Here is a 43,328-nt window from a genome sequence, read left to right as displayed (position 1 = left end):
ATCAAACTCTCCAAATTGGTATTTAGAAAGAGCGATTGCTCATTTTGAAACATCTGACGAGAATTAAATTCTCATTTGTGAATTCACTTGCGTGAATCCGATACTCACTCGTTGTTCAGTTTTCAAAGATCAATGTCTTGCTTGTCCGCCGCTCAATGTCTCAGCAGCGACCTTTATAATATATCATGGCGACCTTGTTTCTGTCAAGCGTTTTTTTAATTTCTTTTTTCCGCTTCCTTCTCAACAAGTTTTTCGAAAAACTCTTGTTTCAAGGGCCGAGAATTAATATACCATTTTACTCGCTACTACGTCAACCCTTAAAACAAAGTTATTTTCAAACCCAACAACATTATTACTCCCGGAAGCCCCAAAACCGTTACTGCGCCTATAGTTGCCGGATTAAGGGGAATGTGTGCATCTGTTATAAAACCCGAAAAATTCACTAAGTAAATACCCACCGCCGCCAGAATAAGATGGGTGCCGAATAAACTTAACCAGCCAAAGCCTAATTTTTTGCGGAATACAATTAAAAACAATAAAAGAACGGATATACTCAATACTCCAATCGCCGCTAATCTTAACAATGTCTCTCCTCCTTTATCAAATCTGTTCCATTCCGTTATAGCCGCGTCCGGTTAAGCCCCAAGCTTTTGGCATGCTTAAGATGAATCTGATATTTGCGTTCTGCCGCCTCTAAGATATAAATGGCATAATCTATCTGATCCTGTCCCAGCGCCTCATCGAACATCAGATAAGCCCGCTCCCATTCCATTTGTGCCTTGCGCACTTCCATGAACGTATTCCATCTCTCGTCACGTTCCCGTTCCTTATCGGCGTTGCCTCTCCATGCCCCCCACCAGCCCATACTCAGCTCCCCTTTCGAATAAGTGTGAACACAAGAGCACCCTCTCATCTTCATTCTCATTCATATAAAGATCGGGACAAACTTAGAACTTAAAACCATCACAAATCTGTACTCTCTTCATGAATATCCTTTGATTAGCTCTGAACGCAAAAAAAAGAAGCCCCTCAACTTACCTGGGACTTCTCCACATACTCTAAAGCATCTTATGTCCTAAAACAGCTCACGACGGCCTTCCAAGGCCTTAGACAGCGTGACTTCGTCTGCGTACTCCAGATCGCCGCCTACTGGCAAGCCGTGGGCTATTCTCGTGATTTTGATATCAAAAGGGCGCGTTAACCGGGATATATACATAGCCGTCGCCTCCCCTTCAATATTGGGATTTGTCGCCATAATCAATTCCTTCACTCGCTCGTCGCTGAGCCGTACCAACAGTTCCTTCAGACGGATATCATCTGGTCCAATGCCCTCCATTGGCGAGATCGCCCCCTGGAGAACATGATAATAACCATCGAATTCCTTAGTTCGCTCAATGGCAACCAAATCCTTGGCGTCCTGAACCACGCAGATTACGGACGCATCGCGTGTCTTATCCTGACAGATCCGGCACGGATCAGTATCGGTAATATTACAGCACACGGAGCAATAGTGAAGATTGCGTTTGACGCTTACCAGCGCTTTGGCAAAATCAATGACTTCATCCTCTTTCATATTCAGCACATGAAACGCAAGACGGGCGGCCGTTTTCGGACCGATCCCCGGCAAACGCGTAAAAGCATCGATCAGCTTAGCTAGCGGTTCGGGATAATGCAAAGTAATGTTTCTCCTTTAGGATAAATGGAGTAATGGTCTAGAACAAACCAGGAATCTTCATACCGCCAGTGAATTTGCCCATGTCGTTGTTGGCAAGATCTTCGGCTTGTGTCAACGCATCATTCACAGCAGTGATCACAAGATCTTGCAGCATTTCTACATCATCCGGATCTACTGCTTCCGGTTTAATCGAAATGGACAGCAATTTCTTATGTCCGTTCACTTGCACGGTAACTACACCGCCACCAGATGAACCTTCAACAGTTTTGCCGCCAAGCTCTTCTTGAGCTTTGAGCATTTGCTCCTGCATTTTCTTAACTTGTTTCATCATTTGGTTCATATTGTTCATAATCGATCTCTCCTTTGGAATGTGCCGTTTGGCACTAATCTGCTGAAAGCATTACTCTTTTATGACAACAAGGTCTTCTCCAAAAAGCTGGATCGCCTCATCAATCCAAGGTTCCTGTTTTGCTTCTCCTGTCTCGTGTTCATGCTCAAGACGCAGCTCTTCCTTACCAGGCTGTTCTGCAGACTTCATAGCAGCCTCGTTCCAGTCGCGAAGCATAATGGTCACAAGACGATACGGCTTACCCAAACGGGCAGCCAGAACGCCCTCAATCACCTGCCGATTAGCCGGCTTCTCAGTAGTGTCCCGATGTATAGTGTTCTTAAAAGCAACCAGCACTGCGTCTTCCATAACCGATACAGGCTCCCCGTCAACGAACCAGGCGTGAACAGTGATCTTCTCTTCCTTCACACCTTGCAGCACTAGACTCCATTGCTTATAGATAGTCGTAAAGTCGGCGCTATCCTTACCAGCAATAAATTTATCCACCTGTGGCGGCATCTTGGAAGCCGTGGTGATTCGTGGAGCAGCGCTCGGCGCAGAGGCAGACTTACCCTGGGTACCCTCGCGCCCTCCGGAAATGCCTCCCGACTTCAGCGCCTGCTCCAGCTTCTTCTCCAATGCAGCGATCTGTTTCTTAAGCACACCTAGCTCACCAGGGTCAGTAGCGGCACTTCCGCCTGCCACAGCTCCTTGGAAGGCACCAGGCGAAATAGCCGTATCAGCCGAAACTGCGGCGCTTTCCTGCAAGCTGCAGAGCTTCATAAGCGCTACTTCAAACAGCGTCTGCGGATGGGTGGCATACTTCATCTCACCCAGATAACGGTTAAGCGTCTCCACAATTCCGAATAGCTGTTCACGGCTGAAGGCGGTAGCCATATCCTTGAAATCCGCCGGATTCAGAACACGGTCGGTCAAGTGATCGGCGTTCGGGACCATTTTGATCATAAGCAAGTCCCGGAAGTAATACAATAAATTTTCGAGACATTTATCGGCACTTTTGCCCTCATGCATAAGCTGTTCGACAAGCTCCAGAAGAAGTCCCATATCACCTTCCAGAATCGCTCTAGCCAGACGGGCAAATTGTTCCGAAGGGATTCCTCCCGTCATACCCAGCACTTGCTGATAGGTAACCTGGCCCTCTGTGAAGGAAGATATCTGATCGAGAATGCTGAGCGCATCCCGCATCCCCCCATCGGAGAGACGTGCAATGTACTGCAGAGCGTCATTATCTGCGGTGATGCCTTCCTTCTCACAGATCTGCTTCAGGTGACCCGTCTGCTCCTCCAATGATACCCGGCGAAAATCAAACCGCTGGCAGCGGGAAATAATCGTCGCTGGCAGCTTATGAGGCTCTGTTGTCGCCAGTATGAACATTACATGGGGCGGTGGCTCTTCCAGCGTCTTCAGCAGCGCATTGAACGCTTCTGTTGTCAGCATATGCACTTCATCGATAATATACACTTTACGACGCACTTCGGTAGGCGCGTACTTCACCTTATCCCGCAGGTCACGAATCTCTTCCACACCCCGGTTAGACGCAGCATCAATCTCCTGCACATCCATGACATTACCAGCAGTAATCCGCAGGCAGGATGGACACTCGTTGCAAGGTTCCGGCCCCTGTCCGCGTTCGCAGTTGACCGCCTTGGCCAGCACTTTGGCAGCACTGGTCTTACCAGTCCCCCGAGGACCGCTGAACAGATAGGCATGTGAGACCCTGTCTTCCCGTATAGCATTCTGCAGCGTTTGGATAATGTGCTGTTGTCCTACCATGTCCTGAAACGACTGCGGCCGCCAAGCACGGTACAGCGCGATATGTTCCACTATGCATTACCCTCTCTCAAGTGCCACTTTCTTGGCATTTGTCGCTAACTCATTATACTATATTCTCCAGACTTTGACCAAAAACAAAAAGCATCCCCGCTTATCGCAAAGATGCTATCATTTATTCATATAAACCGTGCACCTGTTATTGATGACTGCGATCCAAGCGGCAACCCTACTGACTGCTCGGGCTAGGCCACCCTCCGGCACAAGAGCAAACTTGCTTATGGCTGCTTCCTTCCGGACCTGACCAGGTTCACAAGCACTCATTGCGGAGGACCCAACCGTCAACACAGTCCATAGGGACCAAGGCCTCACATCGACAGCACCTCTAACAGGAATTCAACCTCGCTACAGCGGATTGCGAGTTACAGGGCACCGCTACCTCCCCGTCTAGCACGGCGAAGATAAGTATATCCTACGCTCGGACAAAAATCAACCTCAAGAGAATTAACAGCTCCCCCATTACTTTCCTTGCAGTAATAATGCACCTCAATCAAGTGGGAACATTGAAAAAACCCCCGGCACGAAGCCGGGGGCTAGATCTAATAATTATGCCGCAAACGGGCTAATTGAATTAGATACCGTATTTCTTCTTAAATCTATCAACGCGACCGCCGGCATCCAGGAATTTCTGCTTGCCAGTGAAGAACGGGTGGCAGCTGGAGCAAATTTCGACGCGCAGCTCTTGTTTAACAGAACCGGATTCGAAAGTGTTGCCACATGCGCAGGTTACCTTAGTAATGTTGTACTTTGGTTGAATTGCTTCTTGCATTTGAATTTCACCTCTCTTGCCCTAAGCCTCATGCGGACTCAGAGTTATATAGACACATGAGCATAGTTTAGCACGAAACATGCAAATGGGCAATATGTTTCAAATTTACATTTCTAATGCTAGACGTGTATACGACTAGACTTGGCACGGGCCAAATCAGCAGGCGGCACATGGGTAAATGATCCAATAACCACATCAGGAAGCTCTTCCCGGAAAATGTCCAGCATCGTCTTCATACCAAGTATTTCCCCTTTAGCTGGAGGGATCAATTCCAGATAGCTCTCCGGGTCAATATTCAGATTCCGCATCTGAATCAACTTGAGATCGGTACGTCTCACAAATTCCACCATGGCCTCAATCTCTTCTTCACGATCGGTCACACCCGGGAAGATCAGATAGTTAATCGACGTGTACACGCCCTGCGATGCTGCGTATTTGAGAGATTTCTCAACATTGGCCAAGGTATAGCCCCGTGGCTTGTAGTAGGCATTGTAGTGATCATCCAACGCACTGATGGTGCTGACACGCATCAAATCAAGACCAGCATCAACGATTCCACGAATATGGTCGCTTAAGCCCGCATTTGTATTGATATTGATGTAGCCCATGTCAGTAGTAGCGCGAACTTCCCGCATTGCCTCGATGATAATCTTGGCTTGCGTCGACGGCTCCCCTTCACAGCCTTGTCCAAAGCTAACAATGGACTGCGGCGTCTTCAGGTGCTCCAGCATAACCTCTACCAGTTCATCTACACGCGGACGGAAGTTCATCCGTGTCTGCGGAGAGACAAAACCGCTGTCGTCAGGCTGCTCGGAAATACAGCCGAAGCAACCGGCATTGCAAGAATAGGAAACAGGCACAGCACCCTCCCAACGTCCCAGGAAGGTGTTGGAGGATGTAAGGCATTCATAGCCGAGCGCACAGTTCGACAAGTGCCCGAAGAGACGGTTCTCCGGATACTTAGCTGTCAGATCGCCTACACCCTTCTTCACAAGATCACGGTCACAATTGAGCGGATTCCACTGTTCAGGATCATCTGTAAGCTCTGCGCCTACATAGAAACGTCCATCCTTCCATACCACTGCCGAATAACCGAATAGCGGCAGCTTGTAGGACTTATCTGTCTTGACATAGCCGGGAAGGCATAACCGTGTATAACCTTGCGGCATCAATGCCCCAACCGCTTGAGAACCTTCGGGCAGCGGCAGCATTTCACCGGTTGCCGGATTCATACCCACCGCCCGCGTGTTAGGCAGGCCGACCAGCGTAGCACCCTCAGGCAACGGAATCAGCTCTTCTTCCAGCATTTCGACAATCAAATCCCCGCTGCGGGCCAGCCCGTACAGCTCAGGATGATCATATACGTTACCTTTCTCATCGGCATATACCAAATACATATTAGTCTCCTCTTATTCTCGTTCTAGGTTGTGGATACTGTGGGGGCCTTCGAGCGGGTCGTACGGCGTGCAGATGCTCCGCTGTTTGATGTACCACCACTACTGGCCGTGCCACTGGCAGATTCTTTACCTGCAACATCAAATGACGCCAGGAACTCGGCATTCGTCTTACTGTCACGCAGCTTTTTGAGGAATCCTTCCACAAAATCATAGGATTCATTCATATTTTTACGGATAGCCCAAATGGTATCCAGTTCTTCCTTACTCAGCAATACCTCTTCACGACGCGTTCCTGAACGACGAATATCGATCGCAGGGAAAATACGGCGCTCCGCAAGCTTCCGGTCCAGATGTAGTTCCATATTACCCGTACCTTTAAACTCTTCATAAATGATATCATCCATACGTGAACCTGTATCGATCAATGCTGTGGCCAGAATCGTCAGGCTGCCGCCTTCTTCCACATTACGCGCCGACCCGAAGAACCGTTTAGGACGATGGAAAGCAGCAGGATCAATACCTCCGCTTAGCGTCCGTCCGGATGGGGGCACGACAAGGTTATATGCACGCGCCAGACGCGTAATACTATCCAGCAGAATAACAACATCTTTCTTATGCTCCACCAAACGAAGTGCACGTTGAAGCACAAGCTCAGCTACCTTGATATGATTCTCCGGCAATTCGTCAAAGGTTGATGCCACAACTTCACCCTTCACAGAGCGCTGCATATCGGTTACTTCCTCGGGACGTTCATCAATCAGAAGCACAAACAGTTCTATCTCAGGATTATTAGTGGAGATGCTGTTGGCAATTTCTTTTAGGAGGAGCGTCTTCCCTGCTTTGGGAGGCGCCACAATCAAACCGCGTTGCCCCAGACCTACAGGAGCGAGCAAATCCATAATTCGGGTAGATAAATGAGTAGGGGATGTTTCAAGCGGCAGCTTGTCTTGCGGATAAAGAGGTGTTAACGCCGGGAAATGCAGGCGTTCCGCTGCGCTGGCAGGGTTCTCGCCATTGACGGCATTAACCTGAAGCAATCCAAAATAACGTTCATTCTCTTTGGGGGTTCGACATTTCCCCGATACTAGGTCTCCGCTTCGAAGATCGAACTTGCGGATTTGGGAGGCTGAGATATAAATATCCTCCGCACTAGGCAAGTAGTTGATCGGCCTTAGGAATCCGTAGCCTTCCGGCAGAATCTCCAGTACGCCTTCCATAAACATGAGCCCACTTTGCTCCGCCTGCGCCCGAAGGATAGCAAAGATCAGCTCCCGTTTCTTCATCTGCCCGTAGTAAGGGATCTGGTATTTCTTGGCCAGCTTGTACAAGTCGGTCAGCTTCATTTCTTCCAGATCGGAAATTTGAAGATCCATGTAATAACCACCTATTCAATTTTTATAATGAGTTCGTGAACATAGTTCTATGTACTACTGAACTATATCAGCAAATAAAAAGAGTCCGGCAAAATCCTCATTAGGATAGGATTACCCGAATTGGAAGGAGATATGCAGTCAACCTGCAAAAAAACTCCCTCCATTCACCGGGAACCTAATAAATTTATTCTATTCGTTCTCGCGCCAAACGTCAGCCCCCAGATTACGGAGATTGGTCACCAAATGATCGTACCCACGATCAATATACTCCACACCCGTTACTTCGGTGATGCCTTCCTCTACTGTAAGACCGGCGATTACAAGCGCCGCACCAGCCCGCAGATCGGCCGCCTTGACCTTGGCTGCATTAAGCTTGCTGCCTTCCACGATTGCTGAACGGCCCTCGACACGAATCTTGGCCCCCATACGAACCAGTTCCGGCACATGCTTGAAACGATTGCTGTATACAAAGTCACTGAGTACACTAACACCTTCAGCTTGGGTCAACATGCTGGTCATCGGGGATTGCAGATCGGTGGGAAAGCCTGGGTAAATCAGCGCTTTGACATCAGCATGCTGGTACTTGGCTCTGCCAATTACGCGAATGCTCTCATCAAGCTCTTCAATATCTACGCCCATCTCTAGCAACTTGGCGGTTAAAGCCTCCAGATGCTTAGGAATGACGTTATCTATAAGGACGTTGCCGCGCGTCGCTGCAGCAGCAATCATATATGTTCCAGCTTGAATCCGGTCAGGAATAATAGAGTGACGGCAGCCGTGCATTTCCGTAACCCCTTCGATCCGGATGGTTTCCGTGCCGGCACCTTTAATGATGGCACCCATTGAATTAAGCAGTGTAGCTACATCTATAATCTCAGGCTCTTTAGCCGCATTTTCAATAATAGTAGAGCCTTTGGCTCTTGAAGCCGCCAGCATGATATTAATCGTGGCCCCGACACTGGATACGTCCAGATAAATCTTAGCCCCGCGCAATTCTTTGGCATGCAGGTGGATGGAGCCGTGTTCATTAGTTACTGTTGCGCCCAGCGCTTCAAATCCCTTGATGTGCTGGTCAATCGGACGGGGCTCAAAATTGCAGCCACCGGGAAGCCCTATTGTCGCTTCCTTGAATCTTCCAAGGAGCGCTCCCATCATATAGTAAGAAGCCCGCAATTTCTTGACAGGCCCATTAGGCATAGGAATGGACACAATACGGGAGGGGTCAATTCTCATTTGGTTGCCTGACCAGGATACACTCGCGCCAAGCTCTTCCAGTATTTCGGAGTAAACTGCAACATCGCTAAGGGACGGTAGATTATCCAGCACAACTTCAGATTCGGCTAAAATCGCCGCAGGAATAAGCGCAATCGCGCTGTTCTTGGCTCCGCTGATCGTGACAACACCTTGCAGCGGACGTCCACCGCCAATCATTAATTTTTCCATAAATTAACAGGTTCCCCCTACGTGTATTGCGGTTGGTCGACAATACGTGCTGTGGCTTTTCTGGTGATAAAGGTGATGAAAATGGAAAGACACCGGCTATGCGGTGTACTCTCCACATCATCATATTCAACTGAAAAGGACAGTATAACCTGTCCAATACGCTAATTCAAAACTTTATGGACTGTTGTCCTTCAAAACTCTAAGAAAAAGATCTTACGCTTTGTTGTTGGAACCGAACTCACGGATTTTACCGATAACGGTTTGTTTGATAGCTTCGCGGCCTGGTACGATGAATGTACGTGGGTCGTAAGCATCAGGTTTAGCAGCCAAAACTTCGCGAACTACTTTTGCAAATGCGATTTGGTTCTCAGTGTTCACGTTGATCTTGGAAGTACCCAGGGAGATCGCTTTGTCGATGTCATGCACAGGGATACCAGTACCGCCATGAAGAACCAGTGGCAATTTAACAGCGTCACGAATTTCTTCCATTTCTTTGAATCCAAGGTTAGGCTCGCCATGGTAAGGACCGTGAACGGAACCAAGTGCTGGAGCCAAAGTGTCAATGCCGGTTTCTTTAACGATGCGTACGCACTCGTTAAGGTCAGCATATTGGATGCCGCCGATAACGTCATCTTCTTGTCCGCCTACAGTACCTACTTCTGCTTCTACAGAAACACCTTTAGCGTGAGCATAGTCAACGACTTTCTTAGTCATTTCAATGTTCTCGTCGATTGGGTGGTGAGATCCGTCGATCATTACGGAAGTAAAGCCAGCATCGATGGCTTCTTTACATTTATCAAAGCTGGAACCGTGGTCCAGGTGGATCGCTACAGGAACAGTGATTTTCAGGTCGTGGATAAGTCCTTCCACCATTTTAACAACAGTGGTGAAACCGCCCATGTGACGGGCTGCGCCTTCGGATACACCAAGAATTACCGGAGATTTCTCTTCTTCGGCTGCACCCAAAATTGCTTGGGTCCATTCAAGGTTATTGATGTTGTACTGACCTACTGCGTACTTTCCTTCAAGTGCTTTGTTCAACATGTCTGTCATTGATACTAATGGCATGGTTCATCCTCCTAAAGATGTTTTTCGCTATAATTATAGAACCGACATCACATACAGGCTTATTATAGCACATCCAGTGTCAAATACTAAATAGCACTAACAAAAAAATGTCCCGGTGGGACGATATTTATCCACCCCTGTTGTTATCTGCCCTTTTCCAACTTTTCCCCTCCGAAAAAAGGATTCTGCCATTTAGCAGAATCCTTACCTTAACTGCACTGATCGACCGATTTATTGCGAAGATGCATATTTACCGCCACACGCATCTCGTCAATGTCGAAAGGTTTGGTAAAGTGCATCAGCGCGCCCAATTTTGTTGCTTCCTTAATCATGTCCAGCTCCCCATACGCTGTCATCATGATCACCTTGATCTCCGGATTGATCTCCTTCAGATGCTTGAGAATCTCAAGCCCATCCATTCCCGGGATTTTCATATCGAGCAAGACCAAGTCTGGGGATTCGGTACGAACAATTTCCAGTGCAAGTTTACCGTTAGCCGCCTGAAATGTAGTGTAACCCTCGCTATTGAACACTTCCATGAGAAGAATCCTGATCCCATTCTGATCGTCGACAATCAACACTTTATTTTTCTCCATTATCAATACCCTCCCACAATTTAAGGCAGATTGACCATACCGCGCTCTCCACAGCTAACGGCCCCTTTATAACTTAGTCCATACGAAACCTATAATTCGTGGTGTAGATTCAAAATCCTGCTAATTAGATAAAATGCGTAAATGTATACCATTAAATGGGTCACTCTCATTGACTTTTTTGTTATAAAAAAATGCAACAAAGACAAGGAAAACATACATTATATGTAAAGTCATTCCGAGCATTAGTCGGACTCGGGTATAAGCAAAAGAGCCTCCAAATGGAGGCTCTTTCGGACACCTGTTAGGTGCTATATATAATATTATTGTGCACTATAGTGAGTAAGAGATGCTTTAACAAACTCACGGAACAGCGGCTGTGGACGGTTCGGACGGGAAATGAATTCCGGATGGAACTGTACCGCCAAGAACCATGGGTGTCCTGGAAGTTCCACTATCTCCACCAGACGGCCATCTGGGGATGTTCCAGAGATCACGAGACCAGCTTTTTCGATCTCATCACGGTAAGCATTGTTGAACTCATACCGGTGACGGTGACGCTCGTACACCAGTTCATCATCGTAGCAGGACATAGCCAGGGAATCAGGCAGAAGCTTACAAGGGTATAGCCCCAGACGCATTGTGCCACCCATATCTTCAATATCCTTCTGCTCTGGAAGCAGGTCGATAAGCGGATGTGCTGTAGTCGGATCAATCTCCGAGCTGTTCGCCCCTTCCAGTCCCAATACGGAACGGCCGTATTCAATAACGGAAACCTGCATGCCAAGGCAAATACCGAAGAACGGAATTTGTTTCTCACGTGCATAGCGGATAGCAGAGATTTTACCTTCAATACCACGGTCGCCGAAGCCACCCGGAACGAGGATACCGCCGATGCCACGAAGCAGCTCGTCCACATTCTCATCAGTCAATTGCTCAGCATCCACCCAACGTACTTTCACTTCAGCATTGGATGCAAAGCCTGCATGCGAAAGGGATTCAACTACGCTCAAATAAGCATCGTGCAGAGCAACGTATTTGCCGACAATGGCAATTTCAACGGTGTGCTGCAGTTTGTTGATTCGATCTAGCATGCCTTCCCATTCCCGCATATCCGGAGCAGGTGTAGTCAGCTTCAGATGGTTAACTACGATCTCATCCAATCCCTCGTCACGCAGATTAAGCGGAACTTCATACAGTGTGGAGGCATCGCGGCATTCCACTACGGCATTAGCATCGATATCACAGAACAGGGCAATCTTCGCCTTCATGTCCGAAGACAGCTCATGCTCCGTACGGCATACGATCACATTCGGCTGAATACCAATGCTGCGCAGCTCTTTTACACTATGCTGAGTCGGCTTGGTCTTCACTTCACCAGCTGCCTTGATATACGGAATCAGGGTTACGTGAATGTACATTACATTCTCCCGGCCGATATCGCTCTTGATCTGACGAATCGCTTCCAGGAACGGAAGGCTCTCGATATCGCCTACTGTACCACCGATCTCTGTGATCACGACATCCGAACCAGCTTCACGGCCTGCACGGAAGACACGCTCTTTGATTTCGTTCGTAATATGCGGAATGACCTGAACGGTTCCACCCAGATACTCACCGCGGCGTTCCTTGCTGATTACTGAAGAATACACTTTACCTGTCGTTACATTGCTGTTCTTGGACAGGTTAATGTCAATAAATCGTTCATAGTGTCCAAGGTCAAGGTCCGTTTCCGCGCCATCATCTGTCACGAATACTTCCCCGTGCTGATAAGGACTCATTGTTCCAGGGTCCACATTAAGATACGGATCAAATTTCTGAATCGTCACCTTTAGACCTCTGTTCTTAAGCAGCCTGCCCAGCGAAGCGGCGGTAATGCCTTTGCCAAGGGAAGACACAACCCCACCCGTTACAAAAATATACTTTGTCACTGTAAAACCCTCCTAAATAAAGTCCAGAAATTCAGGCGACGCATGATGTTTATCGTAACCCGTTTTTCTATCGTCAAACGGGGGAAATCAAAAGTTATTAAAATCGCGGAAATCCCGGCTTTTTGGCATCTAAAAAAACAAAAAAGTGACACCCGTAGCACCGGGGCACTTTTTATTTTAGAAAACACATATTAACTTTCATCATAAGCCCATGCAATAGTTTACTCTGACGGTTCTCCACTGTCAAGGGCAGAATTATGCTACCTCAAAGAACGGGATTAATAATGATCGTCCTCGTCCTCATCGTCCGAATCTTCATCTCTTTCCGAGTCGGAATCTTCATCGTCCACGTCATCTTCGTCGATGTCTTCCTCGTCAATAACTACATCGTCGTCAACTTCTTCTTCGCTGTCGTCGTCGGAATAGAGGTCGTCGCGATCTTCATCGATAGCGTCGAAATCCTCTTCTTCGGATGCGTAGTTATCATCTTCCTCGGTGAAATCATCGTCTTCCAAATCGTCATCCTCGTCGTTGATGATACGCGGACGTTTGGAATTACCGATTGGGTCATCGGAGCGCTCCAGCGGATACCAGCGTTTCAGCCCCCACAGGTTCGTCCCTACACAGGCAAAACGTCCGTCGATGTTAATCTCAGTATATAACTGGGCAATGGTATCGTTGGTTTGTTCTTCGGTCATTCCGCGCAGCTTGGCTACTTCGACCATCAGGTCACGGTAATAAAACGGCGTATTCGCCGCCTTCAGCACCAGGAAAGCCAGGTCCACCATCGGCATTTCTTTCACTTTCTCGGGGTCCAGCTTTAAATTGAGTGGCGTACTCATTAAAGGACACTTCCTCTCACGCATTGTTCACTATTCACGGCTCTAATTCAATAATATCCATTAACAAACCTAAGTAAAACCTATTTAGCAGCAAAATGCAAGTCAAAAGGGACAAGCTTCAGACGCAAAAAAACCGTCGGCATTTTCCGACAGGTTAACGTTTTTTTCCCAGGTAACGATCAATATGTACTTTTATGAATGGCTAAGTCGGTACATATAGGTAAAAGGCCTCTTCAAAAAAGGCGGAGGAAACTCCTCCGCGCATGACTGTATCCACGCCAAGGAATGGCTCCTTACGGGATGTTGCAAAGAGAGTGTTAAATCTCTTCTGTTTATTTTATGTGAAGCGCCGTCTTTTGACACGATGGGCAGCCCATTTCCTTAAAAAAGGGCAAGTTCCCATTCGGCTATCCTCCTCCGCTCATACAATATTTCAGTACGGCACCGAGGAGGGGACGGCAAAACACATGGACTATTACGGATTTTGGCAGATGCTGCTTGATGAGATATCGGCTGCCCCCAAGGATGACGAACGGCGTATTGTTACCTTTTATGATGCCCGCCATTACGCCGGAGCTTTATCCCAGTGGAAGACCCTACGTTCGAAAAAAGCGAGACTGCGGCAGGTACAGGTCTCTCCGCTGATTCGCGCTTTTTTTGTGCCTGCCGCAGGCGCGGCAAAGCTGGTGCATAGATTTGCAGACACACTGAGCGTGGAAGAGGACTACCGCATACAGCTCCATGCTCTGCCCAGTGAGAACACCGGGACCGCCGTGATGCCATGGGGAGTGAAAGCGATTCATGCCCCCCAGGCCTGGTCCAAGTCAACCGGTGTGCAAGTCAAGATTGGCGTCATTGATACAGGCGCCGACTATCGTCACCCTGATCTGCGCCATTCGCTGGCTACAGGTGTGAACCTGCTGCGGCGGGGAATGCTGCCGCTGGATGACAATGGCCACGGCACCCATATCGCCGGCACACTGGCTGCCGCTGGCGGCACGCGCGGCATGATGGGAGTTGCACCAAGAGCCACCCTCTATCCCATCAAAGCTTTTGACCACAACGGCTCTGCTTATGTGTCTGACATTGTGCTGGGGATTGACTGGTGCGTCCAGAACCGGATCGACATCATCAATATGAGCTTCGGTATGAGGACGAGAAGCAAAGCACTTCATAATGTCGTAATGAAAGCCTACCGCGCCGGCATTGCTATTGTTGCCTCCTCCGGCAATGATGGCAAACGCGGCGGGGATTATCCAGCACGCTACCCGGAGACCATCGCTGTGGGCGCCATAGATAAGAAGCGCCGGGTCGCCAGCTTCAGCAACCGTGGTTCGTACATCGATGTATATGGACCCGGCGAAAGCGTGCCCTCCTGCTGGTTGAAGGAGGGCTACAAAGAAATGAGCGGCACATCCATGGCAACGTCGCATGTGACGGGATCCGCTGCCCTGCTGCTCGCACTTCGGCCAGGGCTCACCCCCCGGGAGCTGAAGCTCCTGCTGCGCCGCACCGCTGGCCCGGTGCGGCTGCGCAAAGGGCAGCGCAGAGCCTCCCTCGGCGGCGGCGCTGCCGATGCCCTTCGCCTGCTACGCGCAGGCATCAGGGCCAAGCGGGGCCCATCCGCGAAGGCCGCCAGCCGGCGCGCGGATTGACAAAGGCCAGTGGCGCTGCGCCACTGGCCTGAACCAGACGGCCGCCATCCCAAAATCCAAGGATGGCGGCCGTCCTGCTAGACACAAGCACACCGCCTCCCAAGTCGCTGGAGGCGGTGTGCTAATCATCCCTCTGCCCCGGTCAGACAAGGGCCTAAGGGATGTATGAATTTACATGCGTTCTGGAGCGGATACCGCCAGAAGACGCAATACATTGGCAATGGTGGTACGCGTTGCTCCCAGCAGGGCAAGACGAGCCAATGTTTGGGCCGAATCTTCGGTAATAACACGCTCAGCCTTGTAATAGCTGTGGAAAAGTGCCGCCAGATCATAAACATAACGCACCAAGCGATGCGGTGCATAAGCGTCCGCTGCGGAAGCAATTTCCGCTGGCAGCTCACCAATTTTGCGCAGCAAGTCATATTCGTGAGGAGCTGTGAGTTTGCTGAAATCAAGCTCAGCATAATCAGGCAATGCGATTCCTTGTTCCTCAGCTTGACGGAAGATGCTGCAAATCCGCGCATGCGCATATTGTACATAGAATACCGGGTTCTCGTTGGATGTGGAGATCGCCAGATCCATATCGAAGTCCAGATGGGAGTCCATGCTCCGCATGGTGAAGAAATAACGGATGGCGTCGATGCCAACCTCTTCCATGAGGTCCTCCATCGTTACCGCTTTACCGGTACGTTTGGACATCTTGACCTTCTCGCCATTCTGGAACAAGCTGACCATCTGTGCAATCAGGACAACCAATTTTCCCGGGTCATTACCGAGCGCAGACATCGCTGCCTTCATCCGCGGAATATAGCCGTGGTGATCGGCACCCCAGATATTGATCATTTTGTCATAGCCGCGGCCGTATTTATCGTTATGATAAGCAATATCCGGCGTTAGGTAAGTATAGGTACCGTCGTTCTTGATCAACACACGGTCCTTGTCGTCGCCATACTTGGTTGTCTGCAGCCAGGTTGCGCCTTCCTCTTCATAGACCTCACCACGCTCACGGAGATCGTCCAGCGAACGCAACACTGCTCCATTCTCATAGAGCGAGGTCTCGCTAAACCAGATATCAAACGGAACACGGAAACGTTCCAGATCGCGTTTGATTTTATCCAATTCCTTATTCAAACCATAGGTACGGAAGAAAGCCGCACGGTCACCAGGAGTCATTTCCAGCAGGGAATCTCCTTTTTCAGCCACAAGCTCCTTGGCAAATCCTTTGATATCCTCGCCATGATAACCGTCTTCCGGCATTTCCGCTGGCTGTCCCAGTTCCTGCAGGTAGCGGGTCTCGATGGACTTGCACAGATTGGCAACCTGATTCCCAGCATCATTAATATAGTATTCACGAGTAACCTGATAACCGGCATAATCCAGCACGTTACAGAGTGCGTCGCCGACAGCCGCTCCACGGGCATGTCCAAGGTGCAGACTGCCTGTAGGGTTGGCGCTGACGAACTCAACCTCTACCTTTTGACCCTGTCCTGCGTCAATACGGCCGTAGTTGTCCCCTTGTGCGGCAACCTGGGTGATGACGCCATACAGATAGTGTTTGGACAATGTAAAGTTAATAAAGCCTGGTCCGGCAATCTCAGCCTTCTCAATGGAAGCGCTGCTCTTGTCCAAGTGTTCTAGAATTGCCTCAGCAATCTGACGCGGGTTACGCTTAGCGATCTTGGTGAGCTGCATGGCCGCATTGGTCGCCAAATCACCGTGCTCCTTGTCTCTTGGCACTTCCAGCACGATGGCCGGAAGGTCTTCACGTGCAACTAGCCCCGCAGCAACAACTGCATCGGCAATGGCTTCTTTTACCCGTTCATTGATAAGTTCGAGCGGATTTTGACTCTGTGTCATGATTTTGGTTCCTCCTGTATATGCAAACTGAGTGTGAACTGACCGGATAGCTCCTCGTATACGTATAAATCATACTCCCACGTCACGTTTAGGGAGCGCCCGTCTCGGGAAATTTCCAGTTCCCGGGTCTCCGTGGACAGATTAAACTGCGTATAGGGAGAACGGTAAAAGCCCGGAAGACGTTTTCCCTGTCGGAAACTCTGCTCGGACTCGACCGCGCCATGGCGGATCAGCTTCAGTTCGCTACCTGCAATCTTTATCGTTGTACGAATAGCTGTCTCCTCACCCTGAGGGCCCTGCCCGGGCTCCACATATCGGATGAACAGCTGCTGGCCCTTGGCTATGACTTCTCCGGCGGTATTCAGCACAGTGCGCTCACCTTCATGCTCGCTTACGAGTGTGACTGAAACGCCGTATTTGTGACTCTCAATCTCCGGCACCTGTATTTCTCCATTCTGCAAGCCTCTGCAGACCAAAGGCGAATTCGCTTTCCCATTGTACTACTATATCCAGTTCAAGGGTGCAATTCAATTCCTTATTCAAGGAAGATTCCAAGGAATCTAATTTTACCATAAATACTACGAATTTTTTTCTTCTATAGATATTCTTCAAAATTAACCATAAACCAGCGTACACCATGTGCTGCAATCGTTACGCTATCAGAACCTCGGCAGCGCCAGTGAATATCCTGTCACTTCCTTTCCCATAATGGGGATAAGAGCAAGAAAGGAGCCTGGTGAAATGTCGAGCGATTCCGCCAACCCACCTAAACGCAAAAGTCCTCTCCGCCGGGCATTTCGGCTGCTGTCGGCCTTGACTATCTTGGGCCTGCTAGCTGCCGGCGCTCTGCTGGGATATCTATATCAGAAAGACCTGCCCCCTACTCTGGACGATGTCCGCTCCAGGCTGCTTGATGTGCGTGGAAATGTGCTGGCCACCTTCACATCAGACGGACGCAGTCGTGATCCCGTAGAACTGAGCCATATCTCACCGCTGCTTGTTCAGGCTACGCTGGCGGTGGAGGACCGCAAATTCTACAAGCATACCGGCTTTGACCTCAAAGGAATGGCCCGGGCCATCCTCGTCAATCTGGAGGAAGGGGGCCGCTCGCAAGGCGCCAGTACGTTGACTCAACAGCTTGCACGCAATCTCTATCTGTCCCATGAGAAGACCTGGACCCGCAAAATTAAAGAAGCCCTCTATACGATGCAACTCGAGATGAAATATAGCAAAGATGAAATCCTGAACATGTACTTGAATGAAATCTACTACGGTCACGGAGCCTACGGCATTGAAGCAGCGGCCAAAATGTACTTCGGCAAGTCTGCAGCCGATCTCGACCTTGCGGAGAGTGCGATGCTGGCTGGGGTACCAAAGGGCCCGACTTACTATTCGCCTTACAACCACATAAATAACGCCAAGAATCGCCAGCAGCTGATCCTGTCCGTTATGGCCGAGCTTGGCGACATTACAGAGACCGAGGCCAAGCAGGCGGCGCAGGAGAAGTTGAATTTCAAACCACAAGGAGAAAAAGACACCACCGTAGCCGCACCCTACTTTCGCGATTATGTGCGCGGCTTGGCAATAGACTTGCTGCATATCGATAGCGACGAATTCGAGCAGGGCGGACTGAACGTCTACACCACCCTCGATCCGGTTATGCAGCAGGCAGCGGAGGATGCCGTCGGCATAGGAATGGATCCGGCCAGTGAACTGGAGACAGCCTTGGTATCCATTGATCCACGTACCGGTTACATTAAAGCGATGGTGGGGGGCAAGAACTACCGGACCAACCAGTTCAACCACGCATTGGCAACCACCCGGCAGCCGGGATCTTCTTTCAAACCGATAATGTATCTTGCTGCCCTGTCCTCCAAAACGATGAATGGGCTCTCAGTGTTCAACAGCCAGCCAACTCTGTTCCATTATGACAATAACCGCAAGACCTACCAGCCCCGTAATTTTGGTGACAAGTATCTGGGTGAAATCAATATGCGCCAGGCGATTGCTGCCTCGGACAATATTTATGCCGTGAATACGATCATTAAGATCGGAGCGGACAAAGTCGCCGAGATGGCTGCGGATATGGGGATCAAAAGCCCGCTGCAGCACGTGCCTTCCCTGGCGCTGGGCACCTCACCAGTCAGCCCCCTGGAAATGGCCTCTGCCTTCGCTGTGATCGGCGGCGGCGGGGTCCGGATGCCCGCGACAGCTATCCTGAAGATCACAGACGCCAAGGGGAGCGTTCTGTACGAAGCACCTCAGTCTCAGGGAGAAGTGGTAGTCGAGCCGGCAGCAGCTTACGTGTTGACCCGGCTGATGGAGGGCGTGTTCGAGACAGGGGGCACCGGGAACCGTGTGGCCTCCATCATCAAACGCCCTGTTGCCGGAAAGACCGGCACAACCGATACTGATGGCTGGATGGTCGGCTTCACCCCCGAATTGTCGACGGCTGTCTGGGTCGGGTACGACAAAGGCCGGGATATCGCAACGACCGATGGCAGGCGCGCTGCCCCGATTTTCGCCCAGTACACAGAGAAAGCGCTGGAGAACGTCCCGCCCAAGATTTTTCCAATTCCCGACGGTATAGTTAGTGTCTATATTGATAAGCAATCCGGCAAGTTGGCTACAGCTGAATGTCCAGATAAGGTACTGGAAACCTTCATCAGCGGCACAGAGCCCACAGCATATTGCGATCAGCACGGGGCAGGAGAAAAGGCCCACCAAGCGGAAGAAACGACTCCCGGAAAGGGTGATCCCGGTGAAGGGCGCTCCTTATGGCAGGATATCAAGCGCTGGTGGATGAATTAGGTCTGCCCGACCCCATCCAGAGTATACTAGCCAAGTTTAGCGGAGTTAAAAAAATTCAAGCCCATAAATTGGGTATAAAGAATTGGATTTTAGCGTTTCGTCAGCCCAAAATTGGGTATAAAAGAATAGAACCCCAAACCACCTCTCCCTTTGGACCTTTGAATCGGAGAGGTTTTTATTTAAACAACCTCTGCGTACAGACAGAAGATGTCTTCTTAATATTCCTTATCCTTATAAAGGAGGTCTGTCCATGGTCCCCTCGAAGCTGGCAGTCTATGGGGCCGCAATCATCTTTATCGCAAGCGTGGATTGCTCGTTGGTTTCAGGCTCTGCTCTAGCAGCTCCGGCTGACACAAGATCGGCTACTGTCTCTCCGGCTACACCAACAGAACAAACCAGGCGCTCACTGGAACATGCCGGCTTCCATCAGCAAGGCGCCATCTATCTGCCTTTAAAAGAAGTCGCCCCGTTGCTCGATCTCCACGTGCTGTGGAACGCAGACAAATCCAGCATTGAGGTCACCGGTCTTTATCAGGCACTTAGCTTAAAGATTGGACAAGCAAAGGCCTACACGGTGGACAATAAGGTGATCAGTCTAGGTGCACCTACACTCATCAGAGATGGCGTGACCTACGTACCGGCCACCCTGTTCTCCAAAGCCTTTAGTCTTCCGGTGGGCTGGGACGGCAAGCTTGATGTTATTGTTCCATACACTGAGCGTTATCTCAAAGCGGTATCTGGGCGGGAAGTGTTCTGGCTACATAAGGAGAAGGGGGTTATCTACAGCGGATCAAGCGGGAGGCGGCCTGTTCGGGCAGGAATCGCTAATGTTCGTCAACTGGATTGGACCTCTCTCAACGCGCGTACGGTGAACAGCACAAGCTATGTGCTCGATCTTAATAATGCCTTTGGCGAGCCACATATTCATGTCAGCAACTATCGTATTCTGCTCCACGAGGGGCGTCTGGTTGGCCAGGCCGTGAGCAGTTACGGGGGCATGCGTAATCTCGGGATGAAGGAGAGTGTCTCTGCCTATCAAGGAAATTTGGTCATGATGAATGGAAGTATCCTGTACTTGGTCAATCCGGACGGTCATATTTTCAAGACATACAATTTGGCAGAGCTCACCGGTATTGACGATGCCTTTGCCCTCGAAGCGATCGAAGAGGAGTTCCTGCTTGTGCGTCCATATCTGAAAGGAACACTGTTCCTGATTGATCGCAAGAGCGGGGAAAGTACGGCACTCTATACTCAGTTTCTAGGAGCAGAGGACCAAGCCTGGTTGGAGCAATACCCGGAATGGGATTTTGACTACCCCGGTGACCGGCTCGAGTACACCGGACGTTCCGGCAATACGTTGTCCTTTGCTTGGATGTCTTACGACGACAACCGGCAGGTTCACTTCACGTATACGCTCCCCCTATTCTAATAATTTACATTTCTGTTATAATAAAAGAAACGCCAAATCTAAACATGTGAATGAGGGACATGGTATGAAAGATACGGGTATGATTCGGAATTTGGACAGTCTGGGGAGAATTGTGGTCCCCGTGGAAATCCGCATGACACGCAATATCGACATTGGGGATCCTATCGAATTTTTTATTATGAATGAGGATGTTATTGTACTTAGAAAGTACACCTCCACAGAATGCACCTTTTGCAGAAGTTTGGACCAAGTGAGCTATTATAAAGATCAATTCATCTGCAACAGTTGCCTGAAAGAACTCGGTGACCCGGAGCGTCTTCCGCAGGAGCCAGAACCTTCTCCGCTCCTTCCTCAGGCTACCGTCGATCCTGGCAGCAGTGTGAAACGGAAGAAGACGGAAGAGATGACACAGCGACTGGAGCGGGCCATCGAAGAGCATCCATTCGCCAATCAGAAGGAGCTTGCCGAGATTTTGGGGATCAGCCAAGCGCGGGTGAGCCAACTCAAGCGCAAGCTTAATACTCCGCGGCAATCCAAGATCGGCTGATCGGCTGTATCGAAAGGAATCCACGTCATTAGATGTGCCTGATTCGCTGCACTTCTCTCTATTAACATTTATGTAATACTAAAAAGGCTGCATCCCCGATAGTACAGGAGATGCAGCCTTTTGCTGCGATGTCCGCTTGGTAGAGGATCGATCCAGCAACACTCTGAAGGTTATTACGACAGTGCCACCTTTAACTCTTCCCTCGAAGCTTCCCACCACTCTTCATTATGCGAAATAAGCAGTGATTTCAGCGCCGTCTTTTCCGAATCGCCAAGCCCTTCCACGATAACTTTCCGTTTTAGCGCAGAATCGAGTTTGTTCACATGATCCGCTAAAATCTTCCACCCGCGGCGGGCTTCGGTATCAATCCACATCTCACAAGCTGTAATTCCGGCATAGTGCTGACCCTCAGGTGTCCGATCTACAGCCACCCATACTACCCATACCTGTCTGCCGTTCGGGACATCCTCACGGTTCATGGAGAACTTAATGCCCTTCTCCACCTTGCTCTTGGCGTGCATAGCCCCGATATCAATGATTGCTTCGCCGTTATCAATAATGACGGGAGACACATTGTTCAGATCAATTGAACCCGCACCAAACCCTTTATGTTTACTCTTCGCGTTGACAATATTCAAGGCAATCTGTTTCTTGCCTTCCGGTTTCGTGTTATCCACAGATGCACGTCCTTCCTCTTACGAATAATTTAATTTTAGCTAATAATCCGGCGATTGCAAACATATACATCCCGTAGATGCTTGTCAACGGGAGGGAATCACAGTATGAAGCCACCGACATTTCGAACCAAAATCAGCATTCTGGCCCTGGCCGCCCTAACGCTGCTGGGCGGGAGCTTGTGGGGCTACCCGGGTGCAAGCCCTGCCTTGGCAGACATGTCTGCCCAAAAAGCGGCCAAGTCCCTGGCAGCCTCGCCCGGCAATGGCACCGCACAGCAGACATTCCCGGAGAACGCACCCGCACCCGTTCCTGTGTCAGAGCCGCTGAGCCAAAGAGTCGCCGAGTACCATATCGACGTGAAGCTTGATCCGGCGACAGGCACATTAAAAGGCGCGGAGACAGTAACCTGGAACCATCCCGGCCGCAAGCCGGTGAGCGATCTGTATTTTCATCTCTACCCCAATGCCTTTGAATCCCGCAATACGACTTTTATGAAAGAATCCGGTGGTGAGCTGCGAGGCGACAAGATGCCCGATAACGGATTCGGCAGCATGACCCTAACGGATCTACGAACCACAGAGGGTACATCTCTCATCCAAAGAGTGCAGTATGTTCAGCCCGATGACGGTAATATTAATGATCGCACATTGATGAAAGTACATCTGCCTGAACCTGTGAACGGAGGGGAAAGTGTGACCCTCCGACTGCAATTTGAGGTCAAGCTGCCCAAAGTATTCGCCCGGATGGGGATCTCAGGGGACTTCGTTATGGCCGGGCAATGGTTTCCCAAGATTAGTGCCTATGAGCCCGCCGGAACCCGCGGAGTGGGCCAGGAAGGCTGGAATCTGCACCAATACCACGGGACATCGGAATTCTACAGTGATTTTGGCATATACAATGTGACGATAACTGTGCCTCCCGAATATACCGTCGCTGCCACCGGATTCCCGGTGAAGACCGCTAAATTGAAGCAGAATCAGAAAATTTACCAATTCTACGCTGACGACGTTCATGATTTTGCCTGGGCTGCCTCCCCTGATTTTGTGGTTGCCGAAGAGGCCTTCTCCACACCAGAGGTTCCCGGCGTGCGAATCAAGCTATATCTGGATCCACTGCATAAAGATCTTAAGGAGCGTTATTTCCAAGCTGCTAAGGCTGCTCTAAGCGCCTTCAGTAAATGGTACGGGCCATATCCTTATTCCACTCTTTCAATAGTAGTTCCGCCCAAGGGCGCCAACGGGGCTGGGGGAATGGAATATCCGACACTGATTACGGCCTTCGGCGCTTCCGAGGCCTCTCCAGACACCTCATTGGAACGAACAGTCGTTCACGAGATAGGTCATCAATATTTCTATGGCATGATGGCCAGCAACGAGTTTGAGGAAGCCTGGCTGGACGAGAGCTTCACCTCCTATGCTGAAGACCGCCTTATGGAGCAAGAGTATGGTGTAATGGCCAATCTGCCCATTCAGGCCAGCCTGGTAACCTCTCCGGAGGCCCTCACACTGGAAACCTGGAGATACAGCGGAGCAGACTCTTACACACAAAATGTGTACATCCGCGGCAAATTGGTACTGAAAGACATCGAACGGCAGGTCGGTACTAAAACTATGGATACCATCCTGTCCACCTATGCGAATAAGTACCGGTTCCGTCATCCCTCTACCCGTGACTTTCAAAAGGTTGTAGAGAACGTGACCAAGAAATCATGGCAAAGCTATTTCGATCTTTACATCTACGACGGTGGAGCCCCTGACTTCTCGATAGACGACATCCAGATGCACACCAAAGAAAATACTGGCACCGGCCAAGGCTACGAATCCATCGTAAAGGTAAGCAACAGGGGCAGTCACTACGCTAATGTCCCCATTAGATTTACCTTCTCTGATGGCCACACCGTGGAGCGAGTCTGGAATGGGAGCAAAAAGAATACATCGTTCCAGTTATTCTCCAGCTCCCCGCTACTGTCGGCAGAGATCGATCCCCAGCACACCCTGCTGCTGGAGAACAAACATATCAACAATTTCAGGCTGGCGGAGATCAAGCCGGATACCCTCTCCCGCTGGACGCTAACATTGTCGAAACTGCTTGAAACTGTGCTTGGAACTCTGGTCTGGTGAGGTGAATGGGCTTGAAAACATCAATTATTCGCGGCTGGCAAAGTATGAAGGAGCAAACTTATATTCTGATCCTGCTATTCATCTACCGGCTACTCTGGGGCTATTTTATATATGGTTTCGTACGGGAGGCCGTAGTATCAGTCCTCCTGCGCTACCCCGACCACAACGCGGGAGGCAGCGGAATGGGCCGACTGCTATTCTACATCGAGGGCCAGCATAGCCTTACCTCCGACCCTGCTATACAGCGCTGGTTGTGGCTGTTATTGGGGTTGACCGTGCTGCGACTGCTCATTTCCCCGTTGATCCGGGCGGGTCTACTGCATGAGTTGCATCAGGAGCGCTCAGGAGAACGCGGCCTGTTCTTTTTTCCCGGCATGAAAAAGCATGGTCTGTCTGTGCTGATCTTCAGCCTGGTAGAGTGGTTACTCTCCCTCCTGCCTGTCTACTGGTTCGCACCCAAGATATATACACTGCTGCTCTCGTCTTTAATGGATTATAAGGTGCTACTGAACGGCATTCCCTATGTTCTGGCTTGGTTCGCCTACGTATACGTTATCCGCTTGCTGCTCTTGTACATGCAATTCGGCTATACGGCCGGGACCGGTATGTTCTCCTCCCTGCTGATCGCCCTGCGGTGCTTCCTCACCGCAATTGGGGTATCGCTCGTGCTGGGAGCAGGCAGTCTGCTGCTCTTGGTGATCTACGTCTTAGGGATTATTTACTTCCCAGGCCTACCTGCACTCCTAATCCGCCAACTCCTTCCACTCCCGTCTACACTGTTCAAATTGTGGGGCATTGCGGCCCAATATGACCTATGGAGAAGTAAAGCATTTCCATAATAATTCCGCCCCTTAGGGCATATTTAGAAGAGTCACTGTTCCTGGTTAAACAGGAGCGGCGACTCTTTTTGGTCATCCTCAGCAGCGCGATTTGCAAAATGGTTACGGGTTTGATACAATGGCTTCTGTACTACTAGTAACAACTTTGTAATCTTTTGCAGGCATTTCTTAATAACTTCGTTTATATCATGTCGATACGTCACTTTGGGTGCATAAAACGCCGAATTCCTTGCACCGGGAAGTGGGGGAACCATATTTTGGGTGAATTGATCTCGTAAGAGAGGGATCATAGGGGACCTTCTACCGAACCCTTAAGCTAACCTCGCAGGCCTTGGAAGGAGTACATCTTTTGAACAGACAGAATTTTAAGAAAATCATTGTTACAGCCACACTGGGCCTGGCCCTCGCCATCGGAATCGGAACCAACAGTGCTTCAGCAGATTCCAAAATGGACACGGTCATCACAAAAACCCTCGGAACCTCCTATAAAACTGGAGGGACAAGCACAGCCGGATTTGATTGTTCTGGATTCACTACATATGTATACAAAAGCATCGGCATTTCGTTGCCGCGCACATCCCAATCGCAATATAACGCAGGTACCTCCGTCTCTCGCAGTCAAATGCGGCCCGGAGACCTCGTATTCTTCAACACACTTGGCAACGGTGTATCTCATGTAGGCATCTTCGTCGGCAATGGTAAATTTGCTCAATCATCGTCTTCACACGGTGTCATTATTAGCTCACTGAGTCAGAAATACTGGGCTGATCGCTACATCGGTGCCAAACGAGTCATGAGCACAACTGCTTATAAATCGGTTGCCTACGACTAAACTAACCTCTGTACTACGAACATTCCATTTAACTTCATATCTATGCTATGCCCGGAGTCTTGATGGTTATCATCATCGATTTCCGGGTTTTTCCTATTTTATAGTATACGTATACACCTTTAGAGAGCAGATGAATCATCTTTACGCCAAAAAACTCAATAAATTATGGAAATTTTGTTTTGTTCTCTATTTTTAGCGTTACTAGGGAGAATCCGCTCTTAAAATCACATTTTTTGCGCACAAATATGCTATAAATGATTGCCAAGCGACGCTGTGTTTGTTACAATTAGCGCAGTGAGTTTTTAGTAACATTTTTGTAATTATTGAGTCACCTTTTTATAAGGTTTTGTCATGTATTCATATAGCAGTCTAATTCTAATCAACAGTATATGCCGAGTTCCCTAACTATTAGGGAAACGGGGGAACCACTTTGGGTGAATTGACCTCCTGTTCAGAGAGGGGTCATAGGGGACCTTCAACCGAACCCTTAAGCTAACCTCGTAGGCATTGGAAGGGGTTTACACTTTTGAAGAAGAAATTGGCAGCGGCAGTACTAGGCTTTTCTATGATGCTTACAGCTGTTGGAGCAGGAAGCGCTTTCGCCGATTCCAAGATGGATAAGGTGATTGACAAGGCTATTGGTACCAAGTACGTATCTGGTGGCACATCTACAAGCGGATTTGATTGCTCCGGTTTTACAATGTATGTCTTCAACAAGATCGGCATTGACCTGCCACACCAATCCGGTTCCCAATATCAGATGGGCTCCACGGTGTCCCGTGACGAACTGAGAGCAGGCGACCTGGTATTCTTCAATACTAGTGGTAAAGGCATTTCCCACGTTGGCGTTTATGTCGGCGAAGGCAAATTTGCCCATGCTTCATCCTCTCGCGGTGTAACAATCAGCTCACTGAGTGAGAGCTATTATGTTAGTCGTTATGTGGGTGCCAAACGCATTATGAGCACAGATGCTTATCAGGCGCTTGCCACGGACTCTCAAGATTTTGACGATGTACAATAATTTATAAGTCATACGTAAGTCCTTTTCCCGATTTCACTGAAATCTGGAGAAGGGCTTTTTTGTCATCTCTGTTACTCTTCATTACCCCTTCTGAAATTCATCAAACAACAAATTCCTGACTTCCTGCGCCTGATCTTATGACTTTTGTATATAATTAAATTATAGAGCATTGCCCTATGGAAAGGAGGTCTCACGACCCTATGATTCATTCACCTGTTACATTCCATGTGGTACCGATGGAGACCAGTCATGCCGAAGACATCTGCCACTGGAGCTATGAGCCTCCTTACAATATATATGGCTGGATGCCTTGGAAGCAGATGGAGGAGCTTGGTATTGAGTTTGGCGATCCACAGCTGCGAAGCCAGCAATATGTGTCTGTACTTAACGATGAGGGCGATCTCTGTGGCTTCGCACAGCTGTTCCCAATGGAAGGTGTGGTACGCCTGGGGGTCGGTATGCGTCCAGAGCTCTGTGGTCACGGAATGGGCCAATACTTTGTCCGGGCCATTGTCCAGGCTGCAGTTCGGCGCTATCCTGAGCGGGAGGTTGATCTGGAGGTGCTGACCTGGAATCAGCGAGCCATTCGTACTTATCAAAAAAGCGGCTTTACCATTACAGACACTTATGAACGAATGACACCTACTGGAAGTAAACCATTTTATTGTATGGTCTATGAGAAATGATGCTCTGTTACAGGAACTTTAGGCAAGTATCGCTTAGTCGTTCATTTTTTTGCCACAAATGCTATGATAACGCTTCACCTTCCGCTATAATGTAGGAAGCAGCTTACATAGAAGGGACGATTGGGGATGCAAAAATGGATCATGAGCGGATTGTTTTTTGCCGCCTGTGCCTTTGCGGTAGTTCTAATGTTCACACTTCCAGGTAAAGAAGAGGTCGCGGAACAGAACAAACCTACTATGCCTGAAATTCAGCTTGATGCCGCCAAGGCAGAAGCGACTGTGAAAGCCAATTGTATCACCTGCCATGGCGATCAGCTTCAAGGCGGGGTAGGACCCAGCTTGAAGAATGAAGGTGGCCAGCATGACGCTGCCGGGATTTACAGTATAGTGACCAAAGGACGGGGCCAAATGCCTTCCTTCAAGGAAAAGCTGGCGCCGGAGGAGATTGCGAACGTGGCCACATGGCTGGCTGAGAAGAAGTAAAACTCCCTTGAGAGACTACACAAATACGCCCGTGCCGGGATTTACATCCTGCTGCACGGGCTTTTTTCGCATTTATGAGCCTTCTTATACAATGTTATCTCAAAAGACTACACGACAGGCTAGCGCGCCTTCTCAAAGGCCTCGTTAAACTCCTGTGCACCACGAATGTCCAGTGGCGTAATTCCGCCCTCATCATGTGTCGTCAGGCGAAGCGTGACCGCTTTATAATCAATTGTAATATGTGGATGGTGGTCAAAAGCCTCAGCAATGGCAGCCACCGCATCGACAAAGGCTATGCCCTTCATATAATCGCTGAACATATATTTGCGCGTAATCGTGTTTTTCACCAGCTTCCAGCCTTCCAGCTTGCCGATCTGCTCGATCAATTCTTCCTCTGTAAGCAGCACATTGTTACCTCCCTTACTTAATTAGTAGCAAAGTTCCGATCGCCTTGTCTCTTTGCTTGTTTAAATAAAACATCCCTTAGCTTCTGAGGTCCAAGGGATGTGCCAGGATAAAGACAATTTTCGGTTTAATTGTATTCTTCAATCCCGGTAAATAGTACTTCGCTCCGTCAATTTTACCACGGGCGGCAGACTGCGGCAAATTCCGCTCTGCTAGATTCCTATTAAACGAGGACAACAGAAGCCAAGTCCTCTTCGCCGAGCAAAACGTTGATCCGGTGTGTATCCTTGTCGTAGATCACAACCCCGCTTCCCACCTCAATGACCGGTTCATTGCCAAGTGCATAGAACAGATCCTCAGCAAGCGCTTCCCATACCTCAAGCTTCGACTCCTGTGGCAGCTCCTGCCATTCCTCCGGGTCCATTTCAAAAAATAAAAATCCGTCGGTAATACGCCCGACTGCTTCGGTCAAATCGTTCAGGATTTCTGCATAATCTCTGCCATGTTTAACGCCCATGTGTATCACTCCGTTTTCTTCACTGATGAATAATAACTTACCTTCTCCATTATAGCCGAAAAAATGACTTCACAAAAAAGGGAATGATGTCGATAAATAAGAATATAAGTTATTCCGTTTGGGTTAAGATGCCCCGCCGCGCTTCAAGGATGATTAACGCGGCTACGTCGGATCACTTCTTAAATCTCATGGACGAGGTGCATAATGGAAATCTCAACAATAATCGGTCTAGTCTTTGGTCTGGTCTCTGTTCTTTTCGGGATGGTGCTGAAGGGCGCTCCCATCCAGAGTTTGGCCACTCCCGCTGCTTACTTAATTATTTTATTGGGTACCGCCGCTTCAATCTTTATGGCTTTTCCATTTTCAGAAATCAAAAAGGTACCAAGCTTGTTTAAAATGATCTTTGTTAAAAAGAAACTGGTCAGCAAAGCGGAACTAATTACTACATTTATGGACTGGGCATCCATCACACGCCGTGAAGGCCTGCTGGCTCTGGAGTCCAAGGTTGATGAAATAGAGGATGGTTTCCTCCGGAACGGCATGCGGATGATTATCGATGGTAACGATCAGGAATTCGTTCGCGATGTACTTATGGAGGATATCCGTGCTACTGAAGATCGTCATAAAGCCGGTGCACTGATCTTCTCCCAGGCTGGTATGTACGCGCCTACGCTGGGGGTACTCGGAGCCGTAATCGGACTTATCGCTGCACTTGCGGACATGACTGAGATGGAAAAGCTCGCCCACGCTATCGGCGGAGCATTTATCGCTACCGTATTGGGTATTTTCACAGGATACGTGCTGTGGCACCCGATTGCCAACAAGCTCAAGCGGCTCTCCAAGCAAGAGATGGATGTCCGCCTAATGATGGTAGAAGGTCTACTGTCCATTCAATCCGGGGTCTCCACGATTGCGATAAATCAAAAACTGGCAGTCTTCCTGACGCCTACGGAACGCGCCAAGCTGCTGGATAAGGAGGAAGGTTCGAGTGAGCAAAAAGACTAGACACGAGGAACATGAGGAGCATGCCGACGAATCTTGGCTGCTGCCGTATTCTGACCTCATGACCCTGCTTGTCGCCTTGTTCCTCGTTATGTATGCCATGAGCGCTACCGATGCCAGAAAGTTCGAAGAAATGGCCCAAGCCTTTAGTTCCGTTCTGAACGGCGGAACCGGCGTGCTGACAGAACGGGCAGCAACACCTTCCGAGAGTAATCTGGACCAGGGAAAGAGCGAGAAGATGAACAATGTCGTCTCCAAGAACACGGGAGAAGCAGAAATGGCCAAGCTGCGCCAGAAGGAACAGGAAGACCTCGAGAAGCTCAAGAAGCAGTTCGATCAATATATCAAGAACAATGGACTGACCGATCTGCTCAGCACCAAGCTGAACCAGTCCCAGCTGATGATTACCATCAGTGACAATGCCCTGTTCGCTTCCGGACAGGCCGTAGTCAAGGATGAATCGAGGCAGCTGGCCAAGTCCATCTCAACGATGCTGCAGCAATTCCCCGACTACGATGTAGTTGTTCAGGGACACACGGACAATATCCCGATTTCCAACACCAGCTATTCCTCCAACTGGGATCTCAGTGTGGATCGGGCCTTGCACTTTATGAAGATTCTGTTGCTTAACCCTAATCTCGATCCGAAGAAATTCAGTCCGATCGGTTACGGAGAATACCATCCTATCGCGGATAACTCTACTGCTGCAGGACGTGCGAAGAACCGCCGGGTTGAAGTCTCCATCATCCGAAAGTATCAAGAGTTCAAGAAATTCACAGGGATTCCACCATCCGATAATTAATTATCCGTCGTGGACAAGCATAGAGCGGCTCCTAAAGGTCTAACCTTAGGAGCCGCTCTATTTATTACCCTTTTATACGGAGCTGATGAGCCTACAGCAGTTCATAATTCAACATGGCCCCTAGCTCTGCTCTTTCATTAGGCGACAGATCACGCCATTGTCCGACCGGCAAGCTGCCTAGGTTGATGTTCATGATCCGGATGCGCTGAAGACGTCTGACCTCATAACCGAAGGCGCTGCACATACGGCGAATCTGCCTGTTCTTGCCTTCAGTTAGAATAATCCGGAAGACCCGCTCTGTGATGCGTGTAACGGTGCAAGGCAACGTCTTCTCGCCCAGAATCTTGACCCCACTGGACATCCCTGTAATAAAGGATGGGGTGATCGGCCGATCAACAGTTACTATATATTCCTTCTCATGACGCCCCTCTGATCGCAAGATCTTGTTGACGATATCTCCGTCATTGGTCAATAGAATCAGACCTTCTGAATCCTTGTCGAGTCGCCCGATCGGAAAGATTCGCTCTGAATGACCTACAAAATTAACAATGTTGCCTTTAATATGTTCCTCTGTAGTAGAGGTGATACCTACAGGCTTGTTCAATGCGATGTAAACGATAGTATTGCCTGTCTCCAGTAAATTCCCGTCAATCCTTACTTCATCGCCCTGCTCGGCCTGACTGCCAAGCATTGCTTGTTCTCCATTGATCGTTACTCTGCCGCTTTCAACCAGCTTGTCGGCTTCACGGCGTGAGCAGTAGCCTGTCTCACTGATGAATTTATTGATTCTCACCTTACTATTCACTCCGTTCTTCATTCATGCTCTTACGGGGGACAACAGCCTCCGCGGCAGGCATCGTAATCGTAACCATCGCGCCTCTGCCTACCTCACTTGTTATCTCCATACTGCCCTTATGTGCCTGTATAATACGCTGGCTAACCATAAGCCCCAGTCCTGTACCGGTTTCTTTATTAGTGAAAAATGGCTCGCCCAGCTTGGGCAGCATCTCTTCCGGAATTCCTTCACCCTCGTCGGCAATCACAATGACCACACAATGATCGGTGGTATACTGTTCCAATGTGATTGTACCGCCGTTCGGCATAGCCTCGATAGCATTTTTAACAATATTGATAAAGACCTGCTTCAACTGATTCTCTTCACAATGGACCGTTGCAGGCTCATCGGAGAATTTGGCTGCGAATTCAATATCGAACAAATGGGCCTGGCTGTCCAGCAGAGAAATAACATCACTGAGGATAAAACGGATATCCTTCTGCTGGAAGTGAACGGCTTGCGGCTTGGCCAGAATTAGAAACTCACTGACAATAAGATTGATCCGCTCCAGCTCGGACAGCATCAGCTCAATATGCAGCGGAATTAGGACCTGCTTCTCCTGCTGCAGCTGCAGAAAGCCTCTCAGCGTGGTCAACGGGTTGCGGATCTCATGCGCTACCCCTGCCGCCAGCTGACCAACCGTAGTCAGCTTCTCTGAGCGTCTCAGTAGCTCTTCCATCCGGTTCCGCTCAGTCATATCACGCGAGACGTGGACGAAGGACAACGGCTTGCCTTCCTCATCCCGGATCACCGAGGTACTGACGCTGACCTCAATGATAGAACCGTCCTTCTTCAATCTTAAGGTCTCAACAGGCGGAAGTACCTTCCCTTTCTTCAGTTCCTCCAGCCGCTCCGCCTCCAGCTTAAGGGCGGTTGCTGGAACGAGATATGGAGTATTCCCTGTCGACTCATGGACGCTCCACCCATACAGCTCCTCAAAGGCACGATTCGTGCTAAGAATCTGTCCATTCATATCCATCGTGTGTATGGCATCGGAAGTTCCGTTAATTACCGACTCCAAGTGTTCCTTGACCGCACGATTCTCTTCCAGTGTCTGGCCGAGACGACTTGTATGCTGCATGAGATGATCAGACATTGCATTAATCCGCTGCGCCAGCTGTCCCAGTTCATCCCGGCTGCTGACCTTGAGCGTCGGCTCAAATTTCCCTCTGGCGACGTCATTCACTTTGGCCAGAATCGCTTTGATTGGACGTGTAACATAGCCGGACAGAATATAACTGCCCAAAAAGAAAATTACCAGCAATAGAAGACTAGTTAAGCTGTTGTTAACAAGCTGTTTATGGATCACCGAGGAAATGACCGAGTAATCCATAACCACACTTACAACATAGGAGCCTCTCCCCGGCTGCATAATAGGGATGAAGCTTTTCAGCACTCTTTTGCCCAGAGCCTTCGTATCCAGCAGCACCGGCTGTTGTCGGCTTATGGCTGCAGCCACTGCCGCCTTATCCTGCTGTACGTTGCCATAAGTATAGCTGCCATACTTAATGGGACGATTACGCAGCTTCAGATTCAATTTATCGCTTCCGTCTGATAACATGCTTGTCAGAGCGAAGGTCTCCGGATTAATACCTGTGATCTCCAGGATCCCTGGATTGACCGCTTGTGTCTGCTTCACAATTTCGTCCGGGCTCATAATCTTAACATAATCATTGACGGAAGTACTGCGAACATAGGGATCAATGATATAATTGCTTGTCCCATCATAGTAGTATCCCCACTTCTCGATAGATTCGGGATTGGAAGTAGAGTATTCGAAGGGCCCCGACCAGAAGTGGTCTAGCACCTGTCCTTGGTCGACGGTAACCTGCTGACTGAGGAACAGCTCCAGGAAAGCAACATACCAATAACCCCAACCCCTGGTGGATAAACCCACCTCTTTGGGGTCAGATGATTTGGCAATCACTATATCATCATTAGTTTTGACAAGCAGCGAAATATTAGACACACCCAGTTTGAGGGATAACTCTCTCAGCTGGCGATTGTCCACATTCTTAATGTCAGGGTCCAGCTCGTGTGAAGCCAGGATCGCAGCCATCCGCAAATTGTTGGCAATCTGGCCTTCAACATAAGCCGAGCTATAGCTGCTCTGTTCTACTGAAACGGCAATCTGCATGGCGGTCATTCTCATGTTTCTTTCCGTTTCATTTCGCAAATTATTTCGCACATCATAGAGGTTAAATGTTAGGTTCAGCACCAGAACAAGCAGCACTGAGCCAAATAAAATGGCTGATAATTTCGTTTTTATGGACAAGCTCCCTTTTCACCTCTTACCGCTGGTAAATCCTAGCGGAGTGTTCATCATTATCATACCTTTTGCCCCTCCATTTGAAAAGGACATTATAATGTAGGAATCCTTACTAGGATTGAAATACAGATACACTTTCACTACAATGGGTATGAAACCATCCACATCTTATGCACATATAAACAGATTATCAGAAAGCGTTGTGCACAAATTTGTGCACAAGTCGGCGGTTATCCACAGAGTTACACACATTTTGTTCAGAACGAATATTTGTTCGTTGAACAATAGAAACAAAATCCGAAGGGAAGATGTACTTTTGAGTAAGATGGAATATGAACCGCCTGTCGACGCACAAGCCGCCCATGAGTATTGGATGAGGTACGCGATTGAAGAAGCACGCAAGGCCGAGGCGCTCGGTGAAGTCCCCATTGGTGCAATTATTGTGCATGATGATAAAATTATCGGACGTGGCTACAATCTCCGCGAGACGACACTGGATTCAACTGCTCACGCCGAAATGGTAGCTATACGGGAAGCGAGTCAGGCCCTGAATTCCTGGCGACTCCTGGATTGCAAGCTTTACGTTACGCTCGAGCCCTGTCCCATGTGTGCAGGTGCGATGGTACAGTCCAGAGTACCACTGACTGTATATGGCACAACGGACCCTAAGGCGGGCTGTGCGGGGACCCTGATGAATCTGCTGGAGGAACCACGATTTAATCACCGTACAGAGGTCATCCAAGGCATACTGCAGGAGGAATGCGCCGAACTATTGACCTCCTTCTTCCGTCGTTTGCGCCGCAAGCCGGCCGCAGCTGACAAAGTAGGCATTCCTTTTGCCAGCCATGATACGAGAAAGGAATAGAACAATGACAATGACTTTGTCTAATACATCCAAAGGAATTTATCTCTCCCCTCTAACGCTTAAAGATGCCGGAGAGTTACTTGATCTACGCCTACGGAACCGAATCGCACATCAACCGGTTGAGCCAAAGCGGGATGATGATTTCTTCACACTTGAAACCCAGCGCCAGCATATCAGTCAGCGGATTGCCGATGCAGATCAGGATCGGGCTTATATGTTCGGAATTTATTCGCTGGATGGCAAGCTCATTGGCCAGATTACTTTGTCCAATGTGGTTCGCGGTGTAGCTCAATATGCTGACCTCGGCTATTTCATTGATAAAGAGACTGAGGGTAAAGGATATATGACTGCAGCAGTCAGACTTGTGCTGGAATATGCCTTCCGCGCACTGGGTCTGCACAGAGTGCAAGCAGGGATCCTGTTGCACAATGAAGGTTCCCGCCGGGTACTTGAGAAAAACGGCTTTCAGGCTGAGGGCGTAGCCCGTAAATACCTCAAGATCAACGGAGAATACCAGGATCACCAGACCTTCTCCATCCTGGTCGATGAATTTAAGTAGAGCCAAGTAGAAACGGCTTTGCCGTCCTCTATGGGACGGTATCCAGTTCAGCGAGAAATATAAGGATGTTTTATAGCATAAAACATATAAATCATTATATTTTAAAAAATCCCGCACGTGCCTAAGAGACACATGCGGGATTTTTATTTTTTACCGATTAAAATGTATCAGAGCTACCACCAAACTGCTTCTGCAACTCATCCAAAGTCACAACAGCATCGCCTTGCGGAATTCCGATTTTGAAATCGGCTTTTTCATTGATTTTGCTATATTGATTGCTGCCAGTGACCGACAATCCGATGTTTGTGTTATCTTCTGGAATGTTCACTTTAAAGTCCATCAGGAGATTCTGATACACCGGGAAATCATCCTTGTTGATCGCGGTATTGAACTGGAACTGGTTGATGGTTAAGTATTTCTCGAGATCGGCCAGATCTTTGTCAATCTCTGCTTTATTCTTTCCAGCCAGTATCTCTTCCTTAGCTTTAGCAAGATCGGCAGGATCTACTTGCAACAAGTCCTTATATTCATCCTTGCTGATTACGTCAAAGAGTTTAGGAAGTGCGTTATTGATGAAGATTGTGATCGCTTCTTTAATGTTGTCATTGTTCAACCCAAACTGAATGACCTGCTTCGCATCTACGCCTTCAGGAAGTCCAGCATCCTTAGGTTTGATGTCTTTGAAGTATTTCGATTCATCGTACTGAGCCAGAACAGCGTCCAGAACTTCGCTCTGAAGCTTGCGCGCTTTCTCAGTATCCAGTGTTGCAGCGTTGAACTCTTGACCTGATTTTTCAGCTAGTTCTTTGAGATCCAGCTCTACAAATTTGCCAACAATGTTCTCAGGAATCGGGAAGAACGGTATAGATGGAACCTTAATATACACTTTTTCTTTAGTGGCAACGATAGGAATCGTAAAGCTCATAGCCATATCGCCCTTCAGGTTAAGAACCAGCGTGGCTTCAGTTTGCATCGGATCTGCTTGATATACACTATCCACGGAAATCTCTGCGTTCTTCAGCATGCTGAGTACCTGCGTAGCCATCGCACTCGATGGATCATCCGTAGGTGCATCAATAGTCAAATCATTGACCACAAATTTGGTATTCAGCTCATAAGAGCTCAGTGTTACCGCTTTAGCTGCGGCATTCTTTAGTGCTTCTTTCGGTGGTTCTTGTTTACTTGCACATCCTGGCAGAATTACAGCTGTTGCAACCAACAACGCTGCCGCGGATAGCCCCCATTTTTTAAACATTATATATCTCCTCTCCCATGCAAAGAAATGTTTCCCTCCCCCTAATGATAAACCATTTGACAATTTTGAGAAACATTACTCAAGAACTAAAGTAGTTTATTTTTTATCCTTGTGGATTATGATGATCCACATGATTGGCCTGCTTCACCTTTTTCGAACCGGAAAGTGGCTCCTGTCCATTAGCTTTAGGCTCCTCCTTGCGACTTCTTCCGGAACTCTGCGTTCCTGGAACCTGAATCGTTTTAGGTTTGCTCATACGCTCTCCTCCTAGGGGTTTGTTAGGTCTTTTAGGGCTTGTGCACATTCATGTATCTGCCGCGTATACTGCTGTGCCAGACCCTGTACGGCATCCGTATGTTCATCTATATGCCGTCCTGCTTGTTCCACATCAATCAAATTTACAGCTACCTCCCTGCTGTCCACATATGTGCAGCGAAAATCGAGTGAGTAATGCTGATGTCCTGCTGCATTAAAATGAATAAGCAGGCTGCTGCAGTCTGCTGCGTCTCCCTGCACGGTGAAGCTATCGCCATCCTCCATAAGCGCGGGCAAACGTTCCTGCCAAGCAGAGACCAACTGCTGTTGATCCAATTGCATATCTCGGTTCATTGTTATAATCACCCTCCTTCTCTAATACATTGCCGAGAAATCCATCTTTTTATTCCCGAATGAAGACGAACAAAAAAAGCCGCCTCCAGAGGAGACAGCTTCGATTCGTTATATATATGATGTTCTTGAAAATAAATGGCGGAGAGGATGGGATTCGAACCCATGTGGGCTTGCACCCTAACGGTTTTCAAGACCGCCCCGTTATGACCGCTTCGGTACCTCTCCAATAAATCTTAAGTCACATGCAATAAGAATTATATCACACAACCCAAAGGTTACGCAACTATATTATTATCGAGCCGATTTTGGGGTGATGGATTTCACATTCCGCATGTACGGCTGCAGGCATTCTGGAATTTGTACGCTGCCATCTTCCTGCTGATAGTTCTCCAGAATAGCGGCTACAGTCCGACCGACAGCCAGTGCCGATCCGTTCAGTGTATGTACGAATTCCGGCTTAGCTTTAGGATCTTTACGGTAACGAATATTAGCACGGCGGGCCTGGAAGTCTTCCGTATTGGAACAGGAAGAGATTTCGCGGTACAATCCGCTTTCAGGCAGCCATACCTCCAAATCGTACGTTTTGGCCGCAGTGAAGCCCATATCGCCTGTGCAGAGCCCCAGCACACGATAAGGGAGGCCCAGCAGTTGCAGCACACGCTCAGCGTCAGCCGTCATTTTCTCAAGCTCCTCATAGGAGGTCTCAGCAGAAGTGATTTTGACCAATTCTACCTTATTGAATTGATGCTGACGAATCAAGCCACGCGTATCACGACCAGCAGAACCAGCTTCAGAACGGAAGCAAGAGCTGTAAGCCACATGATATTTAGGGAGATCGGCAGCCGTCAGGATTTCTTCGCGGTAATAGTTCGTAACTGGAACCTCTGCTGTCGGAATAAGGTAGTACTCTGTGTCACGCAGTTTGAAGAGATCCTCCTCGAACTTAGGCAGTTGTCCTGTTCCATAAAGGCTGTCCTTATTAACAATGTGCGGTGGCAGCATTTCTTCATATTGATGCTCGCCGCTGTGCAGATCCATCATAAAGTTGATCAAAGCACGCTCCAGGCGAGCCCCAAGGCCTTTGTAGAAAACAAAACGTGAGCCTGTAACCTTCGCAGCCGCTTCAAAATCAATAATATCCAGCTGCTGTGCCAGCTCCCAGTGGGATTTTGGCGTGAACCCGAATTCTCTCGGCTGTGACCACCGGCGAATCTCAACATTCTCTTCCTCAGACGTTCCAACCGGAACCGATTCATGGGGAATATTCGGAATACTCATCGTCAGCTCAGAGATTTTGACTTCAAGCTCCCGAACCTCATCATCCAGTTCTTTAATACGGTCAGATACCGTACGCATTTCAGTAATCAGATCCTCCGCAGGCTCACCATTCTTCTTCTTCTTGGCCACCTCTGCAGATACAGTATTCCGACGGTTTTTAAGACCTTCCGTCTCTTGCAGCACCTCGCGACGACGCAAATCAAGCGCCGGGAATTCTGCAATCAAATCCAGCGATTTGCCACGTTTCTCAAGCGCTTGCTCTACGCGCGCATAATCACTGCGCAATATTTTTACATCCAACACAAAGTTTCCCTCCTGAAAATAGCCTTAACTCTTTCAATAGCCTGTTACAGCATTGAAAGAGTGAGGATGTTCTTATATATAGTTCTATTCAATAGCTGCACCGACAACCTGAACCATATCTGCAAAGTATTGATGCAGGCTATAATCGTCAGTTAATTCCGGGTGAAAAGAGGAGACCAGCAGATTACCCTGGCGTGCAGTTACAATCTCGTTGTTATAGACAGAAAGAACCTCCACCTCAGGTCCCACCTCAGTAATGAGCGGAGCACGGATGAATACAGCACGAACTGCTTCATCAATCCCTTTGACCTCCAGATCACATTCAAAGCTTTCCCGCTGGCGTCCAAATGCATTCCGAGCTACGGTAATGTCCATCAGCTCCAAATGTCCGGGCTCACCACTGGCAATTCGTTTTGCAAGTACGATCAGACCGGCGCAGGTTCCAAATACCGGTTTGCCTTGACTGGAAAAGTCACGTATCGCTTCGATGAAGCCGTACTTGCGCATCAGCTTACCGATCGTAGTACTCTCTCCGCCAGGAATGATAAGCCCCTGAACCTCTTCCAGCTGTTCTACCCGCTTAATCGGCAAGCCTACAGCACCAGTCTTCTCAATACTGACAATATGTTCTGTTACTGCGCCCTGAAGCGCCAGTACTCCTATTTTCATCCTGAACCCTCTCTCTATTAACGGCCACACTCCGACACACGTTCGCCGGTGTCAGCGTCGCAATATCGATACCCTTCATCGGTGCACCAAGGTTCTTGGACACTTCAGCAATTCATTACCAGATTGACTACCATTAATCTAACATGTAATTTTACTGCATGAAGCGCAAATATACAACCCGCTAACTCGGATTATCTACTTCAATAGACAAAAAATTCGTTAGAACAAATTCTTGATCCCCTTAAACAGATCACCGAAAAATTCGCCTATTGCTCTAAGAAATAGCTTGAACCAGCCTGCTTTTTCCGCTTCCTCTGCCGTAATCAGATTGACCGTCTTTTGTTGAACGAGATCCATGCCGTCTACCTTGTAAGTATACGTCACCTTGCCGACTTTGGAGGAGGTCGCTATAGGTGCAACCAGAGTCGCTGGATCATTGGTCTGAACAGCAGATTCAATCTTCGGAGAAGTCGTGCCTTTAGGGACGATAAATGTTACGCCTTGATCCGTAACTACCGGTACTTCTTTATTTTTTCCTTTTAACACTGGCACTGTTTCAGTACCTTCAATCACGGTTTTTGGTGCAACAACCTGCTTAATCTCAAAATTGTTAAATCCATAATCAAGCACCTTCTTCGTTTCGGTGAAACGATGCGCCTCGCTATTGGCTCCCATAACCACACTAATCAAACGCATGCCATCACGGACAGCCGTACCTGTAAAGCAGTTCCCAGCACTGGAGGTATGACCAGTCTTTAGACCATCAAGACCAGGATAAGCATAAGCCTTGAAGTTAGCGATATCCTTATTCGATTCTAGCATCCAGTTGTAGTTAACGATCGGCTTCTTATCACGCTCACGGAATTTATAAGATTGAATGGTGGTGTACTTATTAAAGTCCGGGTGATCGGTAACAATATATCTAGCAAGAATGGCAGCATCCATGGCAGACATTACGGTCTCACGATTACTTTCTGGACGGAACTTAGCTGGCATATCGGCCCGGCTAAGACCGGTAGAGTTGATAAAGTACGCCGTCTTCATACCCATCTTCTGTGCCGTCTGGTTCATTAGCTCTACAAATTGCTGCTCCGAACCGGATACCAGCTCAGCCAAAGCAACAGTAGCATCATTAGCCGAACCTACCGCCATCGCGATATACAGCTCTTCAACCGTATGCTCGTCACCTGGAGCGAGGAATATACGGGAACCCACTTGCTTGGAAGCGTTCTCCTGTATGATAACCTTTTGATCCCAAGACAGCTGTCCGTTCTTCACGGCATCAGCTACCAAATATTCAGTCATCATCTTGGTCATACTTGCCGGAGGAAGCGGCACATCCGCATTCAAAGACATTAGGATTTGACCTGTAGTAGGCTCCATCAGCACAGCCGACCGCACATTGAGACCCAGTGAATCTACAGAAGGGATTTTGGATACTGTAACTGTCGCAGCCTTCGTGGTCGGTGTTTTACCCGCATCTGTGGTAGCTGGGGTCTTCGCCGCTTCGGCCAAAGCAGCCGGAATTGATGGTGACAAAAGCATATTTAAAAGCAAACCTACCGTTGCTGTCTTAATCACAAATTGTTTACCGCTGAATTGTTTTTTCTTATACTTCAATGATTACTACTCTCCTTTGAAACTCATTTCAGTGCTTGTTCTATTCTAACACAGGGGTATCTGCAAAAAAAGACAGACCCGGCGAAAATCGCCCGGTCTGTCCATTATTTAGTCGTTCCATTCCATTATAAGGAATAGTTCGGCGCTTCTTTTGTAATCTGTACATCATGTGGATGACTTTCCCGCAAACCAGCACCTGTGATTCGGATAAATGCTGTGTCATTGCGAAGTTCATTAAGATTCTTCGTTCCGCAATAACCCATACCAGAGCGGAGACCGCCGATCAACTGGTGAATGGTGTCAGAAAGAGGTCCCTTGAAAGCTACTCGGCCTTCGATACCCTCAGGAACGAGCTTCTTGTCATCATCCTGGAAGTAACGATCCTTGCTGCCTTGCTTCATAGCGCTCATACTACCCATGCCACGATATACTTTGAACTTACGTCCTTGGTAAATCTCGGATTCACCAGGACTTTCTTCTGTTCCTGCGAATAGACTGCCCATCATAACAGCGTGGGCGCCAGAGGCAATAGCCTTGGTAATCTCACCGGAGTACTTGATACCCCCATCAGCAATGATTGGAATGCCATACTCACGGGCAACTGTCGCACAGTCATAAATTGCTGTAATTTGCGGAACGCCGATACCGGCGATAACCCGCGTTGTACAGATCGAGCCTGGACCAATACCAACTTTAACCACAGAAGCCCCAGCTTCGATCAACTCACGTGTTGCTTCGCCTGTAGCCACGTTGCCTGCAACAATAGTCAGATCAGGGTACAATTCACGCAATTTACGGACTGCATCAATGATGTTGATATGATGGCCATGCGCAGAATCGACTGTAATCAGATCGACGCCTACATTAACCAGTGCTTCTGCACGCTCGAAAGTATCTTTGGAGATTCCGATAGCCGCGCCTACCAATAACCGGCCTTGTGCATCTTTCGCACCGTTAGGGAACTGGATCGCTTTCTCAATGTCCTTGATGGTGATCAGACCTTTAAGGATGTTATTCTCATCGACAAGCGGCAACTTCTCGATCTTATGACGCTGGAGAATGCCTTCAGCTTCCTGAAGTGTTGTGCCCACAGGTGCGGTCACAAGATTCTCACGAGTCATTACTTCTTTAATCTGAATGTTAAAATCGTGAATGAAGCGCAGATCCCGGTTGGTAAGGATACCTACCAGTTTTTTGTTCTCATCGACGATAGGTACACCGGAAATCCGGTATTTACCCATCAGATGCTCTGCATCAGAGACCCAGTGATCCGGAGTAAGCGAGAACGGGTTAGTAATAACCCCACTCTCAGAGCGCTTCACACGGTCTACTTCTTCCGCTTGTTGCTCTACAGACATATTCTTGTGAATGATACCGATACCGCCCTCACGAGCGATAGCGATCGCCATAGCCGCTTCAGTAACTGTATCCATTCCTGCACTAATAAGCGGAATATTTAGCTTTACATTCTTACTCAGAACAGTCGTCAAGTCTACTTCCTTCGGCAGCACCTCGGATTTACGCGGAACCAGCAGCACATCATCAAACGTCAAGCCCTCTTTACCAAACTTATCTTCCCACACCTGGGTCATTCCTCCTCGATAGTTGTATTTATTCTAACCGCCCACAAACTTTATAAATGAAGAAAGGCTCGATCAAGTCCATTCACGATAGACAAAAGTACAGCGGCAAAAGTTGTACGAAATCGTATCTTCAGTGTAGGTTTGAGATGCATGTCCAAAAATATATTATTGTCCATCTTAGCAAAGGGCATTTGCACTGTCAAGAATATTACATCATCAATTACTGGATTAAAATTTGCCTTCTCGGGTAAGCGAATTCTTGGACAAAGGTCCATGGTACATGGACAAAAATATTGTTTCTATCCACCATCTAGATACATTTTATAAGGCATTTAAGTCTTTATTTTACAAAAATAACCCAATTAATTTCCATTTATTATGCTCATAGAAAATACAAAAAAGCCCTTGCTGATTAACTCAACAAGGACTCGTATGCTTGGCGGCGTCCTACTCTCCCAGGACCCTTCGGTCCAAGTACCATCGGCGCTGGAGGGCTTAACGGTCGTGTTCGGGATGGGTACGCGTGGAA

The 43,328-nt window shown here is 48.6% G+C and carries 41 protein-coding genes, 1 tRNA gene, 1 rRNA gene, 1 other RNA gene and 2 riboswitches; of the genes, 14 read left to right on the top strand and 30 right to left on the bottom strand.

The features are described 5' to 3' along the window. Positions 1-317: 317 nt before the first annotated feature. The 14 genes from AC3Y23_RS28730 to rpoE form a co-directional block, all read right to left on the bottom strand. A complete protein-coding gene (locus AC3Y23_RS28730; RefSeq protein ID WP_379205496.1) occupies positions 318-584 on the bottom strand; it encodes a pro-sigmaK processing inhibitor BofA family protein in 267 nt (88 codons plus the stop codon). Between the two features lie 35 nt (positions 585-619). Continuing rightward, positions 620-865 (bottom strand): DUF2508 family protein, encoded by a 246-nt coding sequence (locus AC3Y23_RS28725; RefSeq protein ID WP_379205495.1) that lies wholly within the window; start codon positions 863-865, stop codon positions 620-622. 210 nt (positions 866-1,075) lie between these two features. Then, entirely contained in the window at positions 1,076-1,675 is a 600-nt protein-coding gene (gene recR / locus AC3Y23_RS28720; protein ID WP_379205494.1) for a recombination mediator RecR, read from the bottom strand. Positions 1,676-1,712: 37 nt separating this feature from the next. Continuing rightward, positions 1,713-2,024 carry a YbaB/EbfC family nucleoid-associated protein gene (locus AC3Y23_RS28715; RefSeq protein WP_379205493.1) on the bottom strand — a complete coding sequence of 104 codons (312 nt, stop codon included), beginning with the start codon at positions 2,022-2,024 and terminating at the stop codon, positions 1,713-1,715. A gap of 51 nt (positions 2,025-2,075) precedes the next feature. Then, entirely contained in the window at positions 2,076-3,848 is a 1,773-nt protein-coding gene (gene dnaX / locus AC3Y23_RS28710; RefSeq protein WP_379205492.1) for a DNA polymerase III subunit gamma/tau, read from the bottom strand. A gap of 134 nt (positions 3,849-3,982) precedes the next feature. After that, positions 3,983-4,250: signal recognition particle sRNA large type (ffs, locus tag AC3Y23_RS28705), an RNA gene on the bottom strand. 175 nt (positions 4,251-4,425) lie between these two features. After that, positions 4,426-4,623 (bottom strand): 50S ribosomal protein L31, encoded by a 198-nt coding sequence (gene rpmE / locus AC3Y23_RS28700; protein ID WP_379205491.1) that lies wholly within the window; start codon positions 4,621-4,623, stop codon positions 4,426-4,428. A 119-nt stretch (positions 4,624-4,742) separates the two neighbouring features. Then, a complete protein-coding gene (locus AC3Y23_RS28695) occupies positions 4,743-6,020 on the bottom strand; it encodes a radical SAM family protein (protein ID WP_379205490.1) in 1,278 nt (425 codons plus the stop codon). 23 nt (positions 6,021-6,043) lie between these two features. Further along, complete coding sequence (rho, locus tag AC3Y23_RS28690; RefSeq protein ID WP_175369902.1) at positions 6,044-7,393, bottom strand: transcription termination factor Rho; 1,350 nt, start codon at positions 7,391-7,393, stop codon at positions 6,044-6,046. A gap of 189 nt (positions 7,394-7,582) precedes the next feature. Continuing rightward, complete coding sequence (gene murA, locus AC3Y23_RS28685) at positions 7,583-8,836, bottom strand: UDP-N-acetylglucosamine 1-carboxyvinyltransferase (protein ID WP_379205489.1); 1,254 nt, start codon at positions 8,834-8,836, stop codon at positions 7,583-7,585. 213 nt (positions 8,837-9,049) lie between these two features. After that, positions 9,050-9,904, bottom strand: coding sequence for a class II fructose-1,6-bisphosphate aldolase (gene fba, locus AC3Y23_RS28680; RefSeq protein WP_379205488.1), 855 nt, complete (start codon positions 9,902-9,904; stop codon positions 9,050-9,052). A gap of 209 nt (positions 9,905-10,113) precedes the next feature. After that, positions 10,114-10,500 carry a response regulator gene (locus AC3Y23_RS28675; protein WP_066368165.1) on the bottom strand — a complete coding sequence of 129 codons (387 nt, stop codon included), beginning with the start codon at positions 10,498-10,500 and terminating at the stop codon, positions 10,114-10,116. 320 nt (positions 10,501-10,820) lie between these two features. Continuing rightward, positions 10,821-12,428 (bottom strand): CTP synthase, encoded by a 1,608-nt coding sequence (gene pyrG / locus AC3Y23_RS28670; protein WP_379205487.1) that lies wholly within the window; start codon positions 12,426-12,428, stop codon positions 10,821-10,823. Positions 12,429-12,706: 278 nt separating this feature from the next. After that, positions 12,707-13,270, bottom strand: a complete 564-nt coding sequence (gene rpoE, locus AC3Y23_RS28665; RefSeq protein ID WP_379205486.1) for a DNA-directed RNA polymerase subunit delta — start codon at positions 13,268-13,270, stop codon at positions 12,707-12,709. A gap of 467 nt (positions 13,271-13,737) precedes the next feature. On the opposite strand from rpoE, the gene AC3Y23_RS28660 reads away from it, so the two are divergent. Further along, positions 13,738-14,925, top strand: a complete 1,188-nt coding sequence (locus AC3Y23_RS28660; RefSeq protein WP_379205500.1) for a S8 family peptidase — start codon at positions 13,738-13,740, stop codon at positions 14,923-14,925. 171 nt (positions 14,926-15,096) lie between these two features. Here the strand turns inward: AC3Y23_RS28660 and argS are convergent, their stop codons facing one another. Further along, positions 15,097-16,782 (bottom strand): arginine--tRNA ligase, encoded by a 1,686-nt coding sequence (gene argS, locus AC3Y23_RS28655; protein WP_379205485.1) that lies wholly within the window; start codon positions 16,780-16,782, stop codon positions 15,097-15,099. After that, entirely contained in the window at positions 16,779-17,243 is a 465-nt protein-coding gene (locus tag AC3Y23_RS28650) for a YwiB family protein (protein ID WP_379205484.1), read from the bottom strand. Before AC3Y23_RS28650 ends, argS begins: the two co-directional genes overlap by 4 nt. Positions 17,244-17,523: 280 nt before the next feature. On the opposite strand from AC3Y23_RS28650, the gene AC3Y23_RS28645 reads away from it, so the two are divergent. From AC3Y23_RS28645 to AC3Y23_RS28635, 3 genes are all read left to right on the top strand, one after another. Continuing rightward, on the top strand, positions 17,524-19,593 hold the full coding sequence (locus AC3Y23_RS28645) for a transglycosylase domain-containing protein (protein ID WP_379205483.1): 2,070 nt from the start codon (positions 17,524-17,526) through the stop codon (positions 19,591-19,593). A gap of 250 nt (positions 19,594-19,843) precedes the next feature. Beyond that, on the top strand, positions 19,844-21,022 hold the full coding sequence (locus tag AC3Y23_RS28640; protein WP_379205482.1) for a copper amine oxidase N-terminal domain-containing protein: 1,179 nt from the start codon (positions 19,844-19,846) through the stop codon (positions 21,020-21,022). A 64-nt stretch (positions 21,023-21,086) separates the two neighbouring features. Next, entirely contained in the window at positions 21,087-21,569 is a 483-nt protein-coding gene (locus tag AC3Y23_RS28635; protein WP_379205481.1) for an AbrB/MazE/SpoVT family DNA-binding domain-containing protein, read from the top strand. A 173-nt stretch (positions 21,570-21,742) separates the two neighbouring features. On the opposite strand, the gene AC3Y23_RS28630 is transcribed toward AC3Y23_RS28635, so the two are convergent. After that, positions 21,743-22,246 carry a YwhD family protein gene (locus AC3Y23_RS28630; protein ID WP_379205480.1) on the bottom strand — a complete coding sequence of 168 codons (504 nt, stop codon included), beginning with the start codon at positions 22,244-22,246 and terminating at the stop codon, positions 21,743-21,745. A 105-nt stretch (positions 22,247-22,351) separates the two neighbouring features. On the opposite strand from AC3Y23_RS28630, the gene AC3Y23_RS28625 reads away from it, so the two are divergent. The 6 genes from AC3Y23_RS28625 (at position 22,352) to AC3Y23_RS28600 (ending at position 28,228) form a co-directional block, all read left to right on the top strand. After that, entirely contained in the window at positions 22,352-24,367 is a 2,016-nt protein-coding gene (locus tag AC3Y23_RS28625) for a M1 family metallopeptidase (protein ID WP_379205479.1), read from the top strand. 11 nt (positions 24,368-24,378) lie between these two features. Next, positions 24,379-25,206 carry a hypothetical protein gene (locus AC3Y23_RS28620; protein ID WP_379205478.1) on the top strand — a complete coding sequence of 276 codons (828 nt, stop codon included), beginning with the start codon at positions 24,379-24,381 and terminating at the stop codon, positions 25,204-25,206. A 208-nt stretch (positions 25,207-25,414) separates the two neighbouring features. Continuing rightward, positions 25,415-25,552, top strand: a riboswitch (cyclic di-AMP (ydaO/yuaA leader). Positions 25,553-25,555: 3 nt separating this feature from the next. Further along, the gene (locus AC3Y23_RS28615; protein ID WP_379205477.1) at positions 25,556-26,038 is read left to right on the top strand and encodes a C40 family peptidase; all 483 of its coding nucleotides are present in this window, start codon (positions 25,556-25,558) and stop codon (positions 26,036-26,038) included. 380 nt (positions 26,039-26,418) lie between these two features. Next, a riboswitch (cyclic di-AMP (ydaO/yuaA leader) is annotated at positions 26,419-26,560 on the top strand. 4 nt (positions 26,561-26,564) lie between these two features. After that, entirely contained in the window at positions 26,565-27,059 is a 495-nt protein-coding gene (locus tag AC3Y23_RS28610; protein WP_379205476.1) for a C40 family peptidase, read from the top strand. Positions 27,060-27,259: 200 nt separating this feature from the next. Further along, positions 27,260-27,745 carry a GNAT family N-acetyltransferase gene (locus AC3Y23_RS28605; protein WP_379205475.1) on the top strand — a complete coding sequence of 162 codons (486 nt, stop codon included), beginning with the start codon at positions 27,260-27,262 and terminating at the stop codon, positions 27,743-27,745. Between the two features lie 126 nt (positions 27,746-27,871). Continuing rightward, entirely contained in the window at positions 27,872-28,228 is a 357-nt protein-coding gene (locus AC3Y23_RS28600; protein ID WP_066368099.1) for a c-type cytochrome, read from the top strand. Positions 28,229-28,347: 119 nt separating this feature from the next. Here AC3Y23_RS28600 and AC3Y23_RS28595 read toward each other — a convergent pair whose 3' ends face one another. Continuing rightward, positions 28,348-28,635 (bottom strand): 4a-hydroxytetrahydrobiopterin dehydratase, encoded by a 288-nt coding sequence (locus AC3Y23_RS28595; RefSeq protein WP_379205474.1) that lies wholly within the window; start codon positions 28,633-28,635, stop codon positions 28,348-28,350. Positions 28,636-28,856: 221 nt separating this feature from the next. Then, complete coding sequence (locus AC3Y23_RS28590) at positions 28,857-29,150, bottom strand: hypothetical protein (protein ID WP_379205473.1); 294 nt, start codon at positions 29,148-29,150, stop codon at positions 28,857-28,859. A 204-nt stretch (positions 29,151-29,354) separates the two neighbouring features. On the opposite strand from AC3Y23_RS28590, the gene motA reads away from it, so the two are divergent. Continuing rightward, on the top strand, positions 29,355-30,155 hold the full coding sequence (motA, locus tag AC3Y23_RS28585; RefSeq protein ID WP_379205472.1) for a flagellar motor stator protein MotA: 801 nt from the start codon (positions 29,355-29,357) through the stop codon (positions 30,153-30,155). Next, the gene (motB, locus tag AC3Y23_RS28580) at positions 30,139-30,954 is read left to right on the top strand and encodes a flagellar motor protein MotB (protein ID WP_379205471.1); all 816 of its coding nucleotides are present in this window, start codon (positions 30,139-30,141) and stop codon (positions 30,952-30,954) included. The genes motA and motB overlap by 17 nt, the downstream gene beginning before the upstream one ends. 91 nt (positions 30,955-31,045) lie before the next feature. Here motB and rluF read toward each other — a convergent pair whose 3' ends face one another. Both rluF and AC3Y23_RS28570 read right to left on the bottom strand, forming a co-directional pair. Further along, entirely contained in the window at positions 31,046-31,747 is a 702-nt protein-coding gene (gene rluF / locus AC3Y23_RS28575) for a 23S rRNA pseudouridine(2604) synthase RluF (RefSeq protein ID WP_379205499.1), read from the bottom strand. Positions 31,748-31,751: 4 nt separating this feature from the next. Continuing rightward, a complete protein-coding gene (locus tag AC3Y23_RS28570; RefSeq protein ID WP_379205470.1) occupies positions 31,752-34,064 on the bottom strand; it encodes an ATP-binding protein in 2,313 nt (770 codons plus the stop codon). A gap of 319 nt (positions 34,065-34,383) precedes the next feature. On the opposite strand from AC3Y23_RS28570, the gene tadA reads away from it, so the two are divergent. Then, positions 34,384-34,923 carry a tRNA adenosine(34) deaminase TadA gene (gene tadA / locus AC3Y23_RS28565; protein ID WP_379205498.1) on the top strand — a complete coding sequence of 180 codons (540 nt, stop codon included), beginning with the start codon at positions 34,384-34,386 and terminating at the stop codon, positions 34,921-34,923. A gap of 4 nt (positions 34,924-34,927) precedes the next feature. Then, positions 34,928-35,482 carry a GNAT family N-acetyltransferase gene (locus AC3Y23_RS28560; protein WP_379205469.1) on the top strand — a complete coding sequence of 185 codons (555 nt, stop codon included), beginning with the start codon at positions 34,928-34,930 and terminating at the stop codon, positions 35,480-35,482. A gap of 157 nt (positions 35,483-35,639) precedes the next feature. Here AC3Y23_RS28560 and AC3Y23_RS28555 read toward each other — a convergent pair whose 3' ends face one another. From AC3Y23_RS28555 to rrf, 9 genes are all read right to left on the bottom strand, one after another. Next, positions 35,640-36,737, bottom strand: coding sequence for a hypothetical protein (locus AC3Y23_RS28555; RefSeq protein WP_379205468.1), 1,098 nt, complete (start codon positions 36,735-36,737; stop codon positions 35,640-35,642). Positions 36,738-36,840: 103 nt separating this feature from the next. Beyond that, positions 36,841-36,993 (bottom strand): small acid-soluble spore protein P, encoded by a 153-nt coding sequence (locus tag AC3Y23_RS28550; protein ID WP_379205467.1) that lies wholly within the window; start codon positions 36,991-36,993, stop codon positions 36,841-36,843. A gap of 11 nt (positions 36,994-37,004) precedes the next feature. After that, on the bottom strand, positions 37,005-37,346 hold the full coding sequence (locus tag AC3Y23_RS28545; RefSeq protein WP_379205466.1) for a hypothetical protein: 342 nt from the start codon (positions 37,344-37,346) through the stop codon (positions 37,005-37,007). 136 nt (positions 37,347-37,482) lie between these two features. Then, positions 37,483-37,571, bottom strand: a tRNA-Ser gene (locus tag AC3Y23_RS28540). Positions 37,572-37,637: 66 nt separating this feature from the next. Further along, positions 37,638-38,927, bottom strand: a complete 1,290-nt coding sequence (serS, locus tag AC3Y23_RS28535) for a serine--tRNA ligase (protein ID WP_379205465.1) — start codon at positions 38,925-38,927, stop codon at positions 37,638-37,640. Positions 38,928-39,011: 84 nt separating this feature from the next. Further along, complete coding sequence (gene pdxT / locus AC3Y23_RS28530; protein WP_379205464.1) at positions 39,012-39,596, bottom strand: pyridoxal 5'-phosphate synthase glutaminase subunit PdxT; 585 nt, start codon at positions 39,594-39,596, stop codon at positions 39,012-39,014. Between the two features lie 219 nt (positions 39,597-39,815). Beyond that, entirely contained in the window at positions 39,816-41,216 is a 1,401-nt protein-coding gene (locus AC3Y23_RS28525) for a D-alanyl-D-alanine carboxypeptidase family protein (RefSeq protein WP_379205463.1), read from the bottom strand. 125 nt (positions 41,217-41,341) lie between these two features. Next, positions 41,342-42,799 (bottom strand): IMP dehydrogenase, encoded by a 1,458-nt coding sequence (gene guaB / locus AC3Y23_RS28520; protein ID WP_379205497.1) that lies wholly within the window; start codon positions 42,797-42,799, stop codon positions 41,342-41,344. Between the two features lie 434 nt (positions 42,800-43,233). Further along, positions 43,234-43,328: ribosomal RNA gene (rrf, locus tag AC3Y23_RS28515) — 5S ribosomal RNA — on the bottom strand; the annotation flags it as partial.

The sequence above is a fragment of the Paenibacillus sp. MAHUQ-45 genome (genome assembly GCF_058133325.1).
Note: the sequence above shows the minus strand (reverse complement) of the source record. Positions and strands in the feature narration are given on the sequence as shown.

Bases quoted from the DNA above. Each gene is read 5' to 3' on its own strand.
- AC3Y23_RS28725 (WP_379205495.1), bottom strand. From the start codon at position 865: ATGGGCTGGTGGGGGGCATGGAGAGGCAACGCCGATAAGGAACGGGAA.
- AC3Y23_RS28715 (WP_379205493.1), bottom strand. From the start codon at position 2,024: ATGAACAATATGAACCAAATGATGAAACAAGTTAAGAAAATGCAGGAG.
- rpmE (WP_379205491.1), bottom strand. From the start codon at position 4,623: ATGCAAGAAGCAATTCAACCAAAGTACAACATTACTAAGGTAACCTGC.
- AC3Y23_RS28695 (WP_379205490.1), bottom strand. From the start codon at position 6,020: ATGTATTTGGTATATGCCGATGAGAAAGGTAACGTATATGATCATCCT.
- rho (WP_175369902.1), bottom strand. From the start codon at position 7,393: ATGGATCTTCAAATTTCCGATCTGGAAGAAATGAAGCTGACCGACTTG.
- murA (WP_379205489.1), bottom strand. From the start codon at position 8,836: ATGGAAAAATTAATGATTGGCGGTGGACGTCCGCTGCAAGGTGTTGTC.
- fba (WP_379205488.1), bottom strand. From the start codon at position 9,904: ATGCCATTAGTATCAATGACAGACATGTTGAACAAAGCACTTGAAGGA.
- AC3Y23_RS28675 (WP_066368165.1), bottom strand. From the start codon at position 10,500: ATGGAGAAAAATAAAGTGTTGATTGTCGACGATCAGAATGGGATCAGG.
- rpoE (WP_379205486.1), bottom strand. From the start codon at position 13,270: ATGAGTACGCCACTCAATTTAAAGCTGGACCCCGAGAAAGTGAAAGAA.
- AC3Y23_RS28660 (WP_379205500.1), top strand. From the start codon at position 13,738: ATGGACTATTACGGATTTTGGCAGATGCTGCTTGATGAGATATCGGCT.
- argS (WP_379205485.1), bottom strand. From the start codon at position 16,782: ATGACACAGAGTCAAAATCCGCTCGAACTTATCAATGAACGGGTAAAA.
- AC3Y23_RS28645 (WP_379205483.1), top strand. From the start codon at position 17,524: ATGTCGAGCGATTCCGCCAACCCACCTAAACGCAAAAGTCCTCTCCGC.
- AC3Y23_RS28640 (WP_379205482.1), top strand. From the start codon at position 19,844: ATGGTCCCCTCGAAGCTGGCAGTCTATGGGGCCGCAATCATCTTTATC.
- AC3Y23_RS28635 (WP_379205481.1), top strand. From the start codon at position 21,087: ATGAAAGATACGGGTATGATTCGGAATTTGGACAGTCTGGGGAGAATT.
- AC3Y23_RS28625 (WP_379205479.1), top strand. From the start codon at position 22,352: ATGAAGCCACCGACATTTCGAACCAAAATCAGCATTCTGGCCCTGGCC.
- AC3Y23_RS28605 (WP_379205475.1), top strand. From the start codon at position 27,260: ATGATTCATTCACCTGTTACATTCCATGTGGTACCGATGGAGACCAGT.
- AC3Y23_RS28600 (WP_066368099.1), top strand. From the start codon at position 27,872: ATGCAAAAATGGATCATGAGCGGATTGTTTTTTGCCGCCTGTGCCTTT.
- AC3Y23_RS28590 (WP_379205473.1), bottom strand. From the start codon at position 29,150: ATGGGCGTTAAACATGGCAGAGATTATGCAGAAATCCTGAACGATTTG.
- motA (WP_379205472.1), top strand. From the start codon at position 29,355: ATGGAAATCTCAACAATAATCGGTCTAGTCTTTGGTCTGGTCTCTGTT.
- tadA (WP_379205498.1), top strand. From the start codon at position 34,384: ATGGAATATGAACCGCCTGTCGACGCACAAGCCGCCCATGAGTATTGG.
- AC3Y23_RS28560 (WP_379205469.1), top strand. From the start codon at position 34,928: ATGACAATGACTTTGTCTAATACATCCAAAGGAATTTATCTCTCCCCT.
- AC3Y23_RS28555 (WP_379205468.1), bottom strand. From the start codon at position 36,737: ATGTTTAAAAAATGGGGGCTATCCGCGGCAGCGTTGTTGGTTGCAACA.
- AC3Y23_RS28550 (WP_379205467.1), bottom strand. From the start codon at position 36,993: ATGAGCAAACCTAAAACGATTCAGGTTCCAGGAACGCAGAGTTCCGGA.
- AC3Y23_RS28545 (WP_379205466.1), bottom strand. From the start codon at position 37,346: ATGAACCGAGATATGCAATTGGATCAACAGCAGTTGGTCTCTGCTTGG.
- pdxT (WP_379205464.1), bottom strand. From the start codon at position 39,596: ATGAAAATAGGAGTACTGGCGCTTCAGGGCGCAGTAACAGAACATATT.